Here is a 55,627-nt window from a genome sequence, read left to right on the forward strand (position 1 = left end):
ATTTGACAAGTGCACGCTGTTGAGTTCTCAAGGATCGGATGCTCCCACGACCCAGTCATCACAACCAGGCCCGCAGGGCAACTTCTCTATCTTACCCATCTCATCTTGCTTGTCAAGTCGGCGTGTCGCGAATCTTAGATCCGCTGCACAGCTGAACAAGCTGTAGAAGAGGTGGATCTCCCATCCTAGACGCAAGCGCCTGATCTCTCAAGAGAGAGGATCGGGAGTGGTTCTCCGCTTGAGGGGGGTGAAGCTCTGGGCTTCTCCGCTTCCCTGTGGGGCGAACAAGTAATAAGTTACGTGGATTCCGGGGTTCTGGCAAATCGGGGCGCACCCCCCGGGCGTGTCGGTGCGGGTATTGACGCGCTTTCCGCCGGGTCAGAGGTGATTTCCGGCCGCATGCGGCCCGAGAGTACGATCGGCGGCATGTCGTCGCCGTTGCTCTCCCGCGTCTTCTCCGAGCTGGGCTCCCCCGATCTCGCACTCCGCGCACAGGCTCTTGCGCCTCCCTCGGTCCTCCTCCCCTCCCGACTCTCGACGGGTCATCTGGCCTGGGCGAGCGTCGCCGCAGCGACGCTGCTCTCCTCCCCCGCTCCTGTGGAGTCGATCGATCCCGACCGGATCGCCGTCGCCTACCGCAGCGATCGCGTGCTCACCATCGACGGCACCGCGCCCCCGGTGTGGGCTCCCCTGTCGGGCTTCTGGCAGACCTCGGACGGATGGATCCGCACACACGGCAACTACCCGCATCACGCCGCCCGTCTCCTCGTCGGCCTCGGGCTCGCGAGCTCCGCCACTCCAGAGACCGTCGGTCGCGCCCTCGCCGAGTGTCGATCGAGCGAAGCGGTCGCGTCGGTGTCCGCTGCAGGAGGTCTCGCCGTCGAGGTGCGCGACGAGCATCCGAGCGTGGATACGGAGCTGCGCGGCACGCCCCTCCTCCACGTCGTGCGTCGGGATGTCTCGGTCGCTCCGCGCTCGAGGCGAACAGGCGAGACCGAGAAGCCCCTGCACGGTGTGCGGGTGCTCGATCTCACCCGGGTCATCGCCGGTCCCGTGGCCACGCGCACCCTCGCGCTCTGGGGTGCCGATGTGCTTCGCATCGACCCCCGGAATCTGCTCGAACCCGAGTGGCAGCACCTCGACACGGGTCATGGGAAACGCTCCGCGCTGCTCAACGCGCGCTCCCCCCGGATGGAGGAACTGCTCACCGGCGCCGACGTGGTCGTTCTCGGCTACCGGCCTGCGGCGCTCGAGCGTCTCGGACTCGATGCAGATGCTCTGGCGCTGCGTCATCCGCATCTGCTCGTCGCCCAGCTCAGCGCTTGGGGGCTCGACGACCCCGCACGTGCGGGGTTCGACAGTCTCGTGCAGGCGGAGTCGGGCATCGCGATGATCGAGTCCCCGGACGGTGATCGGCCCGGGGCGCTTCCTGCTCAGGCGCTCGATCACAGCGCCGGCTATCTTCTGGCCGCAGCGATCCTCCGCACTCTGGAGCGCCGCAAGGCCGAAGGCGGGTCGTGGTTCGTGCACACCTCTCTGCGGCGTATCGCTGCCGAACTCCTCGGCATGCCTCGCGGCGACGACATTCCGAGCGAGGCTCCGATCGATGTCGCATCCCACACCGCACGATTCGTCGTCGGGGGACACACGCTCATCACGGCCCGTCCGGCGATTCCCGCGGTCGAGTACGCCGTGCCGCGCCCGTGGGGACGGGATCAGCCGCGCTGGTGAGGCCGGCGCGGAACCGTGACCGCGATGCAGAGCACGAGAGTGCCCACTCCCCACAGCGCGCACGCCGGAGGGAGCACCCGGTAGGCGAGGTGCTGCACGGTGAAGTCCTCCGACAGCGGGCCGAAGATCGCCAGCCCGATGACCCAGGCGGCGATCAACACGAGGGGCAGCGACAACCACCACCCCACGCGCACCCCGCGCGGCACTCGGGGTGCGAACGTGAGACGCGGCTCGCTTCGCCGCAGCCAGAGGAGCACCCACACGCCGAGGATCACCAGACCGAGGATGCTCGATCCGTGCTGCAACCACTTGTAGCCGGTCAACGGACCCCACATGTCGTCGAGCGCCGGAATCAGCTCGACACCCCAGCGCCCCTCATGCGTGAAGAGATCCCAGACGATGTGGGAGAGCACCCCGAAGACCAGGGACACGGCCAGCAGGATCGGATAACGGCGGGGTCGTCCGGCGCCGAGCGCCTCACGCGCCGCGCCGACGCCACGGTGAGCCCACTCCCCCGGCAGCCGCCGGGCGATCCCGAGCGGTGCGAGCTCGGGTACGGCGGGACGCAGTACCGTGCGCCACACGAGGAACAACACCGCGGCGAGCAGTGCCGTCCAGACGACATTCCCGAAGGTGTGGGTGAACACGTAGTTCAGGCCCACCCCGCGGAGGAACAGCGGCAGGTCCGGCGTCATCGCACCGATCGCGATCGCCGCAGGAATCAACGGCGTGCGGATGAACGGCAGAGCGACGACAGCGTGACTGGGTGTGAACGGCATCCGTCCTCCTCGGTCTCAGTGCGCGTCGGTGACTGTGCGCATCGGGTGACGATCCGCGCCAGGCGGATGCTCAGGCGATGAAGACGCCGGCCAGGGTCTTCTTGCCCCGGCGGAGCACGGAGACTCCACCCGGGAGACCACCCTGCACCGTCGAACCCTCGTCTTCGACCCGCACGCCGTCGAGGGAGACGCCGCCCTGCGAGATCGCACGGCGCGCTTCGGACAGGCTCGACACCAGACCCGTCGAGACGAGGGCCTCGACCACCGGCGTGCCGGCAGCGACCGTCGCATTCGGCAACTCTTCGAGCGCCGTGCGCAGCGTCGCGGCATCGAGTGCCGTCAGGTCGCCCTGTCCGAACAGAGCGTCGGATGCGGCGATCACGGCTGCCGTCGCTTCGGCACCGTGGACCGTCACCCCCACCTCGAGCGCGAGACGCTTCTGCGCGGCGCGGCGGAACGGCTCCGCGGCGACCAACGCCTCGTACTCCTCGATCTCGGCCCGCCTGAGGAAGGTGAAGACCTTCAACCGCTCGATGACATCGGCGTCGGTCGTGCTCAGCCAGAACTGGTACATGCGGTACGGGCTGCACATCTCGGCATCGAGCCAGATCGCGTTGCCCTCGCTCTTGCCGAACTTGGTGCCGTCACTGTTGGTGATCAGCGGCGTGCCGATCGCATGGGCCGACGCTCCCTCGGAGCGACGGATGAGATCCGTGCCGCTGGTGAGGTTGCCCCACTGATCGGATCCGCCTGTCTGCAGCACGCAGTCGTACTGGCGGTACAGCTCGAGGAAGTCCATGCCCTGCAGGATCTGGTAGCTGAACTCGGTGTAGCTGATGCCCTCATCGGAGTTCAGGCGTGCCGCGACCGCGTCTTTCTTCAGCATCGTGCCCACGCGGTAGTGCTTGCCGATCTCACGCAGGAAGTCGATCGCCGACAGCGGTGCCGTCCAGTCGAGGTTGTTCACGATCCGTGCAGCGTTGTCGCCCTCGAAGCTCAGGTAGCGCTCCACCTGCGCCCGCAGTCGATCGACCCACTCGGCCACGGTCTCGGGCGTGTTCAGGGTGCGCTCGGCGGTGGGCCGGGGATCGCCGATAAGACCGGTCGACCCTCCAACGAGTCCGAGCGGCTTGTGGCCGGCGAGCTGGATGCGACGCAGCGTGAGCAGCTGCACGAGGTTGCCCAGGTGCAGGCTCGGAGCTGTCGGATCGAACCCGCAGTAATACGTGATGGGGTCTCCCGCGAGCAGGGCGCGCAGCGCCTCCTGGTCGGTGGACACATGGACGAGTCCACGCCACACCAGTTCGTCCCATACGTTCTCGAACGTGGAATCGATGGCCGGCGTCGCGGTCGTCAGAGCGGGTTCAGACACGCTCTCCAGGCTATCAGCGCATGGTCGGTCAGCTGTTCGCCGACCACCAGACCAGGAAGGCCGCTCCGAGAGCGATCACCCAGCTCACGAGACTGCCGACGAGGAAGTACTCGGCGCGCGCGCCGGTCTCCCCGTCTTTCGAGATCTCGGGGAAGCGGACGATGCCCTTCGCTGCGAGCATCGCCGCAAGGATCGGGTAGGCCGCCGCGAGCGTGAGCATCAGCACGAGAATGCGCTCGAGCGGTCCGATCAGTCGTCCGCCCTGGAACGCTCCGCGCCGATCGCGCGGCGCATCGGCCGCCGTCGTCGTGACCCCCGATGTCGACGCGGCGGTCTCGGATTCTCCGGTCGCCCCGGCGCTCTGCGGCGAGGTGTTCTGCGGCGGGGTGGCCAGCGCCTTCTCGGCCGGCCGCCAGGTGTGCTCGCCGTCGAGTGCCGCACGCACCACGAGGTTCGCGGATTCGAGGAGGAAGGCGGCCACACCGATCACGAGGATCGCGAGGTCGAACGAGACGATGCCGAATGGAGAGCGCAGGTGCCAGATCGCGCCGATCAGCCCGGTCTCCGTCCGGTCGCCCACGGCGACGACGGCCCCGACGCTGAGAACGGCGAGAACGACCGCGGGCCAGAACCCGGCGCGCGAGGGGCGATCGTCGGGCATGCACCACACCCAGATCGCTCCGGCCGCGAGGGCCGCGACCATCGGAAGGAGCGCATCGCTGACGCTGCCGAGCAACAGGAGCAGGATAGCGGCGACGAGGTACCCAACCCATCGGCGGGGGACGAACTGGCGCACGAGATCGGCCGCGCCGACCGCGAGAAGGACGAAACCGGCGAGGATCATGCGATGTCTCCGCGAAGAGCGGCGAGGCCGTCGAGGAGCGCCGGCGCACCGGCGCGTTTCAACGACTTCGAGACGCTGGGTTGCGTGATGCCCTCGAGCGCGGCCAGCTCCTGCTGGGAACGGCCGATGAGTCGGCCGTAGGCGAGCCGTCGCTCGCGCTCGTTCATCGCCCCGACCAGCTCGTCTCGGACGAGGAGGTAGGCGTTCGATGCGGCGATCGTCGTCTCCATGACGTCATTCTGCTCGGGGGCTCCGACAATCCACGACCGCGACCGCGGCACGGCACGTCGCTCGCGCTCGTGAGCGATCTCGATCGCGGCACGCGCCGCCCACCACCCGGGGCCGTCCGGCAGGGCGCCGTGCGCGGAGTCGACGTCGCGGACGTCTCCCACACCGAGACCGAAACGGAAGGCCACACCATCGGGAAGCGCCAGCTGGATCATCAGGATCGAGGTCATGGCATCTGCCAGGTCTCGATAGAGCCCCTGTTGCTCGTCGCCGACCGTCGGTGTCAAGGCCTGTACCGCGAGCGGCACATCGCCCTCGACGCGGGCGATGGTGTCGTCGAGCAGACGCTGCGCGGCTGTGCGATCGCGGAGCGCGCGCGATCCCACGATGTCGGCAATCACCGCGATGACCATGGCATAACCGTAACACGAATATTGTTCATTTATGCCCTGAATGGTTATAGTCTCGGAACATGCCCGATTCGCACATCATTCCGTGGACCGCCGGAACCTGGACCCATGCCCCTCTCTCGCAGAACGGCGAGACCGAACTGGACGTCACGGCCGTCGAAGGTAGCGACGCTTGGCGCCACACCGCCTACGGCTTCGTCCACGACACCGAGCACGCCCTCCTCGCTCCGCTCGCCGTGGGTGAGGCGATGGAGGTCACCTTCCGCGCTCCCTGGACCGGAGAGTTCGATCAGGCCGGCATCTACGTGGGCATCGACGACGAGCACTGGATGAAGGCCGGCGTCGAGTTCGCCGACGGGCATCTGGGCCTCGGCGCCGTGGTCACCGACATCCGCTCCGACTGGTCGGTGGGCTTCGTCGACGAATGGCTCGATGCCGAGATCACCGTTCGGGTGAGCAGATGGGCGGATGCCCTCATCGTGCGCGCCCGGGCCGACGACGGCGAATGGCGACTGGTCAGGGTCGCCCCGTTCGACGGCGACGCCGCCGCATCCGCCGGCCCCCACCTCGCCGCACCGACGCGCGCGGGCCTGACCGTGCGCTTCACGCGCTGGGTGCGCGACGCCGCCGACTCCGCTCTGCACTGAGCCCCAGAGCCCCAGAGCCCCAGAGCCCCAGAGCCCCAGAGCGGAGTCGATCAGACGCAGGACGGGCCGTCAGAGCCCGAGCGCGTGCGCGGCGGCCTGTGCGCGGGCCACGAGCTCGGCGCGCTGCTCCGCGACCCGGACGGGCGCGGTCCCGCCGACGCCGGTGCGGGAAGCCACCGAGCCCTCGATCGTGAGAACGGAGCGCACCTCGGGAGTCAGATGCGCCGAGACGCCCGCGAGGAGTTCATCGGAGGCATCCTCGAGACCGATCCCCTGCTCTTCGCAGGCGCGCACGAGCGCGCCCGAGATCTCGTGCGCGTCGCGGAACGGCACCCGCTGCTTGACCAGCCACTCGGCCACATCCGTCGCGAGCGAGAATCCCTGGGGCGCGAGCTCCGCCATCCGGGCGGTGTCGAAGCGCAGCGTCGCGACCATGCCCGCGAAAGCCGGCAGCACCACCTCGAGCGTGCGCACCGAATCGAACACCGGCTCCTTGTCTTCCTGCAGGTCGCGGTTGTACGCCAGCGGAAGACCCTTGAGAGTAGCCATCAGGCCGGACAGATTGCCGATGAGGCGGCCCGACTTGCCGCGAGCCAGCTCCGCGATGTCGGGATTCTTCTTCTGCGGCATGATGCTCGAGCCGGTCGAGTAGCCGTCGTCGAGGGTGACGAATCCAAACTCCCGTGTGTTCCAGAGGATGATCTCCTCGGAGAGCCGCGAGATGTCGACACCGATCATCGCGGTAACGAAGGCGAACTCCGCCACCACATCGCGCGCAGCGGTGCCGTCGAGAGAATTCTCCGACGGGCGGTCGAGACCGAGCTCGGAGGCGACCAAAGCCGGGTCCAGTCCCAGGGTCGACCCCGCGAGCGCTCCCCCGCCGTAGGGCGAGACGCCTGCGCGCCGACGCCAGTCGACGAGACGCTCGAGTTCCCGGACGAGCGGCCAGCCGTGAGCCTGCAGGTGATGTGCGAGCAGCACCGGCTGCGCGTGCTGCAGATGCGTGCGGCCGGGCAGGATGGCCTCGGGGTGGGCTTCGGCCTGGGACACCAGCGCATCGATGACGCGCAGGATGTCGCGGGCGATGACTCCGGCATGGTCGATCAGGTACATCCGCACGAGCGTGGCGATCTGATCGTTGCGGCTGCGGCCGGCGCGGAGGCGCCCGCCGAGTTCGGGACCGAGCTCGACGATCAACGCCTGCTCGAGCGCGCCGTGCACGTCTTCGTCCGTCGGCACCGGCAGCAACGTGCCGTCCGCGACCTTGCGTGCGACGGCATCCAGCCCCGCGTGCATGCGGGCCGCCTCGTCGGGCTCGAGGTAGCCGGCGGCCTCGAGAGCCTTGGCGTGCGCGTGAGAACCCGCGATGTCGTACGGAGCGAGGATCCAGTCGAAGTGGGTCGACCGGCTGAGCTCGACGAGCTCGGGCGACGGACCCGTCGCGAACCGCGCACCCCAGAGGGCGCCCTCGTTCGTGCCGTCGTGCGTGGCGTCGGTCATGCGTTCGCTCCTTCGAGGGCTGCGGCCTGTCCGTTCTGGCGGAGCAGCCAGACCAGCAGCGCCTTCTGCGCGTGCAGCCGGTTCTCGGCTTCGTCCCAGACCACGCTCTTCGGCCCGTCGATGACCTCGGAGTCCACCTCGTAGCCGCGGTCGGCGGGCAGGCAATGGATGAAGATCGCCTCGGGATCGGCGATCTCCATCGTCTCGGGCGTGACCTTGTACCCACCCAGATCGCGGATGCGGGCGAGCTTCTCCTCTTCCTTGCCCATCGACACCCAGGTGTCGGTCACGATGACATCGGCACCGGCCGCCGCCTCGACGGGGTCGGTGAAGAGCGTGATCGAGCCCCCGGTCTCGGCGGCACGACGATCCGCCGCCTCGACGACATCGGCGCGCGGCGAGTAGTCGGCGGGCGAGGCGATGCGCACGTGCATCCCGGCCGTGACACAGGCGAGCGCGTAGGAGTGCGCCATGTTGCTCTGGCCGTCGCCGAAGAAGGTCAGGGTGAGTCCCTCGAGCGCACCCTTGTGCTCACGGATCGTGAGCAGGTCGGCGAGCAGCTGACACGGGTGGAAGTCATCGGAGAGCGCATTGATCACGGGCACGCGGGTACCCGCCGACATCTCTTCGAGGCCGGACTGGGCGTACGTGCGCCAGACGATCGCGGCGACCTGACGCTCGAGGACGCGCGCGGTGTCGGACGGCGTCTCCTTGCCCCCGAGCTGGCTGCTCGCCGTCGAGATGATCAACGGCGATCCGCCGAGATCGGCGATGCCGACCGCGAACGAGACGCGGGTGCGCGTCGACGACTTGTCGAAGATCACCGCGACGGTCTGCGGGCCCGCCAGGCTCTTGTCGGCCCAGCGATCCTTCTTCAGCTCGATGGCGAGGTCGAGGATCTCGGCCTGTTCGGCGGGCGTCAGGTCGTCGTCGCGCAGCAGGTGGCGGGTCATGCGGATACCTTTCCGGGGTGGGATGCCTGGACGGCGGAGAGCGCAGCGGTGAACAGCTCGCGGAACTCGGCGATCTCGGCGTCGCCGATCGTGAGAGCGGGAGCGATGCGGACGGTCTCGGGGTTGGCGGCGTTGATGATGAGGCCCCGCTCCTGCGCGGCGGCCACGACGGCCCCGGCGACGGGCTCGGCGAGGGCGACGCCGATGAGCAAGCCGCGGCCGCGGACGGCCGAGATCAACGGCGAATCGATCCCGAGGATGACGTCGCGCAGCTCTTCTCCCCGGCGCGCCGAATTCTCGACGAGACCGGCGTCCTCGATCTCGGCGAGCACCGCATCGGCCACCGCCGTCGCCAGCGGGTTGCCGCCGAAGGTGGAGCCGTGCGATCCGGGCGTGAACAGGGCGCTGGCGGCTCCATAGGTGACGAGTGCACCGATCGGGAAGCCACCACCGATGCCCTTCGCCAGGGTGATGGCGTCGGGGGTGATGCCCTCGTGGCTGAACCCGAACCAGGCACCGGTGCGCCCGGCGCCCGTCTGGATCTCGTCGACGATCAGGAGCGCGCCATGGGCGAGCGTGAGCGAACGGGCCGCGGCGAGATACCCCTCGGGAAGCTCGACGACACCCGCCTCACCCTGGATCGGCTCGACGATGACGGCGGCGACGCGATCATCGATCGCCGCCTCGAGCGCCTCGATCGTCGCGGAGATGTGCTCGACTCCGCCGGGCATCGGCTCGAACGGCGCGCGCATCGACGGCTTCGCCGTCAGGGCGAGCGATCCCATGGTGCGTCCGTGGAAGCCGTTCTCGAGCGCGATGATGCGCGGGCGCTCGGTACCGCCGTGCAGACGGGCGAGCTTGAACGCCGCCTCATTGGCCTCGGCACCCGAGTTCGAGAAGAACACACGGCCGTCGATGCCCGCACCGGCGAGGCGCTTGAGCCGCGCGGCGAGCGCCAGCTGCGGGGGCGTCGCGAAGTAGTTGGAGACGTGCGCCAGTGTCGCCGCCTGGCGCGACACGGCCTCGACGAAGACGGGGTGCGCGTGGCCGAGGGAGGTGACGGCGATGCCCGCGAGGAAGTCCAGGTGGCGTCGGCCCTCGGAGTCCCACAGGTAGGAGCCTTCGCCGCGGGTGAGCAGCGCGAGGCGCTCCCCCGCGTTGAGTACGAGGTCACGCTCTGCGTCGTCCTGCCAGATGGTCATCCTGCCACCACTTCCGTTCCGATTCCTTTGCTGGTGAAGAGTTCGACGAGCACCGAGTGCGGCACCCGCCCGTCGATGATCGCCGCGGCGTCGACCCCGGCCTCGACGGCGTCGAGGCAGGCGCGCATCTTGGGGATCATCCCCGATTCGAGGCTCGGCAGCATCTCGGTGAGCGCCGACGAGGTGAGGTGCGAGACGAGGGAGTCGCGATTCGGCCAGTCCGCATACAGCCCGGGCACATCGGTGAGGATGACGAGCTTGCGCGCATCGAGCGCGATGGCGAGCGCTGCCGCCGCGGCATCCGCGTTGACGTTGAGCGACTGGCCGGGGTGATCGAGATCGGGGGCGATGCTCGACACCACGGGGATGCGTCCGGCCCGCAGATGGTCGATGACCGGGGTCGGATCGACCTGCACGACGTCGCCGACGCGGCCGAGATCGACCTCTTCCCCGTCGATCATGACGCCCCGACGGCGACCGCCGAAGAGACCGGCGTCTTCGCCGCTGAGTCCGGTGGCGATCGGGCCGTGCGAGTTGATCTTCGAGACGAGTTGCGGATTCACCTGTCCGGTGAGCACCATGCGCACGACACTGATCGCCTCGGTGTTGGTGACCCGGTACCCGCCCTTGAACTCGCTGGGGATCTCGAGCCGCCCGAGCATGTCGGAGATCTGGGGTCCGCCTCCGTGCACGACGACCGGCAGCACGCCGACGTAGCGCAGGTAGGCGATGTCCTGGGCGAACGCCTCCTGCAACTCGTCGGAGACCATGGCGTTGCCGCCGTACTTGACGACGACGATCTGGTCGCGGAACTTCTTCAACCAGGGAAGCGACTCGATGAGGGTCGCGGCCTTCTGCGCGGCGACCTCGGCGGGAGTGTCCTGAATGTCGGTCATGAGGCGTACGCGCTGTTCTCGTGGACGTAGTCGTGCGTGAGATCGTTCGTGAGGATGGTGGCGGATGCTTCGCCGCTGCGCAGATCGATGACGAGGTGCGTGGCACGCGGCGTGAGATCGACCTCCTCACGCGGGCGGTCGGGGCCACCGGCCGTGCACACGCGCACGCCGTTCATCCAGACGTCCACGTCGTAGGGGTCGAACTGCGCCGAGGTCGTGCCGATCGCGGCGAGCACACGACCCCAGTTCGGGTCGTTTCCGAAGATCGCCGCCTTGAAGAGGTTGTTGCGGGCGACGGAACGACCGACCTCGACGGCATCCTGCTCGGATGCCGCGTTCTGCACCTCGATCGTGATGTCGTGGCTCGCCCCCTCGGCGTCGCCCTGCAGCTTCACGGCGAGGACCTGGCAGAGCTCGGCGAGCGCCGCTCGGAACTCTTCGAGGTCGGGCTTGATCCCGCTTGCGCCGTTGGCGAGAAGCGTGACCTGGTCGTTGGTCGACATGCAGCCGTCGGAGTCGAGGCGATCGAAGGTGGTGCCGGTCGCGGCGCGCAGAGCGGCGTCGGCCTCGAGCGGTTCGAGGTCGGCGTCGGTGGTGAGCACCACGAGCATGGTCGCGAGACCGGGAGCGAGCATCCCTGCGCCCTTCGCCATGCCGCCGATGCTCCAGCCGTCGCGAGCGACGACCGCCGTCTTCGCGACGGTGTCGGTGGTCATGATGGCCTGTGCGGCGATATCGCCTCCGTCGGCGGACAGTGCGTCGATGGCCTGTTCGGTCCCCGCGAGCACTTTGGAGCGGAAGACCTCATCACCCGTGCCGATGAGCCCGGTTGAGCACACCAGCACGTCGCCGGCGCTCACTCCGAGGAGCTCCGCCGCCTTCTCGGCCGTCTGGTGGGTGGTCTGGAAGCCGAAGCTCCCGGTGAAGCAGTTCGCGCCCCCGGAGTTGAGGACGACCGCCTCGACCACGCGGTCAGCGATCACCTGCTGCGACCAGATGATCGGGTTGGCCTTGGCACGGTTGCTCGTGAACACCGCGGCGCCGACCTTGCGCGGCCCGCGGTTGACGACGACCGCGACATCGGGCTTGCCGGTGGACTTGAGGCCGACGGCGACGCCGGCCGCTTCGAAACCCTGGGGGGCGGTGACGCTCACGGGGCGACTCCGTTCACTGAGAGGGCGCGGTCCTCGGGGAGGCCGAGCGCGATGTTCATGGATTGGATGGCGGCGCCCGCCGTGCCCTTGACGAGGTTGTCGACCGCGGTGACGACGGTCACGCGGTTCGCCGCGCGGTCGATGGCGAGCCCGATGAGGGCGGTGTTGGCGCCGAGCACGTCGGCCGTGCGGGGGAAGCTCCCGGCGGGGAGCAGTTGGACGAAGGTCTCGTCGCCGTAGGCGTCTTCCCATGCCGCGCAGATCTCGGCATCCGACACCCCGGGCATGATCGGTGCGGTCGACGTGGCGAGGATTCCCCGCGACATCGGCACGAGCACCGGGGTGAAGGAGATGCGGATGCTCGCGGGCTCGGCACCGGCGGCCGCGGCGAGCGCCTGGCGGATCTCGGGGATGTGCCGGTGGGTCCCCCCGACCGCGTAGGGGTTCGCGGAGCCGAGGATCTCGCTCGCCAGCAGGTTCGTCTTCAGGCTCTTGCCGGCGCCGGACGGACCGACCGCGAGCACGGAGACGATGTCACCGGGATCGATCACACCGGCGGCGATTCCCGGGGCCAGGCTCAGGCTGACGGTGGAGGCGTTGCAACCCGGCGCCGCGATCCGTGTCGCCCCGCGCAGATTCGCGCGCTGCTTGCCGTCGCCGACGAGGAGCTCGGGGACTCCGTACGTCCACGGCTCGTGGAAGGCGCCTCCGTAGAACGCATCCCAGGCGTCCTGCGAGGTCAAGCGATGGTCGGCGCCGGCATCGATGATCAGCGGCACGTCACCGAGCGCATCGGTGTACTGGCCGGATTGCCCGTGCGGGAGGGCCAGGAAGACGATGTCGTGCCCGGCGAGGATCTCGGCAGTGGTGTCCTGCAGCGTCAGATGCGCGAGCGAGCGCAGGTGCGGCTGGTGGTCGACGAGCGGTTGTCCGGCGTTCGAATGAGCCGTGACGGTGCGGATCTCGATGTCGGGATGAGCGGCGAGGAGGCGCAGAATCTCGCCGCCCGCATAGCCGGATGCGCCGGAAACGGCGACGGTGTACGTCATGCTTCTACCTTAACGGTCGGGCCCTTCGACAGGGCTCAGGAGGGTGGCCGAGGCGGCGACGCCGGCACTCGACCGCCGGCAGGCAGGAGCGCAGGGTCGCCTAGAGTCGGCGGTCGGCCCGGCGTCGGCGCACCGAGACGACGCTCAGAGCGAGCGTCGGAGAAACGGAGGCGGCCGAAGGCATGCCGCGACGATAGCGCGCCGGTGACGGCATCCGCAAATCCACGCGGTCACCTGGCGGCGACGAACCCCCAGGGCGCATCGAAGAAGTCGCGCTCGTGGGCGCTCGAGACGTCGAAGGCGCGGCGCATGCGCGCCCGCGTCGTATCGTCGACCGCGGCGGCGGTCTGCGTGACGTACGCGATGGCCTGGGCGGTCGCGACGGCGAAGGCCGGGTCGGCGTATGTGGCGAGCCAGGAGGCGTACGGATGCTCCGCCTCTTGCGCGAGGCTGCCGAACTCCCCCGCGTGCAAACGCTCCCCGAGGTCGGTGTACAGCCAGAAGCACGGCAGGAGCGCGGCGATCAGCTCGGGGTATCCGCCGGCGAACGCCGTCGAGCGCAGATGATCGAGGTACGCGGTGGTCGCGGACCCCGGCTCCGCGGCGAACGTCGCCGCGGTCACGCCGTCGCCGGGGGTCAGCCAGGCCGCATGCAGCTCGAGCTCGCCCACGATCGCGCCCTCGGCGGAACCCGCCCAGAACGCCTGCTCCGCCGAGGTCGGCGCGAGCCGTGCCGCCTCGGAGAGCACGCGCGCGTAGTCGCGCAGGTACAGCGCGTCCTGCGCCAGATAGAAGTCGAACGGCGCGCGCGGCAGGCTGCCGTCGGCGAGGCTCCGGATGAACGGCAGGTCGTCGATCTGCGCGCGGATGCCGGCGATCCCCTCCCACCAGTCGTCTGCGACCTCGGATGCCGTCGGGCGCGTCGAGAGACCGCCGCGGCTCCACAGCCCGGCGAAATGGTGCACGGGCCCGTGCCCGCGGCCGACGTGCAGCGCGTCGCTCTCGCGCAGCGACTCCCGCAGCCACGCCCGGGCCGAGGACACGGCCGCGACGGGGTCGTGCCCGCGGGCGAGGAGCGTCGCGAGAGCGGAGGACAGCGAGCACCCCGTGCCGTGGGTGTTCGACGTCTCGATGCGGGAGCCGGGGAACACCTCGCGACGGCCACGCGCGGTGTCGACGAGGGCGTCCGGCGCATCGTCGCCGAGGAGGTGGCCGCCCTTGACGAGCACGGCGGCGTCGATCTGCGACGACAGCTCTTCCGCGGCCGTCAGGGCGTCCGCCCAGTCATCGATCTCCCGCCCGACCAGGACGGCGAGCTCGGTGAGGTTCGGGGTGACGAGGTGCGCGCGGTGCAGCAGCTCGCGCAGCGCATCCTCGGCGGCGGGGTCGAGCAGCCGATCACCGCTGGTGGCCACCATGACCGGATCGAGCACGACGATCGGCGGGCGCACGGCATCGAGCCAGGCGATCACCGCCCGCACGACATCGGCATTCGCCAGCATCCCGATCTTGACGGCGTCGATGACGATGTCGTCGGACAGGGCGGCGAGCTGCGCTGCGAGCACTCCGGCATCCGGCACGTGGACCCCGCGCACGCCGCGCGTGTTCTGGACGGTGAGCGCGGCGATCGCTGCCATGCCGTACCCGCCGTTCGCGGCGATGGACTTGAGATCGGCCTGGATGCCCGCCCCTCCCGAGGGATCGCTGCCGGCGATGCTCAGCACCCGGGGCACCGAGCCGCGGCGCCACCGGCGCAGGAAATCCTCCGCGGCGGATCGGGGTTCCTCGGCCGCGCACAGCGCCGAGACGACGGCGATGCCCGCCGCACCGGCAGCGCGCAGGTCGTCGACATCATCGACGCCGACGCCGCCGATCGCAACGCACGGGAGGGGGCTCGCCGCGGCGAACGCGCGGAAACCGTCGACGCCGAGGGTCTGCGGGTGATCGGGTTTCGTACTGGTCGGGCGGATGACGCCGACGCCCAGATAGTCGACTGTGCCCGCAGGGAGAGCGAGGACGGCGGCGAGATGCTCAGCGGTGTTCGCGGTCAGGCCGATCACGGCGTCGGATCCGAGCTCGGCACGAGCCCGCAGCACCGAGGCATCGCCCTGCCCGAGGTGCACGCCGTCGACCCGGGCTCCACAACCGCGGGCGGCGAGTGCGGCATCGAGACGATCGTTGACGACGAGGAGCGCGCGCCCGTCGATCACGTGCGACAGGGCGACGAGTTGATCGACGATCTCCGCGTCGCTCGCGGTCTTGTCACGGAGCTGCACGATGCGCACCCCGCCGTCGACCGCCTGCCGGACGGTCTCGACCACACCGCGATCGCCGCACAACGCCGTGTCCGTCACCAGATAGAGCGAGAGGTCGGCGATCATCGGGAGACCTCCTCGACGCGCGCCTCGCGGGCCAACTCCTGGGGCTGCACCGCGGCGAGCGCGTCCAGCAGCGCGACGGCGAAGCTTCCGGGCCCGGTGGACGACGCCGCCGCGTGCTCCGCAGCGATCGTGTAGACGAGGGATGCCGCGGCGACGGCGTCGAGGGCGGGGATGGGTGCGAGGCGCGCGGCGCCGAGGAATGCGGCCATGACCGCCCCCAGCGCGCATCCGCCGCCCGTCACCCGGGTGAGCAGCTCATCCCCGTTGGCGATCCGCACGATCCGCTCACCATCGGTCACGAGATCGACGGGACCCGACACCGCGACGATGCTGCCGTGTCGCTGCGCGAGGATCACAGCGGCTTCGGCCGCCGCATCCGTGCTGTCGGTGGCGTCGACGCCGCGTCCGCCGGCGCTGAGCCCCGCGAGCGCCAGGATCTCCGAGGCATTGCCACGGATCGCCGTCGGCCGCAGTGCCGCGAGTTGCGTGGCGAGAGCGGTGCGGACCGGAAGAGCGCCGATCGCCACCGGATCGAGTACCCACGGCGTTCCGGCGGCGGTCGCCCCGTCGACCGCCTCGAGGCCGGCCTGACGCTGCTCGGGCGTGGGCGTGCCGAGGTTCACGAGCAGGCCGGAGGCCACACCCGCGAACATGCCGGCCTCCCCGACGATGTCGACCATCGCCGGCGCCGCACCGAGGGCGAGCAGCACGTTCGCGGTGAAGCCGGTGACGACGGAGTTGGTGATGCACTGCGTCAGCGGAGGCGCTGCGCGCAGTGCAGCCAGCAGAGTCGCCGCATGCTCGACGACGGACGGATCGGACGATGGACGCAGAAGATCGCTCATTGCGACATCCCTTCGCTAGTACGAACTAGATCAGGTTCGACGGGTCTGTTCTCAGCCGCGGATGCGGCACCCCGTGTCACTCGCACGCAGTCTATCGAGGATGTCGGAAGCCGCTGCGAGGATGTCGACATGCTCACCGCCCTCGCGATCTCCGGCTACCGCTCGCTCGTCGACGTGGTACTGCCCCTGCACCCCCTCACGGTCATCACCGGCGCGAACGGCACCGGCAAATCGAACCTCTACCGCGCGCTGCGCCTGCTGGCAGAAGCGGGCCACGGTCGCGCGGTCGCCGCGATCGCCCGCGAGGGCGGACTCGACAGCGTGCTGTGGGCCGGCCCCGAGACGCCGCAAGGGCTGGGCGCGCAGGGCACCAAACGCACGCGGCCCGTCGCGGTGCGCCTCGGTTTCGCGTCGGACGAGCTGGGGTATGTCCTCGACCTCGGGCTCCCCCAGGCCGATCCGAGGAGCCCGTTCACGCGCGATCCCGAGATCAAGCGCGAGCAGGTCTTCACCGGTCCGTTCGCCCGCCCCGGCACGCTGATCCTCGACCGGCAGCGCACCGGTGTGCGGGTGCGCGGCGACCAGGGGTGGGTGTCGCTGAACCAGCCGATGGGTCCGGGGCAGAGCGCGCTGCTGGATCTCACCGATGGCACAGCGCTGCCCGAGAGCGTCGCCCTGCAGCATCGCATCGCCTCGTGGCGCTTCTACGACCACTTCCGGACCGATGCCGGTTCACCGGCGCGCGCCCCGCAGATCGGCACCCGCACGCGGTGGCTCAGCGACGACGGCTCCGATCTCGCCGCGGTCTGGGCGACGACGCAGGATGCCGGGCGCGGCGCTTCACTCGACCAGGCCGTGGAGCAGGCGTTCCCGGGGTCGCGCGTGCAGATCGCGGTGAACGAGGGCGTGTTCCGACTGCAGCTCAGGCAACCGGGGCTGCTGCGGCCACTCGACGCCGCCGAGCTGTCCGACGGCACGCTTCGCTTCCTGCTGCTGTGCGCCGCGCTCCTCCCGGCCGATCCCCCGCCGCTGCTCGTCGTGAACGAGCCGGAGTCCAGCCTGCACGAGAGCCTGATCGCCCCGCTCGGAGCCCTGCTCACGGCGGCATCCGCCCAGACCCAGGTGATCGTGGTGACCCACTCCGCGGTGCTGCGTCGCGTGCTCGCCCAAGCGGGCGCCGAGACCGTGGAGCTCGAATCCGCCGGCTACGGCACCCGCGTCCGGGATCAGCTGCCCCTCGAACGCCCCAGCTGGCACTGGCCGTCGCGATAGCATCACGCTCCGCGACGGCCAGCGCCCACTCGAGGATTTCTAGTCGCGCAGCGCCGCGCCGAAACGCTCAGCGGCGACGGCGACGCCGGCGAGCTTCGCCTCGGTCGCTTCCGCTGCCGTCAGTGTGCGATCCTCCGCACGGAAACGCAGGGCGAACGTCAGGCTCTTCGAGCCCTGCGGCACACCCTCGCCGCGATAGTCGTCGACCAGGCGCACCGACTCGACCAGAGCACCGGCGCCTTCGAGGAGAGCATCGCGCACGTCGGCTGCCGGGACCTCGGCAGGAAGCGTCAGCGACACATCCTGCGTCGCCGCGGGGAACGTCGACAGCGATGCGGCGACGATGCGATCGCCGGCGAGCGAGAGCACGAGATCGAGGTCGATCTCGAGCACGGTCGCTCGGCCCGGCAGGTCGGCGTCGTCCGTGACCGTGGGGTGCAGTTCGCCGACGTAGCCGACCGGCTTCCCCGCGACGCGCAGCTCGCCCGTGCGTCCGGGATGCAGTGCCGCACGCTCGCTCTGCACGACATCGATCTCGACGCCGGCAGCACTCGCGATCACCCGCACGGCGTCGAGCGCCTCGGTGAGACCGGCGGCTTCTGCCGCGCGCCCCGGCTGACGCGGAGTCACGTTGCCGGTGAGCAATGCCGAGACGAAGCGATTCTGCGGCGGGATCGACGCGTTGAGCTCGGCCAGCGTCTCGGCAGAGGGCCGCTCGCCGGGCGGCGGCACCTCGTCGGTGCCGTACTCGACTCCCGGCTCGGGAAGGAAGACGATGCCGGTCTCGAAGATCGCGAGGTCGGTGAGACCGCGCGAGATGTTGCGGTGCGCCGTCTGCAGCAGCCCCGGAATGAGCGACCGGCGCAGGAACGGCGCCTGCCCGTCGAGAGGGTTCGCCAGGCGGATGCTCGGAAGGTGCTCCCCCGACGCCGAACCGTGCAGATCGTTCTGCACGTCGGTCGTGAACGGGAACGCAGGCGTCTCGACGAAGCCGGCAGCGGCGAGTGCATCCGCCACGCGACGGCGCCCCTGCTGCAGAGCGGTGAGTCCTCGACCCGACGGGGGCGTCGGCAACACCGCGGGGATGCGGTCGAGTCCGTGGATGCGGGCGACCTCCTCGGCGAGCGTCCACTTGTCGGTCAGGTCGGGGCGCCAGGTCGGCGGGATGACGACCCAGCCCGCGCTTGCGGACTCGCTCGCCGTGACCTCGGCGCCGATCGTGGTGAGCGCACCGGTGATCTCGGCGTCCGAATAGTCGACGCCGATCAGACCCTGCACGAAGCCGCTCGGCAGCTCGATCTCCGAGACGAAGACCTCGCTGAAGAGCGCACCCCCCTCTTCAGTGAGCGTGCCACCGGCCAGCTCGACCATGAGGTCAGCGGCACGACGTGCGGCGACGAACGGGATGAGCGGATCGACGCCCCGTTCGAAGCGCTTGGACGCCTCACTGGGAAGCTTGTGGCGACGCGCGGACCGCGCGATCGTGATGGGGTCGAAGGTGGCCGCCTCGATGAGGACGTTCTGCGTCGTCTCGCTCATCTCGGTCGTGCCGCCGCCCATGACGCCGGCGATGCCGATCGGGCCCGATTCGTCGGTGATCAGCAGGTCTTCGCCGTGGAGCGTGCGCTCCTGACCGTCGAGGGTCGTGATCTTCTCGCCCGACGCCGCGCGGCGCACCGTGATGGAACCCGTGAGCTTGTCGAGGTCGTACCCGTGCAGCGGCTGCCCGAGTTCGAGCATGACGTAGTTCGTGATGTCGATGAGCACGCCGAGCGAGCGCATGCCGGCCAGCGACAGGCGCGCCACCATCCACGGCGGTGTCGGTGATGCGGGATCGACCCCGCGCACCACGCGCGTGACGAATTCGCTGGCTCCGACGCGTCCGCGTACCGGTGCCCGGTCATCGACGATCGCCGTGTGCCCCATGCCGGGCTGCAGTTCGGCGAAGTCGCGCTCGGCCGGATCGCGGAATGCGGCACCCGTGGCATGCGAGTACTCGCGGGCGACGCCGCGCAGCGAGAACGCGTACCCGCGGTCGGGGGTGACGTTGATCTCGACGGCGATGTCGTCGAGCCCCAGGAGCGCGATCGCGTCGGTGCCGACGGGGGCGTCGATGCCGAGGTCCGACAGTACGACGATGCCGTTGTGCTCGTCGCCCAGCCCCAGCTCGCGCGCCGAGGCGATCATGCCGTCCGACACGTGACCGTAGGTCTTGCGGGCGGCGATCGGGAACGGACCCGGGAGCACTGCTCCCGGAAGAGTCACGACGACCTTGTCGCCTGCGACGAAGTTGTGCGCGCCGCAGACGATGCCGCGGATGCCGCCGTTCGCCTCGCCGACGTCGACCTGGCACCAGTTGATGGTCTTGCCGTTGGACTGCGGTTCCGGGTCGAGGGAGACGACCTGGCCGACGACGACCGGGCCCGAGATCTCGAAGCGGTGCACGTCTTCTTCTTCGAAGCCGACCGTCACCAGTGCTTCGAGCACATCCTCCGGCGAAGCATCCGCTGCCACATCGACGTACTCACGCAACCACGAAAGAGGGACGCGCATCACACCACCATCCCGAACTGCTCGCTGAATCTGACGTCACCCTCGGCCATGTCGCGCATGTCCTGCACATCACTGCGGAACATGAGCCCGCGTTCGATGCCCATGCCGAACGCGAAACCGCTGTACTCCTCGGGGTCGATCCCCGCCGCGCGCAGCACGTTGGGGTTGACCATGCCGCAGCCGCCCCACTCGATCCAGCGAGCACCGCCCTTGAAGGTCGGGTGCCACAGGTCGAGCTCGGCAGAGGGCTCGGTGAAGGGGAAGTAGTTGGTGCGGAAGCGCGTCTTGGCCTCCGGGCCGAAGAGCAGCTTGGCGAAGTGGTCGAGCGTGCCCTTGAGATGCGCCATCGTGATGCCCTTGTCGATCACGAGGCCCTCGAACTGGGTGAACACCGGCAGGTGCGTCGCGTCGAACTCATCGGTGCGGTAGACGCGGCCCGGGCAGAGCACGTAGATCGGCACTTCGCGGTCGAGCATCGAACGCACCTGCACCGGGCTGGTGTGCGTGCGCATGACGAGGTGGCGCGAGGTCGGATCGACGTAGAACGTGTCCTGCTCCTGGCGGGCGGGGTGATCGACGTCGAAGTTCAGCGCGTCGAAGTTGAACCACTCGTGCTCGAGCTCCGGCCCCTCGGCGATCTCCCATCCCATGCCGACGAAGATGTCGCAGACCTGGTCCTGGAGCAGGGTGAGCGGATGCCGTGCACCCACGCGCGTGCGCGAGGGCACCGCCGTGATGTCGACCCGCTCGGACTCGAGACGCGCCGCGACCTCTGCCGCCGCGAGCTCCGTCTCCTTCGCGGCGAGCGCCTGAGTGACCTGCCCGCGGCCCTGGCCGACGAGCTTGCCGAACGCGGCCTTGTTCTCGGGCGCGACCTGACGCATCGAGGCGTTCAGGACGGCGAGGGGCGAACCGTCGGCGACGTGGGCGGCACGGGCCGCTTTCAGCTCGACGGTGTCGGCCGCTGCGTTGATCGCTGCCAGCGCGGCGGCGACGGCTGCTTCGACCGCTTCCGGGGTGATTTCTGGAGACTCAGACACGAGAGACGAGTCTACCGGCGCGCAAGCCGACGCTCAGCCCGCTCCCGGCCCGTTCCCCATGTCGAATTTCCCCGCCCCGCGCTGCATGGCGATGAGTTCGGTGTTCGTGCCTTCCTCATGCGTCCGCGGGTCCGTACCTGCGTCAGGCAGAATCCCGCGCACCTTGGTCGATCGCCGCGTCCGGACCTCGACCCACTTGGCGATGCCGGAGAGGATGAGGCACATGACGATGTAGATGCCGCCGATGACGAACGCGGACTGCAGGATCGGACGACCCTGCTGAGAGGTGAGCTGCTTCGCGTAGTACAGCAGCTCGGGGTAGGTGATGATGAAGCCGAGCGCCGTGTCCTTCATCGTCACGACGAGCTGGGCCACGATCACCGGGAGCATGGCGCGGATCGCCTGCGGGAGCAGGATGAGGCGCATGACGCCGCTCTTGCGCAGACCGATCGCGGAGCCGGCTTCGCGCTGCCCCTTCGGCAGCGACTCGACGCCCGCGCGGATGACCTCGGCGAGGACCGAGCCGTTGTAGGCCATGAGGGCGAGCACGACGGCCCAGTACGGATCCATCTTCACGTCGAGAACAGGAAGCCCGTAATACAGCAGCATCATGAACACGAGCACCGGGACGGCGCGGAAGAGCTCGGTCACGACCGTGACGGGGACTCGCACCCACTTGTGATCGGACAGCCGACCGATCGCGAGCACGAAGCCGAGGATGATGCTCAGCACCGCCGCCAGGGCGAAGGCCGCGAGCGTGTTGCCGAGAGCCTTGAAGATCCCCATCCACACGTTCGAGAACGTGAAGACGTACCACTTCTCGGCGGAGAACTGACCGGTCTCGAACATCCGCAGGCCGACGAATCCGAGGGCGGCGAGAACGAGCACGATGGTGACCACCGCGAGGATGCGGTTGCGGGCGATCGCCCGGGGGCCGGGAACGTCGTACAGCACGGAAGTCATCGCGCGATCCTCCATCGGTTCTCGAGATGGCGCTGCAGCCAGCTCATCAGCATCACGAGGGCGACGAAGACGACCGCCACCCAGAGCAGCACCTCCATCGGGTTGCCGGGACGATCGGCGGAGTCGTTGATCGTCGACCGCAGGGCGGCGAGCTCGGCGACCGAGAAGCCGGCGGCGACGGTGGTGTTCTTGAGCAGGGCGATGAAGACGCTCATCATCGGCGGGACGACCGAGCGGAACGCCTGCGGCAGGATGACGAGCCCCATGACCTGGCCGAACGGCAGGCCGATCGCGCGCGCCGCCTCTGCTTGACCGACGGGCACCGTGTTGATGCCCGCGCGGAGCACCTCGGCAACGTAGGTGGCCGTGTAGATGCCGATGGCGAGGATGCCCAACACGAGGTTCGAGAGCTCGGGGAACCCGAGCTGCGGGTATCCGAAGATGAAGAAGAAGAAGACCAGCGTCAGCGGGGTGTTGCGCACGATGTTGACGTACGCCGTGCCCACGCCGCGCGCGATCGGGACGGGTGAGACGCGCATGGCGCCCACGATGATGCCCAGTATGAGGGCGATGATCCCGCCGATGGCGAAGACGAGCAGCGTATTGCCGATCGCCTCTCCCCACAGGTCGAGGTTGCCGAAGATGACGTCCACGCCACCCTCCCCTTCTTCAGGAGGTGCGGGGCGGCCTTCCGTGGGAAGGCCGCCCCTGTTGTCAGATCAGTACTGGTCGACCTCGGGCTGCTCGACCTCGATGCCACTGGAACCGAGGTTCTTGTCGAAGATCGCCTGCCAGATGTCGGGGTTGTCGGTGAACAGCTCGTTGATGTGCGTGCGCAGCACATCGTCGCCCTTCTCGAGTCCGACGCCGTAACGCTCTTCGGTGAACAGACCGCCGGTGACCTTCACGTCATCCGGGTACTGTGCCGCGTAGCCGATCAGGATGGCCTGGTCGGTGGTGACCGCATCGACCTTGCCGTCGATCAGGTCCTGCACGCAGGCGGAGTACAGGTCGTACTCCTGCGTCGTGATGTCGGGGAAGTTCGCCTTGATGTTCTGGATCGGCGTGGAGCCGGTCGCGGAGCAGACGGTCTTGCCGTTGAAGTCCTCGAGCGCCTCGGCCTCAGGGGCGTCAGCGGCGACCAGGAGACCCTGACCCGTGATGAAGTAGGGCCCGGCGAAGTCGATGAGCTCCTTGCGCTTGTCGTTGATCGAGTAGGTGCCGACGTAGTAGTCGATGTCACCGTTCGTGATCGCCTGCTCGCGGTTCGCGGAGGCGATCGGCTTGAACTCGATCTTGTCCTCGTCGTACCCGAGCGATGCGGCGATCCAGCGGGCGATGTCGACGTCGAAGCCGGTGCGCTCGCCCGTGGTCACGTCGAGGAAGCCGAGACCGGGCTGGTCCTCCTTCACGCCGACGACGACCTTGTCGCGCTCGGTGATCGCGTCGAACGTCGGGCTGCCTTCGAGCTCGACGTCGGTGGCGACCTCGAACCAGGTGCTGTCTTCTGCGGCCTCTTCGTCGCCGGTGCCTCCGCCGGGCGTCGAGGGGCTGCCGCTGTTACAGGCCGTCAGCGCCAGCAGCGCTACCGCTGCGATTCCGATGCCTGCCAGTGTCCGTGTGCGTCGCATATGCGTCTCCTTCATGTGCTGTGGTGCAGGGTCTGGTGAGGGTCAGTGCGTGAGGAGCTTCGAGAGGAAGTCCTTGGCGCGGTCGCTCTTCGGGTGCGTGAAGAACTCCTCGGGGGTGGCCTCCTCGACGATGCGACCGTCGGCCATGAAAACGACGCGATCCGCCGCCTTCCGAGCGAAGCCCATCTCGTGGGTGACGACGATCATCGTCATGCCTTCGTGCGCGAGTTCGACCATGACGTCGAGGACCTCGTTGATCATCTCCGGGTCGAGCGCGCTGGTCGGCTCGTCGAAGAGCATGACCTTGGGCTGCATGGCCAGCGCTCGTGCGATGGCCACACGCTGCTGCTGCCCGCCCGAGAGCTGAGCCGGGAGCTTCGACGCCTGCTGAGCCACGCCCACGCGCTCGAGGAGGATCATCGCTTCCTTCTCGGCATCCGCTTTCTTGAGTCCGCGCACCTTGATCGGACCCAGGGTGATGTTCTCGAGGATCGTCAGGTGGGCGAAGAGGTTGAACGACTGGAACACCATTCCCACGTCGGCGCGCAGATGCGCGAGCCCCTTGCCCTCGGCGGGCAGGGCCTTTCCGTCGATGCTGATCGTTCCGCTCGTGATCGTCTCGAGGCGGTTGATCGTACGGCAGAGCGTGGACTTGCCCGATCCGGAGGGACCGATCACGACGACGACCTCCCCCGCGTTCACCGTGAGGTTGATGTCTGTCAGCGCCTGGAACTCGCCATAGTGCTTCTGCACGTTGTCGACCACGACAAGGGCCTTACCAGAGGTCATCTTTTCTCCAAACTCGCCTGGTCGTCTGTACTGCTCGATCGGGGTGCGCGTCCGGTGGGACGCATCGGTGACCTGCGGCTCGTTCGCCGTTGACACGAGCATGATCGACCTCACGATGGCAGAGCCGCCGGAGCGCTGTCAGACATCTTGAGGATTTCTTGAGGGTCGTAACACGGGTGTTACCCGCGGGCCGGAACGGCGTCCGAAACGCTCAGCTTCGTTCGTCGCGGTAGTACGCCACGGCACCCGGATGCAGTTCGACGGGAACCGTGAAGATGGCCTGACGCCGGTTCAGCAGAGCAGCGGCCGGCACCTCCTGCGCCATCCGCGACCGCGCGTCGAAGAGTACGGAGAGCACATCGCGCACGACGGCGTCGGGAGTGGAAGCGGCGACGATCAGGTAGTTCGGCACGGCCATCGTCGGCACCGACTGGTCGAGGCCGTAGGCGCCCGCCGGGAAGTCCGACGATCGATAGGCGTCCGAGTAGCGCCCGTTGATCGCCATCACCCACTCCTGCTCGACGGGCAGCAGCCGCACCGGCAGCGCCCCCGAGAGGTTCTCGATGCCGGGTGTCGGCAGGCCGCCGACCCAGAAGAATCCGTCGATCTCACCGCGCTCCATCGCGCTGATCGACTCGCGCAGATCCAGTTGCGGGTCGCGGATCGATGCCGCGTCGACGCCGGACGCCGCCAGGATCCGTGTGGCGATCACGTTGACGCCGGACCCCTCGGCCCCGAGCGAGACGGTCTTCCCGGAGAGGTCCGACACGCGTTCCAGATCGGAATCGGCGCGCACCACGACGTGCACGTACTCGTCGTAGAGGCGGGCGACCGCGCGGATTTGGAGGGGCTCGTCGAATGCCCCCCTCCCCGCGACGGCATCGGCTGCCGCATCCCCCTGCGCGAACCCGAGCAGGGCCTCCCCGGAATCGACCCGGCGCACGTTGTCGACCGACCCGTCGGTCTCTTCGACCGTCATCGAGATGCCGAGCGCGGCGGAGAGCTCGTTCGCCAGGTGTCCGCCGTAGTCGTAGTAGACGCCCGTCGGGCCTCCGCCCGCGATCACCGAGGTTCCTCCCGACCACTCCGCAGCGCGGGGACTGCACGCGCTGAGGGCGAAGACGACCGCCACCCCGAGCATCAGAGCGAGAGCGCGACGAAGGCGGCCGGTCATTCGAAGGCTCCGTTCTTGATGACGAGGGCGACTCTCAGGCCGCCGTCATCCGGCGACGAAACGAGCAGCTCGCCACCGATCGAGGCCAGGAGGTCGGTGGCGATCGCGAGACCGAGACCCGACCCCGGAGTGTCTCCGCTGTCGTCGCTGCGCCAGAAGCGATCGGTCGCGTATTCGACCTGTTCGCCCGCCAGTCCCGGACCATGATCGCGCACCGTCAACCGGCACACGTCGTTCCCGCCCTCCACCGCGACCTCGACGAGCGAGTTCATCGGTGAGAACTTCACGGCGTTGTCGATGACGGCATCCAGGGCGCTCTCGACGATCGTGCGGTCGGTCACGCACATCACCAGGTCGTCGCCGAACCTGCGCACATCGATGCCGCGGGGGCCGGCGACCTCGCGCCACGCATCGGCCCGACGCTCGACCAGCGTCGTCAGGTCGACCGCCGAGAACATCGAGTCCGCGCGGCCGCTGCGTGCCAGGTTGAGGAGAGTCTCGAGGATCCGCGCCATCCGACGCCCCTCCTCGCGCGTCTCCTCGATGTCGTCACGCCAGTCGTCGTCGAGCCCCGTCGCGAGGTGCTCCACTCGCAGGAGCAGGGCGTTCAGGGGGTTGCGCAGCTCGTGCGACGCATTGAGCGCGAACTCCTGCTGCCGGGCCAGCACGTGCTCGATCTCCTCGGCCATTCCGTTGAAGACCCGCGTCATGCGACGCAGCTCCGGCGGGCCCGTGTCCTCCGACACCCGCGCATCCATCTCGCCCCGCTCGATCGCGACCATCGCCTCGTCCAGCCGCCTCACCGGCGACAGCACCCAGCGGGCGAGCTGGAACACGAGGAGCACACCCAGGGCGATCGATACGAGGGCGATCGCGATGAGCACGGTCACCTGCTGGAAGATCGCCGTGCGCGGTGCATCCACCTCTGCCGAGATCATGACGGCGCCGATCACATCACCGTCGTCGAAGACCGGTTCCACGAGCGTCGCATCGGAGATCTCCCAGGGGAAGACCGCATCGACGGGTTCTGCGCGACGCCCCGAGAGCGCGAGGCGCACCTGCTCCGCCTCCCCCTCCGAGAGCACGAGGCGGTCGGGGTCGCTCGAGGCCCACACCGCACCGGCCAGGTCGAACACCGCGATCTCGATGCCGTACACCTCTTCGAAGCGCTCGGCTTCCCCTTCGAACACCGCCGCCGACCCGGAGTTCAGCGCCTGGCGCGCCGTCGTCGCGAAGTAGCTGAGGTCGCCGACCTGCTCGCTGTAGACGGCCTGCTGGATGCTGCGGGCGGCGCTCCATCCGGCAGCTCCCCCGAGCGAGAGCAGGATGGCGACGAGCGGAATGAGGAAGACGATGACGAGCCGTTTACGCACCGGTCACGACCCCACGAGTCGGTATCCGACGCCTCGCACGGTATCGATGATGCGGTGCGCACCCGTCTTCTTGCGGATGGCGCCGATGTGCACTTCGAGCGAGTGACTGAATCCGCGCCAGTCCGTGTTCCAGACCTCGCGGATCAACCGATCCTTCGGCACCGCCACTCCCGGGTAGCGGGCGAGCACGGCGATGATGTCGAACTCTTTGGGCGTGAGATCGATGGGATGCTGATCGACGCGCACCTGACGGGCCACGAGGTCGATCTCCACCTCCCCACCGTGGATCGTCACCAGACCGTCGGTCTCCGGACGCATGGGTCGGGACCGACGGGTCACCGCTTCGATACGCGCGAGCAGCTCGTGCACGTCGTAGGGCTTCACGACGAAGTCGTCGGCACCGGCGCGCAGGCCCTTGATGCGTTCGGTGACCTGGCTGCGCGCGGTGACCACGACGATCGGAACCTCCGAGCGGCTGCGAATGCGCCGGCACAGGTCGATGCCGTCGACGTCGGGCAGCCCGAGATCGAGAAGCACGACCTCGGTGTCGGCACCGAGCAGCGCCATCGCCGATGCGCCGTCGGCGGCCCGGACGGTCGCGTAGCCGGAGCGGGCGAGGAAGGCCTCCAGGGCAGAGCCCACACGGTCGTCGTCTTCCACGATCAGGATCCGCATCCGCCCTCCCCTCTTCTCACGTCATCACCGACGGGCAGGGTGCAAAAGTACCAGCCGCCGGCACCTGCCAGCGGCGGCCTCGGTGTCAGCTGCCGATCGCAGCCCGCTGCGCGAAGGCGCTCTCGTACAGGCACACGCTCGCGGCCGTGGCGAGGTTGAGCGACTCCGCCCTGCCGAAGATCGGCAGACGCAGCACCCGGTCGGCGAGACCGAGCGCGTCGTCTTCGAGTCCGCGGGCCTCATTGCCGAACAGCCAGGCTGTCGGTTCGGTGAGCACGCCGTCGGCCCGCGCGGCCAGCAGGTCGTCGCCCTTCACGTCGGCGGCGAGGACGTTCAGTCCGGCCGCGTGCGCACGATCGACGACGTCCGACAGCTCTGCACCGACGGAGATCGGGAGGTGGAACAGCGACCCGGTCGTCGCCCGGACCACCTTGGGATTGTATGGATCGACCGTGCGTCCGGTGAGCACGACCGCGTCGGCTCCGGCTGCGTCGGCCGCGCGGATGATCGTTCCGAGGTTTCCCGGATCGCGAATCTCTTCGCAGATCGCCACGAGACGCGGGGACGAGGCGAAGATGTCGCGCACGGCGCTGGGCGTCTGCTGGACGACCGCGACCAGACCCTGCGGAGTGACGGTGTCGGCCATCGCATTCAGCACGTGCTCGGTGACGTACTCGACCTCGATGTCGGCATCCGTCGCCTTCGCGCGGATGTCGGGATGCTTCTCCCACCCGTTGGGCGTCGCGAACAACTCGACGATCGCCTCCGGACGATACGCGAGAGCCTCCCGGACGGCCTGTGGACCCTCGAGAAGGAAGAGCCCCGTCTCGGTGCGCGCGCTGCGCTTGGTCAGTTTCGCGACAGCACGGACTCGGGGGGACCGCGGGTTTTCGAGCACGGTCACAGTCTAGGGAACTCAAGGCATACCGGAGAGCATTCGGCACCGAGCGTCCTCCGCCGAACGGATAGGGTGCGACCGTGAAGGATCTCTCGCGCGCGAGCGCCCGACGACGACGGATGCTGGCGGGCGCAGCCGCGCTGATCACCGTGGGCGCCGGCCTGTCCGTGCACGCGCTGGTGGAGGGCGCCGTCGGGGACATCATCGGAGATGCCCTGTACGCGACCCTGATCTACCTGCTCGTCGTGTGCGCACTCCCCCGCCTCGCAATCGGATGGGCGGCGCTCCTCGCGGCGGGCCTCTGCACGGCGATCGAGCTGCTGCAGATCACCGGCGCACCGCGCGCGTGGGCGGAGTCGTTCCCGCCGATCGGGCTCGTGCTCGGTTCGGGGTTCGATGCGCGGGATCTGCTGGTCTACGCGGGCGCGATCCTCGTGACGATGCTCATCGACGTCGCCCTCACGCGACCGCCGCGCGCACTCCGCGAATAGCACTCCGCGAACAACAGCCCGGAAATCACGCAGGGCGCCCTCCCGAAGGAGAGCGCCCTGTGCGGAATGCTTCTGCTTACGCAGCCGACTTCGGTGCGTTGACGTCGGAAGGCAGTGCCTTCTTGGCCGTCTCGACCAGCGTCGTGAACGTCGCTGCGTCGTTGACCGCGAGGTCGGCGAGCATACGACGGTCGACCGTCACACCCGCGAGGCCGAGGCCCTGGATGAAGCGGTTGTACGTGATGCCGTTCTGGCGTGCGGCAGCGTTGATGCGCTGGATCCACAGACGACGGAAGTCGCCCTTGCGCTTGCGACGGTCACGGTACGAGTAGACGAGCGAGTGGATGACCTGCTCTTTGGCCTTGCGGTAGAGGCGCGAACGCTGACCGCGGTAACCCTTTGCGCGCTCGAGGATGACCCGGCGCTTCTTGTGGGCGTTTACTGCCCGCTTGACTCTTGCCATTTTCCTGTGTTCCTATTCGTGCGTCGGGCGCGTCAGCGGCCGAGAAGCTTCTTCGCGACCTTGGTGTCTGCCTTCGACAGAACCTGATCCTGGTTGAGGCGACGGGTGCGACGGCTCGACTTGTGCTCGAGGTTGTGGCGCATCCCGGCCTGCTGCTTCTTCAGCTTTCCGCTGCCGGTGATCTTGAAGCGCTTCTTCGCACCCGAGTGGGTCTTCTGCTTCGGCATCTTCTCTTCCTTCGTATGGCGCCTTCTCAGGCGACGGTGTCAACCCGCAGTGCGGGAGTCGGGGGCGGAATTACTCCGCTGCGGCCTCGGCCGGGGCATCCGCCTCGGACTTGGAATCGCGGGCATCCTGCTTCTTCGCTGCGCGCTGTGCGTCGCGAACGGCGTTCTGCTCCTGCTTGGCCTCGGACTTGCTCTTGAGCGGAGCAACGACCATGACCATGTTGCGACCGTCGATCGTCGGGTTCGACTCGACCGTGCCGAGCTCGGCGACGTCTTCGGCGAACTTGCGCAGCAGACGCACACCCTGCTCGGGGCGGGACTGCTCGCGACCGCGGAACAGGATCATGGCCTTGACCTTGTCGCCGGCCTTGAGGAAGCCCTCGGCGCGCTTGAGCTTGGTCGTGTAGTCGTGCGCCTCGATCTTCAGGCGGAAACGGACCTCTTTGAGGATCGTGTTCGCCTGGTTGCGACGCGCTTCCTTTTCCTTCTGGGCGGCCTCGTACTTGAACTTGCCGTAGTCCATGATCTTGACCACGGGCGGCTTCGAGTTGGGGGCAACCTCGACGAGGTCGAGATCGGCTTCCTGCGCAAGGCGCAACGCTGCCTCGATGCGGACGACGCCGATCTGCTCACCCGCGGGGCCGACGAGGCGGACCTCGGGGACGCGGATGCGCTCATTGGTACGGGGATCGCTGATGCGGAACTCCTTAAACGATGGGGATTCGGCCACCGGGATGCTGTCAGCACCTCGGGCGAAATCAGAATCGTCCCCACCCACCGGCATTCAGACGCCGGCTTCGCACCCTCGCAACCGCCCCGTCTTTCGAGCGGAGCCGGTGGAGTGCAAGACCCGGTAGCCTTGAACGGCAAGCGCGGGTGGGAAGTGAATCCTCTTTCGTTCCAGAGCATTACGCTCCGGAGCCCGCCAAAGTCTAACAGAAGGCAAGGCGAAGTGACGAACCAGGCAACGGACGAGGCTGACCGCGAGCGCGAAGAGCGCTGGGCACGGCAGGAGGAGGCGGCATCCTCCGCCACTCGAGACATCGCAGATGTGCCCGCCGTCGAGGTGATCACGACCGCTGCCGTGCATCTCATGAGCGCCGCAGCCGTGAAGCTCGGCCTCGCCGACGAACCCGACGCGCAGGCGCAGCTCGACCTCGACGAGGCGCGCAAGCTCATCAACTCCCTCGCCGGGCTCATCACCGCCGGCGCCCCGGAGATCAGCGACATGCACGCGCGCTCGCTGCGCGACGGCCTGCGCTCCCTTCAGCTCGCCTTCCGCGAGGCATCCGTCATCCCCGACCCGATCGGCAAGGGCCCGGGCGAGAAGTGGACGGGACCGGTCAACTAGTCGTCGCGCCGCGCCCCGGATCGCCGCGCTCGGTCAGTCGACCACGACGACCGCAGCCGTGGCGGGTCCGGGGCACTGGCCCCCGGTGAACGTCCAGGAGATCGGCTCCTCCGACTCATGGATGACGACGCCGTCGGCATCGAACAGCCGGACGACGATCTGCTCCGGCGCCCGCATGTCGAGCATCAGCGACCATTCGCCGTCCTCCAGCCGAGTGACGCCGAGAAGACTGCCGGCGTCCGCGGACTCCCCCGGCGCCGGCGTGCATTCCGTCTCGATGCAGAACTGCACGGCCTCGACATCGGGATACGCACGCGCATCGAGCGTCACAGTGTTCAGGTAGCCGATGGCGGGGCAGGCGACCGCGCACCCCGGGAGGGCGAGGACCCCGCCGAGCAGCAGGGCGACGAGCGCGAGAGCACCGCGGCGACGACCGGACATGACCCGATCGTAGCGAAAGGGCCGGTCAGACGGAGCGTCGGAGCTTGACCGTGAGGGAATCGGCGAGCACCGCGATGCGGTCGTCGGATGCCCAGCGCTGAGCGAGGCGCGCGAGTACGGAGTCCAGGACTTCACGCTCCAGCCCGTCGACGAGTTCGAGGATCACCACGAGTTCGGGCCCCCGCAGACGCGCATCGGGATCGCCGGAGGCGACCGCGATGTCGATCACGGCGAGTTCCTGCGCAACGCTCTCCTGCAGAGCGGAGAACACCTCCGGCGACAGGAAGCTCGGCTCCCACTCGTGCTCCTGGGCGATCGCCCACACGGCCGGGCGACGGATGACGAACTCGGTGTCGGACGTCGGGTCCAGCACGATCAGGTCGGTGTCATCCGCGGATGCCGCCAGGGCGGCGCGGATCGCCTCGACGGGGATCGGCCGGGCCGAGGCATCCCATCGCGACATCGCCTCGACGGACGAGAACACGGGCTGCACGCGACGCCCGTCGGGAGCAGCCACGGTGACGATCGAGAGTTCCTGGGTCTTGTCGACCGCGAGGCCGCTCGGGGCGACGCCCTCTTCGCCCTTCTCGGCGACGAGCGGGATCAGCACACGGGCGTGGCGGAAGGCATCGACGACGTCGACCTGACTGCCCTCCCCCGCACGGAATCGGAGCAGGGCTTCGAGCAGGGCCGGATCAGCCGAGCCGTCATCCGCGGCGTGCGGATTGGACTCGAAGCTGCGGCCCTCCCACGGCACCCCGGCCGAGTCGGCGGGATTCTGATCGTGCGAGCCGTGATCGTGCGAGCCGTGCCCGCAGGAGTCGTCAGTCTCCTGCGACATCCAGCGCCTCAGCCAGGGTGAACGCACCGGCGTAGAGAGCCTTGCCGACGATCGCACCCTCGATGCCCAGCGGCACGAGTTCGCGGAGCGCCGCGATGTCGTCGAGGTTCGAGATGCCACCAGAGGCGACGACGGGCTTCGGGGTGCGCGAGGCGACCTCACGCAGCAGTTCGAGGTTCGGACCGCGCAGCGTGCCGTCCTTCGTCACATCGGTGACCACGTAACGGCTGCACCCGGCATCCTCCAGGCGTTCGAGGACCTCCCAGAGGTCGCCGCCCTCCTTCGTCCACCCGCGTGCAGCCAGCGTGGTGCCGCGCACGTCGAGGCCGACGGCGATCGCCTCGCCGTAGCGACCGATGACGTCCGCCGCCCACTCGGGGTTCTCAAGGGCAGCGGTGCCGAGGTTGATGCGGGTGGCACCGCTCTCGAGAGCGGCCTCGAGCGTCGCGTCATCGCGGATGCCGCCGGAGAGCTCGATGCTCACGCCGCGGAACTGCTTGATGACCTTGCGCAGGATCGGCGCGTTGCTGCCGCGACCGAACGCCGCATCGAGGTCGACGAGGTGAATCCACTGCGCGCCCTGCGCGACCCACTCCCCTGCGGCATCGAGCGGGTCGCCGTAGCTGGTCTCCGTGCCCGCCTCGCCCTGGGTCAGGCGAACGGCCTTGCCCCCGGCGACGTCGACCGCGGGAAGCAGCGTGAGGGAGGGAGACTGTGCGAAGTCGTTCATGACGTCCTTGAGTGAGGAGGGCTCTGCACCCATGGAGGGCACGAGATTCGAGGGTACTCTGCGCTCGGTCAGGCCTCAAATGCATGACCTCGAGCGGCAGCGGTCAGAGGCTGCGGGTCCAGTTGCGGAGCAGGCGGATGCCCGCCTCGCCCGACTTCTCGGGATGGAACTGGGTGGCCGAGAGCGGCCCGTTCTCCACGGCGGCGAGGAAAGGATCGCCGTACGTGGTCCAGGTGAGACGGGGCTGAGGGAACGGCGGGATCACGTCGAGCTCCCACTTCTGCGCGGCGTACGAGTGCACGAAGTAGAACCGTTCGTCTTCGATGCCGTCGAAGAGGATGCTGCCCTCGTCGGGCGACACCGTGTTCCACCCCATGTGGGGCAGAACCGGCGCGTTGAGTTCGGTGACAGCGCCCGGCCATTCGCCGAGCCCCTCGGAGTCCTGCCCACGTTCGACACCGTGCTCGAACAGCACCTGCATCCCGACGCAGATTCCCAGCACGGGTCGTCCGCCCGCCAGACGACGATCGATGATCTCATCGCCCCCGTGGGCATGCAGGGCATCGCGAACCGCGGCGAACGCGCCGACACCGGGGACGACGAGCCCATCGGCCTCGAGCGCCGCCGTGCGGTCACGGGTGAGCACGGCGTTCGCGCCTGCGGCGACCAGTGCTTTGACCGCCGAGTGGACGTTGCCCGACTCGTAGTCGAAGACGGCGATGGTCGGGGTGCGGCTCACAACGCTCCCTTGGTGGAGGGGATGCCGTCGACCAGCGGGTCGAGCGACTTCGCCTGTCGGAACGCACGGGCGAAGGCCTTGTACTCGGCCTCGGCGATGTGGTGAGGATCGCGGCCACCGAGGACGCGCACATGCACGGTCAATGCCGCGTTGAATGCGATCGCCTCGAAGGTGTGGCGCACGAGCGCACCGGTGAAGTGCCCACCGATGAGGTGGTGCTCGAAGCCGGCGGGTTCGCCCTCGTGAACGAGGTACGGACGACCGGAGATGTCGACGACGGCCTGCGCGAGCGCCTCGTCGAGCGGAACGAGCGCATCGCCGTAGCGCGAGATCCCCGCCTTGTCGCCGAGCGCTTCGCCGATCGCCTGGCCGAGCACGATCGACACGTCTTCGACGGTGTGGTGGGCGTCGATGTGGGTGTCTCCGGATGCTCGGACCGTGAGGTCGGTGAGCGAGTGCTTGGCGAAGGCGGTCAGCATGTGGTCGAAGAACGGCACAGACGTGTCGATGCGGCTCGCGCCGGTGCCGTCGAGGTTCAGTTCGAGCTCGACGGTGGACTCCGAGGTGCTGCGCACCCGGGTGGCGGTGCGCGGGGTCAGGGCTGTGCTGCTCATGATGCCGATCCTATCGAGGCCAGCGCATCGAGGAACGCGGTCGTCTCGGCCTCGGTGCCCGCCGTCACGCGGAGGTGTCCGGCGATTCCGACATCGCGGATGAGCACGCCACGGTCGTAGAGGCGCTGCCAGGTCGCCCGCGGATCGGCGACGCCCCCGAAGAGGACGAAGTTCGACCAGGACTCGTGCGGTGTGTAGCCGAGAGCCTCGAGCGTCGCGGTGATGCGATCGCGCTGCCCGACGATCTCGTCGACCATGCTCAGCATGACGTCGGAGTTGCGGAGGGCGGCGACGGCTGCCGCCTGCGTGAGCGCGCTCAGGTGGTACGGGAGCCGCACGAGCCGGAGTGCGTCGATGAATGCGGGATCGGCCGCCAGGTAGCCCACCCGCGCACCGGCGAAGGCGAAGGCCTTGCTCATGGTGCGCGACACCGCCAGGCGGGGTCGCCCCTCGAGCAGCGTCAACGCGGAGGCCGCATCGTGCGGCGCGAACTCCTGGTACGCCTCGTCGACGACGACGACGCCGCGCGTCGCCTCGTAGACGGCCTCGACCACGTCGAGACCGAGCGGTGTGCCGGTCGGATTGTTCGGGGAGCACAGCAGCACCACGTCGGGATCGATCTGCTCGATCTGCGCGACGGCGTCTTCGGGGGTCAGCGTGTAATCGGGCTCGCGACGCCCCGCCACCCAGCGCGCACCCGTGCCCTGCGCGAGCAACGGGTACATCGAGTAGGTCGGGCCGAAGCTGAACACGGTGCGCCCGGGGCCGGCGAAGGCCTGCAGGATGTGCTGGAGAACCTCGTTCGAGCCGTTGCCCGCCCAGATCTGCTCGGCCTGAAGACCGTGGCCGAGATACTGGGCGAAGCCCTCACGGAGTGCGGTGAACTCCCGGTCCGGGTAACGATTCACGTCGCGGAGCGCGACAGCGATGTCATCGAGGATGTCGCTCGCAACGGCATCCGGTACGGGATGAGTGTTCTCGTTCACGTTCAACGCGACAGGCAGAGGAGCCTGAGGCGCACCGTACGGGGTGAGGCCCCGGAGGTCGTCGCGAAGCGGCAAGTCATCGAGAGAAACAGTCACCACTCCATGCTAGGCCGCGGACTGCGAGGCTCCCACCGCGTGACCTCTCATTGCGGAGGGAACCGTCAGTTCGTGAACTGCGTCGGGATGGAGAGTTCCTGACCGATCTGAAGCACGCCGCCCTGCAGCATGTTCAGCCGGGTGATCTCGCCGATGACATCACGAGGGTCGGACTCGGGAGAGACCTCGGCAGCGATCGACCAGAGAGTATCGCCCGGCATCACCGTGACGGTCTCGAACGTCACGGTGCCGGCGTCTTCGCCCGAGGCGAGCGCGCTTCCGCCGCTCAGCACTCCGAAGATGATGCCGACGGCGAGCGGAATCGCCGCGAGAGCGAGGAGGACGCGACGGCCACGCGCCGTCAGCCGGAGACGCGTCGCCGGGCGAACCGGGCTGACCGCTGCGGTGCTGAAGGTGATGCTGCTCATGTCGTTCTCCTCTGCGTCGCCTCCGGTCCTACCGGAGGTCTGTCACCGCCGATGAGGTGGTGACCAGGTTGGCGTAGCGTTCGCATCCAACTCTCGGCCGGGAGAGCTGAGTGCGAAGCTACGTTCCGAAGATATCTTCGAATTCGAATATCTGTCAAGCTTTCTTCGAAATCACCGGGGCGATTTCACCGACACGCTCGAACAGATCTTCCCCATCCGCGTGTTTCTCGGATACGGTTTCGATAACGACACCCCACCACGGGCCTCCGACATTCGAAGAAGGACGTCGGATTCGCGCACCGAAGGAGCATCATGAGCGAGATCACCGCCCCCGATCCCGAGGCGCCGCGAACCCGCCGTCGCAAGAGCCTCAGCCCCAAGCAGATGGCGATCCTCGAGGTCATCCAGGCCTCGATCGCCCAGCAGGGGTACCCGCCGAGCATGCGCGAGATCGGCGATGCCGTGGGCCTCAAGTCGCTCTCGAGCGTCACCCACCAGCTCGGCCAGCTCGAGCTCAGCGGCTACCTCCGCCGCGATCCGGGCAAGACCCGCGCCATGGAGGTGCTCATCGACCTGCCGGGGACCAGCGTCGAGAACCCCGCCGATGTGACCACGCCCGTGGGCGACGCGGCACTCGTCCCCCTCGTCGGGCGCATCGCCGCCGGCGTGCCGATCACCGCCGACCAGCAGGTCGAGGAGATCTTCCCCCTCCCCCGGCAACTCGTGGGCAAGGGCGATCTGTTCATGCTCAAGGTGTCGGGCGAGTCGATGATCGACGCCGCGATCTGCGACGGCGACTGGGTCGTGATCCGATCGCAGCACGATGCCGAGAACGGCGAGATCGTGGCGGCCATGCTCGATGGCGAGGCCACCGTCAAGACCTTCCGCCGCCGTGACGGCCACACCTGGCTGCTGCCCCGCAACTCCGCCTTCGAGCCGATCCTGGGCGACGAGGCCGTCGTGCTCGGCAAGGTCGTCGCCGTGCTCCGCTCGGTCTGATCGAATCGGTCGCACCCTCGGTGCGACGCCGGTCGGCGCCGGGCGCATAGGCTCGAATCATGTCGTCGCCGTACGGTTCCTGGCCCTCGCCCTTCTCCGCCGCATCCGTCGCGGCATCCTCCCCCCGATTGGACGGCGCTCGCTTCGTCGGCGGGGAGATCTGGTGGGCCGAGTCCGTGCCCGCCGAACGCGGCCGCGTCACCGTGCGCTCCTCGCTCGGGCGAGAGGTGCTCCCCTCCCCCTGGAGCGCCCGCTCTCGCGTGCACGAGTACGGCGGCGGGGCATGGACCGCGGATGCCGACGGCATCCTGTATTTCGTCGATGCGTCCGATCAGCGGGTGTACCGACTCGTTCCCGGCGCCCACCCCGTTCCCCTGACGCCGGCCGGTCCGTCGCACGGAGGCCTCCGCCTGCAGAACGGCAGGCTGCTGGCCGTGCGCGAAGACCTCACCGGCGAGCCGCACCTCCGGGCGATCATCGAGATCCCGGTGGATGCCTCGGCAGCCGATGATCCCGGCACCCTGCGCGTGCTCGGGGAAGGTTCCGGCTTCTTCGCCCACCCCACCCTGTCACCCGACGGCACGCGTGTCGCGTGGGTGGAGTGGAGCGGTGAGCGGATGCCGTGGGACGAAGCGCATCTCGTGGTGCACGACATCGCGCAGGGAGCATCCACCGTCGTCCCGACCACCGCCGCCATCCAACCGGAGTGGCTCGACGAGACATCGCTGGTCTTCGCCGATGACCCCACCGGGCGCTGGAATCTGAACCGGGTCGAGCTGGACGGATCGACGCCCGTCGGCGCTCCTCGCCCGATCGCCCCGGCGGACGCCGACACCGGCTACGGACTGTGGGTGCTCGGCAACCGCTGGTTCCAGCCGCTCGCCGACGGCCGCATCATCGCCGTGCGCACGAACGGGCGCGATGAGATCGTCGCCCTCTCCTCCGACGGCGAGGCGCGCTCCTTCGACGTGCCCTGCGACGGGCACGTCAGCGTCGATGACGTCACCGGGTCGCTCGTTCTGCTCTCGGGCAATGGATCGACCGTCGCTCCGGGGGTCTGGTGCCTCGACGTCGATTCCGGTGAGGTCGTGGCCGTCCGCGGCGGAGAGCCCGTCGATCAGGCCTGGATGCCCGCGTCCCAGCCGGTGACGGTGAAGGGGCCGCACGGCCCCGTGCACGCCTTCGACTACGCGCCCGCGAACCCCGAGGTCGTCGAACCGACCGACGATGTGCCGCCGTACCTGGTGCTCGTGCACGGTGGCCCGACGGCGCACGTCACGGGCGCCGCCTCCGCCGCGATCGCGTTCTACACGAGCCGCGGCATCGGCGTGCTCGACGTCAACTACGGCGGCTCGACCGGATACGGACGGGCATACCGCGAGCGGCTCCTCGGCGCCTGGGGCGTCGCCGAGGTCGACGACGTGCTCGCGGCCGCACGGGGCCTCGCCGATGCCGGTCTCGCCGACCCCCACCGCCTCGCGATCCGGGGCGGCTCCGCGGGAGGCTGGACGGTGCTGTCGGCGCTCGTGCGCGGCGGCACCTTCACAGCGGGCATCTCGCGGTACGGCGTGACCGATCTACGGATGCTCGCCGTCGATGCGCACGATTTCGAGAGGCGCTACATCGACGGACTCGTCGGACCGCTCCCCACCTCCGAAGAGCTGTACATCGAAAGGTCGCCGCTCACCCACGCCGCCCGGATCGACGTGCCGGTGCTGCTCCTGCAGGGCGCGGAGGATCGCGTGGTCCCGCCGTCGCAGTCCGAGGCGATCCGCGATGCGCTGGCTGACCGAGGCGTCCCCCACGAGTACGTGCTCTACGAGGGCGAGGGGCACGGTTTCCGCGGCGCCGACACGATCGTCGACGCGCTGCAGCGGGAGCTCGCATTCCTCGCACGAGCGTTCGGCTTCACGCCCGCGAGCTGACTACTCGCCGACGCGGTTGCGCAGGCGCATCGCCCGTGCGGCTTCCCTCGTGTCCTGGCGCTCACGGAGCGTCTGACGCTTGTCGTACTCGCGCTTGCCCTTGGCCAGCGCGATCTCGACCTTGGCGCGGCCGTCGGAGAAGTACAGCTTCAGCGGGATCAACGTGTATCCGCCCGCAGACACCGCATGCGCGAGCTTGGCGATCTCCTCGCGGTGCAGCAGCAACTTGCGGATGCGCTTGGCGGAGTGGTTCGTCCAGTGCCCCTGCGAGTACTCCGGGATGTGCACCGAGTCGAGGAAGACCTCGTTGCCCTTGACGAACGCGTAGCCGTCCGACAGATTCGCGCGCCCCTGGCGCAACGACTTGACCTCGGTGCCGGTGAGCACCATCCCCGCCTCGTACGACTTCTCGATGTTGTAGTCGTGACGTGCGCGACGATTGGTCGCGATGACCTTCTCCCCGCGTTCCCTGGGCATGTTGCTCTCCTGATCCGTGCCGTGCGAATGGTTCCTGGGCCCGACGGCGGGCGCACAGCAGCCTTTCAGTCTACATCCGGCAGCTCGACCGGGCCACTCCGGCCGGGAATCCGACCGACCGGCGGGTCAGGTGCGCAGCCAGCGTCGGATCGCGAACCCGGCGGACAGCGCCGCGAGGATCACACCGATACCGATGAGCACGGGAACCACCCACGCGGCATCCTGCATCGTGATCCATGTGGTGATGAAGGGCACGCGGCCGCGGAGGTAGCCGTTGACGCCGAAGTGCACTCCGGCGACGACGGCGGCGCTCGCGAGCGCCGATCCGAGAAGGGCCGCGAACACGCCCTCCAGGACGAACGGTGTCTGGATGAAGCGGTTCGATGCGCCGACCAGACGCATGATCCCGATCTCCTTGCGCCTCGCGTACGCCGACAATCGAATGGTCGTCGCGATCAGAAGGGTCGCGGCGATCAGCATGAGCACGGCGATGCCGACGGCGATGTAGGTCGCCACGGTGAGCGCCGAGAACAGCGGTTCGAGGTATTGGAGCTGGTCCTTCACCTGCTCGACGCCGGCCTGGCCGCTGAAAGCCTCGGAGAGCACCTGCGACTGCCCGGGGTCCTTGATGGTCACGAAGAAGACATCGAAGGCCTGATCGGCCGTGATGACGCTCGCCTGCTCCTGACCCACCTGCTCGACGAGCTTGGCGTAGGTGTCTTCCTTGGTGTCGAAGTTGATCGAGCTGATGAGGGGCGACAGGGCTTCGCCCTCGAGCTGGGCGCGCACGGTCGCCACCTGCTCTTCGCTGGCGGCGCCGTCGAGGCAGGTCTCCGACTCGGAGACCGATGAGCACATGTACACGGCGACCTGAGCGCGCTCGCTCCAGTAGCCGCGCATGACGCCGATCTGGGACTGCATCAGGATGGCCGCGCCGACGAAGGTGAGCGAGACGAAGGTGACGAGCACCACCGAGATCACCATGGAGATGTTGCGGCGGAGACCGCCGAGCGCTTCGGTGAGGATCAGACCGATTCTCATGATGTCGGCCCCACTTCCTCGTCGTTGTCGTCGGAGAGCCCGAGACGATCGGCGACGCCGAGCTCGGCGACATCGACCTGCGGCAGGACGATCGGGTGGGTGCGGGGTCCGACGGCGGCGCCCGGGATCTCGTCGGCGGGCGCCTGCGCTTCCGGTTCCGGTTCCACAGGGGTCGGCGCGGGATCGGCGGACGCCACGACGGCGACGTCGGGCTGCGCGGACGCGGGGACGGAGGCGGATGCCGGGGCTGCGGCCGCCTTGCGCTTGGCGCTCAGCTCTTCGGCCAGAGCGGCGCGGACGATCGAAAGGTCAGACGTCTGGCGCTGTACCTCCTGCACGGCGGTGAGCGCGGCGACCGCAGCCGCACCGCGCACCTCTTCGGGCACGAGTCGCGGGATGTTCGACGTGTCGCCGTACCCGCCGTGCACCTCGTCGCGCACCATCTCGCCGTCTTTCAGCTCGATGACTCGGCGCTGCATCTGATCGACGAACGCCGCTTCGTGCGTTGCCATCAGGACCGTGGTCCCTCCGGCGTTGATCCGGGCGAGGAGCTGCATGATGTCGACCGATGTGGCGGGGTCGAGGTTTCCGGTCGGCTCATCCGCGAGCAGCACCTGCGGACGGTTGACGAGCGCGCGGGCGATGGCCACGCGCTGCTGCTCACCGCCGGACAGCTCGTGCGGCATCCGCTTCTGCTTGCCGTCGAGACCCACGAGCGCCAGCGCCTCCGGGACCGCCTGTTGGATGAAGCCGCGGGAGGAGCCGGTGACCTGGAGGGTGAAGGCGACGTTCTGGTACACCGTCTTCGACGGCAGCAGACGGAAGTCCTGGAACACCGATCCGATGTGCCGGCGGAAGTAGGGAACCTTGCGGTTCGCGAGCGCCCTCAGATCGCGCCCCATGACCGCGACGCGGCCCGACGTGGGCACGTCCTCGCGAAGGATCAGCCGCAGGCAGGACGACTTCCCCGACCCCGAGGCGCCGACGAGGAAGACGAACTCCCCGCGTTGCACTTCGAAGTCGACTCCGGACAGGGCGGGCTTCGACGTCCCGCGGTAGCGTTTCGTGACGTTCTCGAACCGAATCATGGCGTTACGAGCCTAAGCGCGCGTTCCCCTCCCCCTGTGCGCGACACCCCGCGCGTCGAAGCCCGATCTGCTCGAAGATGGGGAAATGTGCCCATCACCGGGAGACCGCGATGTCGCCTCCCACTGCTATACATGGAGAGGCCGGTTGCGCCGCCGCGCGAACGCGAGAATCCGAGGGGGATGCCATGACGACACCTGCAGGCTGGTACGACGACGGATCCGGACGCCAGCGGTGGTGGGACGGTCAACAGTGGACCGAGCACTTCGCCCCGGAGACCCCCACTCCTCCGACCGAGATCTCGCCGGATGCCGCGACTCCCGAGGTGCCGACGTCCGAGGAGATCGACGCGGTCATCGACGAACCCGAAGAGGCAGTGTCCGACGCCTCACAGCAGGACCCTTCCTCGCTCGACGACACCGTGGTGCGCGCCGATTCCTCGTCGACCTCCGTGACCGACTGGTCGAACCCCGGTCTCTCAACGCACGCCGCCGCCAGCGAGCCCACGGCCACGGAATCCGCTGCCGAGCCCGCTGCCGAGCCCGCTGCTGAGTCCGGTGCTGACGCTGCCGCCGACACGGTCGCACCCGCTCCGCCCACGTACACGGCGCCGGGCGCGCAGGACTACTCGGCCCCCGCGTACCCGAGCACCCCCGAGACTCAGAGCCCCGGATTCGCAGCGCCGACCGCGCAGGGAGCGCCGGCCGGCTACCCGGACTCGTCCCCCGCCTACCCGGGGTCTGCACCCAGCTATCCGGGTTCGGCTCCCACCTACCCCACGGGCGCTGCGAGCACGCCCGGCGCCTACCCCGGCGCGGCGCCCGCTTACGGTGCGGCGCCGGCGTACGGCACCGCACCGGCCTACGGCGGCGCTCCCGGCTCCTACTACCCGAGCGCCACCGTCGACGCCCCGAAGCCGCTGTCGATCCTCGGCCTCGTCGGTCTCGGTCTCGCCGCTCTCGGCACGATCCTCGTCTGCTTCCTCATGACGACGATCTTCGGGTGGATCCTGCTCTTCGCCGGCTTCGTGGTCTCGTTGATCTCGCTCTTCCTCAAGGGCAAGAAGTGGCCGGGTATCACCGGACTCGGCGTCTCCGTACTGGGCGCCATCATCGGCGTCATCATGGGATTCGTCTTCCTCGCCATGGGGATCACCCAGTCGGTGATCGACTACAGCGAGTCCGCTCCCGTCCCCTCGGTCGGCACCGATGACGGCACGACCGACGATCCCGACGATGGCGGCTTCGGTACGCCCGACGTCGAAGAGGGCACACTGGGTTCACCGGTCACGGTGAAGCAGATCTCGGGAACGGGCGAGGTCACGATCTCGTCCGCGACCTGGGGCACCTCGAACGGGTCGACCTTCGAAGCCGAGAACGGCGGATACCTCACGCTCGACCTCACCTGGACGGGTGTCGACGGCACGAGCCACGTCAACCCGCTCTACTTCACCGTCGTCGACGACGCGGGCAACGAAGGCTCGTACGACATCTTCGGTGACGCCACGCTCGACTCGGGTGATGTCGCCGCCGGCGAGTCCATGCAGGGCACGATCTCGTTCGATGTCGCGCAGAGCGGCTCCTACACCGTGTACATCACGGACGAACTGATGCAGGATGTCGCCTCGGTGACCGTCGAGGCCAGCGCCCGCTGACACCCGGTGCGCCGAGAACGATGACGATCCCTGCGGGCTGGTACGACGACGGGTCCGGGGTACAGCGCTGGTGGGACGGATCGGGGTGGACGGAGCACGTCGCCCCCGACGCCGCTCCGGCCCTGGCGCCGGCCCCGGAAAGTACCGAACCCGAGATTCTCCCGTTCGCCCCGCCGTACACTCTCCCGACGGAGAGTGGTGCGGCGGGAGCATCCGCCGGGTCGGCCCCGGTGCAGAACCACCCGGCTGTCGTTTCGGTCACCGGCTACCAGGGCTCTAGCTACCCGGGGGTGATGCCGCAGAATCCGGGCTACCCGGGCTCGGCATTCCCTCCCCCCGGCGCCGGCGCCTTCGCAGCGGGCGCGCCGTTCACGCAAGCCCCACCGCGGCCGTTCCCCTGGGTCGGGCTCTCCGGCCTCGTGGCCGCCTTCCTCGGCACCGTGCTGGCGTGCGTTCCCCCCGTTGCGATCCTCGGATGGGTGCTGCTCGGGGTCGGTTTCATGCTGTCGCTCGTCTCCCTGTTCCTGCGCGCCAAGAAGTGGGCCGGCATCGCCGGGCTGGGCGTCGTGGTCTTCGGAGCCCTTCTCGCGTTCACGATCACTCTGGTGTTCTCCGGGCTCACCGAGTCGCTGGCGAGCAACGACTCACGACCGGACGACAGCTCCGCCAGCACGTCGGACGGAGGCGAGACGATCAATGTCCTCGACCTCGACCTCGGCGACTGCCTTCCGTACCTCGACGGCGAGGGCGACGTCTACGAGCTCCCCCTCGTCCCGTGCGATCAGCCGCACGACAGCGAGGTGTACTTCGTCTTCTCGATGCCCGACGACGCGGACTACCCCGGCGACGACGCCCTCACCGACGAAGCGATCAGCCGGTGCCAGACCGCGTTCGAAGAGTTCGTCGGCATGCCGTACGACGAGTCCGAGCTCGACTACTGGTGGTTCACGCCGACCAAGGCCACCTGGAACTACAGCGGCGACCGCACGACGCAGTGCCTCGTCTACAGCTACGACGGCGACGTGACGGGAACGCTCGAGGGCGCTGCGCGCTGATCGACTCCCCGCCGCTCTGCGACGCGGGAGCGCTCAGTCCTGGTCGGGGCGCTTGCGCCAGCGGATGCCGGCCGAGATGAACCCGTCGAGGTCACCGTCGAAGACCGCCATCGGGTTACCCGACTCGTATCCGGTGCGCAGATCTTTCACCAGCTGCTGACCGTAGAGGAAGTACGAGCGCATCTGGTCGCCCCAGCTGGCGGTGATGTTGCCCGCGAGCTCTTTCTTCTTCGCCGCTTCCTGCTCCTTCTGCAGCAGGAGGAGTCGGGTCTGGAGCACGCGCATCGCCGCGGCGCGGTTCTGGATCTGGGACTTCTCGTTCTGCATCGAGACGACGATGCCGGTCGGAAGGTGAGTGAGTCGCACCGCGGAGTCGGTCGTGTTGACGGACTGACCGCCGGGGCCGGACGAGCGGAAGACGTCGACGCGGATGTCGCCCTCGGGGATCTCGACCTCGGTCGCCTCTTCCATCAGCGGGATGACCTCGACGGCGGCGAACGACGTCTGGCGCTTGTCCGCAGAGCCGAACGGGCTGATGCGTGCGAGGCGGTGGGTGCCGGCCTCGACCGAGAGCGTTCCGAAGGCGTAGGGCGCGACGACCTCGAAGGTCGCCGACTTGATGCCGGCTCCTTCGGCGTAGGAGGTGTCCATCACCTTGACGGGGTACTTGTGCTTCTCTGCCCAGCGCAGGTACATGCGCATGAGCATCTCGGCGAAGTCCGTCGCGTCGTCGCCGCCGGCACCGGAGCGGATGGTGATGATGGCCGAACGATCGTCGTACTCACCGTCGAGCAGCGTCTGCACCTCAAGCTGGTTGATGAGATCGGTGAGCGCGGTGAGCTCGACGCGCGCCTCCTGAGCGGAGTCTTCGTCACCCATCTCGTTCGCGAGGCCGATGAGAACCTCGAGGTCGTCGAGGCGCTGCGCGATGCCGGTGATGCGAGCGAGCTCCGACTGCCGGTGACTCAACGCGCTCGTGACCTTCTGCGCACGCTCGGTGTCGTCCCAGAGATCGGGGGCGCCGGCTTCTTCGCTGAGGCGCGCGATGTCGTCGCGCAGCCGAGCGACATCGACGACCTCGCTGATGTCGCCGAAAGTGTGCCTGAGTGCCTGGATGTCGGCCGAAAGATCGAGTTCGAGCATGATCCCCGAGCCTATCCTGTCGGCACGTCGGGAGTAGCCTCGAACGGTGAGCAGTGCATCGACGGTCCTGAGACGCTTCGGACCGATGGTGTACCTGCCGACGGTGCTCTTCTCGCTCGGCGAGGGCGCGGTCATCCCCCTCATCCCCGTGATCGCCGCCGAGATGGGTGCCGATGTCGCCTTCGCCGCGCTCGTCGCCTCGGCCCTCGTCGTCGGTCAGCTGTGCGGCAATCTGCCGGCCGGATGGGCGGTCGCCCGCATCGGTGAGCGCTACACCATGGTCATCGCCGGCATCATCGCGATGGCGTCGGCGGCGGGACTCATCTTCGCCCCATCGATCGGGGTGCTCGCGGCATCCGTCTTCGTGCTCGGATTCTGCGCGGCATCGTTCGGTCTCGCCCGCCACGCGTTCATGACCACGCGCGTGCCCGTCGAGTTCCGTACGCGTGCGCTCTCTCTGCTCGGCGGGAGCTTCCGTCTCGGCATCTTCATCGGGCCGTTCGTCGCTGCCGGGCTGCTCGAGCTGTTCGCGACCGAGACGGCGGCGATCTGGTTCTTCCTCGGCTGTCTGATCGTGATGGTGCTGCTCGTGCTGCTCGGCCCCGATCCCGAGAAGACCATCCCGGTGATCACCACGCCCATCCGACGGCCGTTCGTCGAGGACTCGGGCGAGGCGGTGAGCGGCTCGATCCCGACGGTCGAGCGCATCGGGATCTTCCGCACGATGTGGCAGCAGCGCGGGGTGCTGAGCCGCCTCGGACTCGCCGCCGCCTCGCTGTCGGCGGTGCGGTCGGCGCGTCAGGTGGTTCTTCCTCTCTGGGGGCTGTCGCTCGGTCTCGATTCGCAGACGATCGCCCTGGTCGTCGGCATCTCGGGCGCGATCGACTTCGCCCTCTTCTATGCGAGCGGGCAGGTGATGGATCGTTTCGGGCGCGTGTGGGCGGCGATGCCCGCGATGGTGCTGATGGGTGCCGGGTTCCTCGCGTTGTCCTTCACGCACGACGGCGATGCAGCGGTGCTGTGGTTCGGGATGCTCGCGGCGGTGCTCGGCGTGGGCAACGGCCTGTCGAGCGGCATCCTGCTGACGCTCGGCGCCGACGTGGCGCCGAAACGGGAACCCGCCGCGTTCCTCGGTTCGTGGCGCACGCTGACGGATGCCGGTGGCGCGGCCGCCCCGTTGATGGTGTCGGCGGTCACAGCGGTGGCCTCGTTGCCGATTGCGGCGGCGGTGGTCGGTGCGATCGGACTCGTCGGAGCGGTCGGGTTCGTCCGGTGGATCCCGCGGTTCGTGCCGCGGGCGAAGGCTGCCGACGACACGGACTGACCGCGGGGCCCACCACCGGGCTCACTGCAGCGCCGTACGGCTGGTGGCGGTCGATCGGAGCGTCACCCCGTCGGGGACGAAGAGCGAGAACAACGGCGGATGCCACGCCGTCTCGACCGTCACACGCGCGGAGACGCCATCCGGAGTGCCGGCCTCGATGAGTCGCGCGTCACCGGGAAGCGCCTCCAGCAGCGCGATCGCCTGCGCGCGGACGCCCTCGTCGGACAGGTCGGCTCGAATGGTGTCGTCGGCCAGCACGAGGGTGAAGCCGTCCGCTCCGGCGAGCGCCGCCGAGTCGGCGAGCGCGTCCAGTCGCTTCTGCGACAGGTAGAGGTCGGTCGCGCACACGCACACGGTGATGACCGCGAGCGCGAGCAGCACGTACCCCAGGGTCAGGAGCAGCACGCTGCCCTCCTCGGAATCGTGCCCGGGGCCGGCAACGCGCACTGTGCCGCGCATCATTCGCTCCCCCACTGCCTCGAGATCTTCTGCGTCGCCGATGCCTCCAGCGGTATCGCGAGCGCCCGATCGATTCCCAGCACCGAGGGTACGAACGGCAGCTGCACCGTCACCTCGACGGTGACGACGATGGTGGCTCCGGCTGCCGGGCACTCGGCGGATGCGGGTACGCAGGTCAACGACACCTCCACCGAATCCGACTCGATGCCGTACTCCTCCACGACCCCGCGGAGCACTTCTTCGCTTCTCATCTCGGCCGTCTCCGCATCGGGAGCCAACGCGATGGCACGCGCCATGTGTCGCGCGGCGGCCTCGGCCCCGAGCGACTGCTCCTGGATCGATCCGAGCACGATCACGAGATAGACCAGCGGAACGAGCAGGATGACGCCGACCGTGACGAACTCCAGCGCGGCGGAGCCCGTCTCATCCCTCGCCCAGGCTCTCCATCGGAGCATGCGCCGTCACCTCCAGCACGGCCGGGATACCGATCAGCCCGATGACGGGGAGCGCGGTGCGGATGCGCACATCGATCCGATCCCGCTCGCCCTGCTCCGTCGTCGTCACGACGATGTCGCCGGCATACGCCTCTCCCACCGCGCGCTCGATCACGAGGCGCGCGCGTTCGGCACCCTCCTCGAGCGTCGTGTCGGCGAGGGCCGCGTGATACGCCCCCTCGACGGCGGCGTCGTGCACGACATTCCGCACATAAACGGCGAGCGCGAGCTGGAGCACTCCGAGGGTCAGCGCCGTCAGCAGCGTCCCCACCAGCACGAACTCCACCGGGCTCGAACCTCGGTCGTCCGAGAGGAAACGTCGCGTGTGCACGTCAGAGTCCGGAGACCCGCTGGATCGCCTGTTCGAAGATCGCCGTGAGCGCCGGCCCCGCGACGGCCCAGATCAGCACCACCAATCCTGCGGTCATCAGGGTCACCAGCACCCAGCCGGGCACGTCGCCCGTCTCGTCTTCGGCGAGCGCGCCGAGCCATCGCAGGAGTCGGGCTCTCGCGCCTCGAATCGTCGTCATGGTGGTCCTTTCTCAGAGGTCAGCCGATCCCGAGCCGCAGGATGAACAGGCCCGGGTAGATCGCGAACAGCACGGACAGCGGAAGAATGAGGAACACGAGCGGCAGGAGCATGAGGATCTCCTTGCGCCCGGCCTGCTCGATCAGGATGCGCTTGGCATCTTCTCGCGCGTCACCCGCCTGAGCCTGGAGCACACCGGCGAGCGGGGCGCCGTGCTCGAGCGCGGCGATCACCTGGTCGACGGCGCGGGAGAGGCCCGGCAGCTGGAGGCGCGTCGCCATCTCGCTCAGCGCCTCGGCGAGTGGAGAGCCGGTCCCGACAGCGATCACGACGCGACGGAGCTCACCGGTCAGCTCCCCCGAGCCCACCGACGCCACGCGGCGCAGGGCATCGAGGAATCCTTCCCCCGCCGACAGGCAGAGAGCGAGGAACTCGAGCGTCGTGGGCAGCTCATCCGTGAGTCGCGTGCGACGGGACTTCACCCGTGCCGAGAGCAGCGTGTCGTAGATGATCCCGCCGGCACCGCCGCACAGCAGCGGGAGCAGGGCGACGGGCGCCGTCATGCGCCCCGTCAGCACGAGGACGATGAGCAGCAGCGCACCGCCGCCGATCCCCGCGACGGACCATCCGAGCTGGCGCGCACGAAACGTCGACGGATCCGTGGAGACGCCCGCCTGGGCGAGGCGGTGACGCAGAGCCTCGCCACCCCCGAGAACGTGCTCGAAGAGGCGGCGCGCATGCTGCCAGAGGGGGCGCGAACCGGTCGGGAGAACGCCCGCGGTCGGCAGGACCCCACCGGGAAGGCTGCCATCCGCCACGACGTCGCGCACATACGGGGCGATGCGCACCATGAGCGATGCCGCTCGCCACCGTGGGATCGTGGCGAGGATCGACAGGATGCCGAGGGCGAAGGCACCTCCCAGGAGAATCGAGATCGACAGCGCCGAGAGCGCACTCACCCGAACCACCTCCGCGGCTCCGGCAGGCGTCCGATGCGCACCATCACCCGGAAGGCGATCGTCGACACGGCCGCTCCCAGGCAGATGACGAGCATCCCCTCGGTCGTGCCGTACGCCTGCGCGCCCTCCGGGCGCATGACGAGCAGCCCGAGGATCACCCAGGGGGCGACCGCACCGAGCACGGCCGCACCGCGGATCCACGACTGCCGCGCCTCGACCTCTCCGCGCAGGGCGGCGTCGGCGCGCACAGACGCGGACAGTGCGCGCAGCACCCCGGTCAGTTCTGTCCCGCCCACCTGCCGCGCCATCCGCAGCGTCTCGATGATGCGATCGCCGATCGGATCGGCGAGCGACGACTTGAGCCGATCGAGGCTGCTCTCGAATCGTCCGGTCACCCGAAGATCGTGCGCGAAGACGGTGAAGGCCGGACGGAGCATCGCCGGAGCCGAGTCCTCCAGGGCGCCGACGGCATCCGGCAGGGACAGCCCGACGCGGATCGAAGCGATCAGCAGGTCGCACACGTCGGGCCAGAGCTGACGACGCAGACGACGCAGACGGGCCCGACGGCCACGCAGGAACGCGAGGGGTGCCGACGCGGCGGCCGCACCGCCGAGGATGCCGAGCACCGGGAGCCCGGTGAGCAGCCAGCCGACCGCGGCGCCCACGAGAGCCGCTCCGACCACCGCCGAGAGCACGGCGCGCTGCGAGAGGAAGCCGATCCCCGACTCCTCGACGAGACGAACGAACGGGCCGCGGCGAGCGACGACGGGGGCGTGCTCGCGCGGCGGCCACAGCCACGGCGACAGGGTGAGCAGAAGGCCGGCCGCCAGCAGCGCTCCGAGCAGCAGCGTCACGACGGTCGCTCGCTCCGGCGCAGGTCGGCGCGCCCGCCTCCGACGCTCTCGCGTCCATCGCCGCGAGCGGCGTAGATCACCCGGCTGATGATGCGTCCGTCGGTCACCTCTCCGGTGGGGGCGATCACCTCCTGCACCCGACGCTCTCCGGCCGCGTCGCGCACGCAGTGGATCACCAGGTCGACCGCCGAGGCGAGCGCGGGCACGATGAAGGATCGATCGATGTTGCGCCCGGCGAGGAGCGGCAGCATGGTGAGCTTGTCGAGCGCCTCGGCGGCGGAGTTCGCGTGCACCGTCGCGGCACCGGGCACGCCCGTGTTGAGGGCGAGCACCAGGTCGAGCGCCTCGGCGTCGCGCACCTCGCCGACGACGAGCCGGTCCGGCCGCATGCGCAGAGCCTCTTTCACCAGTCGTCGCAGCGTGATCTCGCCCGCACCCTCGAGGCTGGCCTGACGCCCCTGCAACGAGACGAGGTCGGGCCCGTCGACGGAGAGCTCGAACGTCTCCTCCACGGTGATGATGCGCTGAGACGCCGCGCACGAGGCGAGGAGCGCCCCCAGCAGCGTGGTCTTCCCCGCGTGCGTCGCTCCCGAGACGATCACGCTCCGCCCGGCGCGCATCGCCTCACCGAGCGTCGTCGCGAGCTCGACAGGCAGCGCGCCGAGCGCCGCGAGGGCCTCGAGCGAGCGATGACCGGGGAGGAACTTCCGGATGTTGACGGCCCACCCGCCGCGCACCACATCGGCGATCGCGACGTGCAGCCTCGATCCGTCGGGCAACGAGGCGTCGACGAACGGCTGGCTGATGTCGACGCGGCGTCCCGTCGATTGCAGCATCCGCTCGACGAGGTCGCGCACGACGGCATCGCCGAGCCGGAGGTCGATGCGCTCGGCGACGCCCCCGCGCGCGACGTGCACCTGCTCGCCGCCGTTCAGCCAGATCTCCTCGATCTCCGGGTCGTCCAGCAGTGGCTGCAGGGCCCCGTACCCGCTCACGGCCGCGACCACCTCGCGCACCGAGCGCGCCTCATCGTCGATGAGCATCTCGCCGCGGGCGAGCGCACGATCGTTGTGGCGGCGCACCTCGGCCTCGGCGATGCGGCGCGTGGCCCCGGGATCGATCGACGGGTCTGTGCCTTCACTGCGCAGATGCAGGCGCACGCGTTCGGCCACGGCCAGGGAGGGAGGGTTCACGCGAGCATCCTCGCAAGAATCCGGGAAGGCCCTCCGAAGTTATCCACAGTGAGGACACCCGATGCCCGTAAAGATGCGGGTTAACCCCCAGATTCTCGGTTCACCGGCTCGGTAGACTGTGACGGCGCGGGAGTGGTGGAATTGGTAGACACGCAGGATTTAGGTTCCTGTGCCCCAGGGCGTGTGGGTTCAAGTCCCACCTTCCGCACGATGGATGCACCGGCATCCGGACAGTCGACCGCCGACCAGTAAAGACCGACGGGAATCATCAGTGTTCGAAACCATGCTCTACGCCCCCACCGCGTTCCTGCCGGACTGGCTCAGCCCGGCGAACATCATCGAGTGGGCAGGCCCCTGGGCGCTCCTGGTCGTGTGCTTCATCATCTTCGCCGAGACGGGCCTGCTCGTCGGCTTCCTGCTCCCCGGCGACACCCTGCTGATCATCGCCGGGCTGCTCACCCACACGAGCAACGTGTTCGGGTTGAACATCTGGATCGTCTCTCTCCTCATCGCCCTCTCCGCCTTCATCGGCGGCGAAGTCGGGTACTTCATCGGCCACAAGGGCGGGCCGGCGATCTTCGAACGCAAGGAATCGGGGCTCTTCAGCAAGAAGAACGTCGAACGCACGAACGCGTTCTTCGAACGCTTCGGCGGTGTCACCGTGATCCTCGCCCGCTTCGTGCCGATCGTGCGCACCTTCGCACCCGTCGCTGCCGGCGTCGGCCACATGCCGTGGCGCCGCTACACGCTCTACAACTTCATCGGCGCGATGATCTGGGGCTTCGGTCTCACGATGATCGGCTTCCTCATCGCGTACATCCCGTGGATCCGCGACATCGTCGTCGAGTACATCGACCTGATCCTGCTCGCCGCCGTCGCCGGCACCGCTCTGGTCACGCTGTACCACTACCTGTCCGAGCGCTACAAGGCCAAGAAGGCCGCCGCCGCAGGCAAGGACGTCGTGACCGACGCCGCCGAGGCGGAAGAGCTGGTCCTCGACCCCGAGGTCTTCGACCGCGCACCCGACCTCGACGGCGACGGCAAGCACTGAGACAGTGCCGGGGCGGCGCGCCCCGGCATCCGCTCAGCCGGTCTTCTTCTTCTTCGCAGGCGAAGGCTCTTTCTCGCTCTTCGCGGCCTTCTTCTCCTTCGACTTCGCGACGCTCGCGCGCAACGCCTCCATCAGGTCGATGACCTCGCCGCCCGCGGCCGAGCCGTCGGAATCACCGAAGGTGTCGGCGACATCGAAGCCCTCGCCGGCGTCGATCTTGGCGTCGATGAGGGTGCGCAAGTCCTTCTGGTATTCGTCGACGAACGCCTCGGGGTCGAAGTCGCTCGAATAGCTCTCGACGAGCGATGCGGACAGCTCCAGCTCCTTCTTCGAGATCGTCACCTTCTCGTGCAGCAGCGGAAAGTCCGCCTCGCGCACCTCATCGGCCCAGAGCAGCGTCTGCAGCACCAGCACGTCGCCGCGCACCCGCAGGGCGGCGAGCCGCGTCTTCTGGCGCAGGGTGAAGCGCACGATCGCGGTGCGGTCGGTCTGCTCGAGGGTCTTGCGCAGCAGCACGTACGCCTTCGGCGACTTCGAGTCGGGTTCGAGGTAGTACGGCTTGTCGAGCGTCATCAGGTCGACCTGATCCGAGGGGACGAACTCGACCACGTCGATCTCCCGGCTCTTCTCGGCCGGCAGCGCGGCGAGGTCGTCCTTGGTGAGCACCACGGTGTGCCCGTCGTCGACGTAGGCGCGGTCGATGTCGGCGTACGCCACCGTCTCGCCGCAGACCTCGCACGTGCGCTGGTAGCGGATGCGTCCGCCGTCCTTGTCGTGCACCTGATGCAGGGGCACGTCGTGGTCTTCGGTGGCGGAGTACACCTTGACCGGCACGTTGACGAGGCCGAAGGTCAGCGCGCCCTTCCAGATCGTTCTCATGACACCAGTAGACACCAGGCGCACGGGCCGCGGCCAGTCCCTTGACTACGCTGGCCTCATGGTCGCAGACGGTCAGATCGTGCAGGTGGGAGCCCGCCGACTGCGCGTCACCAACCTCGACAAGGTCGTGTACCCCGGGGCCGGCACCACCAAGGGCGAGATCATCGCCTACTACTCGGCGATCGCTCCGCTGCTACTCCCCCTTCTCGCCGGACGCCCGGTGACCCGCAAACGCTGGGTCGAAGGCGTGGGAACGGCGGATGCCCCGGCCGATGCCTTCTTCACGAAGCAGCTGGAGCGGGGGGCGCCGGAGTGGATCCCCCGCCAGGCCATCCGGCACTCCGATGGCCCGAAGGAGTATCCGCTGGTCGACGACGTGCCCACGCTCGTCTGGCTCGCGCAGGTCGCGGCCATCGAACTGCACGTTCCCCAGTGGCGCTTCACGCCCGAGGGGCTGCCCGGCCGTCCCGATCGTCTGGTGCTCGACCTCGACCCGGGGCCGGGCGTGGGGCTCGCTCAGTGCGCCCAGGTCGCCCGCATGGCGCGCGGCATCCTCACCGGCATGGGTCTCGACCCGATACCGGTCACCAGCGGCAGCAAGGGCATCCATCTGTACGCCGCACTCCCGGGAGCGCAGACGAGCGACGAGATCTCCGCCGTCGTGAAGGAACTCGCCCGCCTGATCGAGACCGAGCATCCCGACCTCGCGACCAGCACGATGTCGAAGGCCGTGCGCGGCGGCCGGGTGTTCCTCGACTGGAGCCAGAACAACGGAAAGAAGACGACGATCTCGCCGTACTCGCTCCGGGGGCGCGCTCGCCCCTGGGTCGCCGCGCCGCGCACCTGGGAGGAGCTCGACGACCCGGACCTCGCGCAGCTCGACCTCGACCAGGTTCTCGAGCGTGCCGCCGCGGGCATCGATCCCCTCGCGGCGCTCCACGACGTCGAGATTCCGGAACCGACGACAACGACACCGGCACCGGTAGCGGCGCCCACCCCCGCCCGCGCGCGCTCACGATCGGCCCGTGCGCGCGCGACCGCTCCCGCGACGCCGACAGGGGCCGCCACCTCGCCCACCGTCGAGCCGATGCTCGCAGAGAACGGCACCCCTGCCCTCGCGCGACGCCTGAGCGATCCGTCGTGGGTCGAGATCAAATGGGACGGCATCCGGGCGCTGGGCACCTGGGGAGACGGGCGCATGCGTCTGCACGCGCGTCGGGGCACCGACATCACGGCGCGCTACCCCGAGCTCACCGCCGACGGGGCGCCCTTCCTTCCGGTCGCGGATGCCGTCGTCGACGGCGAGATCGTCGCCTTCGACGCCGACGGCCGCCCCAGCTTCTCGCTGCTGCAGAATCGGATGCACCTCACACGCCCCCGTGAGATCGAACGCGAAGTCGTGCGCACGCCGATCATCTACCTGATCTTCGACCTGCTGCGCCTCGACGGACACGACCTCACCGCTGTGCCCCTGAGCCAGCGCCGCACCCTGCTCGAAGAGCTGATCGCCGGCATCGATGCGCCCATGCAGGTGCCGCCGATCTTCGACGACGTCGATGCCGCTCTGGACGCGAGCCGCGAGTTCGGTCTGGAAGGCGTCGTCGTCAAGGACCCGGCATCGCGATATCGCGCCGGCGTGCGCTCGCCCTCGTGGCTCAAGCTCAAGCACACCCGCACCCAGGAGGCGGTGATCGTCGGCATCCGTCCGGGCAAGGGCGACCGCGAGCGGACACTCGGTTCACTGCTGCTCGCGGTGGCCGAGGCTCCCGGCGGACCGTTGCGCTACGTCGGCCGGGTCGGCACCGGATTCACCGACCGCATCCTGCGCGACCTGCTCACCCGGCTCGAACCACTGCGCACGGATGCTGCTCCCCTCGACGGCGTTCCCGCGCTCGACGCCTCGGATGCGCTCTGGGTGCACCCCGAGGTGGTCGGCGAGGTCGAGTTCGCGAACTGGACACCCGACGGCGTACTGCGCCATGCCCGGTGGCGTGGCCTGCGGCCCGACAAGTCACCGAGCGAGGTCGTTCGCGAGAGCTGATCGCTCAGGCGTGATGGGGCTCGCAGTCGGACTGCTCGGCGGGTTCGATCTGGAACGTCGAATGCTCGACGTCGAAGTGCTCTGCCAAGCACCCCTGCAGCTCGGAGAGCAGATGGGCGGATCGGCCGTCGGCGAGGAGCACCGGGTCGACCGTCACATGCGCGCTGAAGACCGGAGCACCCCGGGTGAGCTGCCACACGTGCACGTCGTGCACCCCGACGACCCCTTCGTAGGCGAGCAGGTGCGTACGGATCTCGCTGACCGCCGTGCCCTTGGGCGCGGATTCGGCGAGCACGGAGAACACCTCGCGAAGCAGCGAGATCGCGCGCGGGATGATCATCACCGCGATGAAGAGGGAGGCGATGGCATCCGCCGGCATCCATCCGGTCGACACGATCACGATCGCGGCGACGATCACCGCCGCCGATCCGATCAGATCGCCCATGACCTCGAGGTAGGCACCGCGCACGTTGATGCTGGTTCGCTGCGCGCGGCTCAACAGCCACATCGAGACCGCGTTCGCGAGCAGGCCCACCACGGCGACGACCAGCATGAGAGGACCCGCCACCTCGACGTCGGACGGGTTGATCAGGCGCCCGACGGCCTCGAATCCCACCCAGCTCGCGAGCAGGATGAGGATGACGGCGTTGATCAGGGCTCCGAAGACCTCGGCCCGCTGATACCCGAACGTGCGCCGA

At 68.8% G+C, this 55,627-nt stretch carries 57 protein-coding genes, 1 tRNA gene and 1 riboswitch (1 of these 59 cut by a window edge); of the genes, 13 read left to right on the forward strand and 45 right to left on the reverse strand.

Translation table 11 applies throughout. From position 1 onward, the window contains the following. The first annotated feature begins 426 nt into the window (after positions 1–426). Positions 427–1,731, forward strand: a complete 1,305-nt coding sequence (locus ACIOSY_RS14050) for a CoA transferase (protein ID WP_400854309.1) — start codon at positions 427–429, stop codon at positions 1,729–1,731. Here ACIOSY_RS14050 and ACIOSY_RS14055 read toward each other — a convergent pair. The 4 genes from ACIOSY_RS14055 to ACIOSY_RS14070 all read right to left on the reverse strand — a co-directional run bounded on the left by ACIOSY_RS14055 (position 1,716) and on the right by ACIOSY_RS14070 (position 5,367). After that, entirely contained in the window at positions 1,716–2,510 is a 795-nt protein-coding gene (locus ACIOSY_RS14055; RefSeq protein ID WP_400854311.1) for a DUF4184 family protein, read from the reverse strand. The genes ACIOSY_RS14050 and ACIOSY_RS14055 overlap by 16 nt on opposite strands. A gap of 70 nt (positions 2,511–2,580) precedes the next feature. Next, positions 2,581–3,882: a tyrosine--tRNA ligase gene (gene tyrS / locus ACIOSY_RS14060; RefSeq protein ID WP_400854313.1), complete on the reverse strand. Its 1,302-nt coding sequence runs from the start codon at positions 3,880–3,882 to the stop codon at positions 2,581–2,583. A gap of 28 nt (positions 3,883–3,910) precedes the next feature. Next, positions 3,911–4,726, reverse strand: a complete 816-nt coding sequence (locus tag ACIOSY_RS14065; protein WP_400854315.1) for a hypothetical protein — start codon at positions 4,724–4,726, stop codon at positions 3,911–3,913. Further along, positions 4,723–5,367 carry a SatD family protein gene (locus tag ACIOSY_RS14070; RefSeq protein ID WP_400854317.1) on the reverse strand — a complete coding sequence of 215 codons (645 nt, stop codon included), beginning with the start codon at positions 5,365–5,367 and terminating at the stop codon, positions 4,723–4,725. The genes ACIOSY_RS14065 and ACIOSY_RS14070 overlap by 4 nt, the downstream gene beginning before the upstream one ends. A 59-nt stretch (positions 5,368–5,426) precedes the next feature. Between ACIOSY_RS14070 and ACIOSY_RS14075 the strand changes: the two genes are divergently transcribed. Beyond that, complete coding sequence (locus tag ACIOSY_RS14075) at positions 5,427–6,011, forward strand: DUF1349 domain-containing protein (protein ID WP_400854319.1); 585 nt, start codon at positions 5,427–5,429, stop codon at positions 6,009–6,011. Between the two features lie 69 nt (positions 6,012–6,080). Here the strand turns inward: ACIOSY_RS14075 and argH are convergent, their stop codons facing one another. The 8 genes from argH to thiM all read right to left on the reverse strand — a co-directional run bounded on the left by argH (position 6,081) and on the right by thiM (position 15,991). Continuing rightward, the gene (gene argH / locus ACIOSY_RS14080) at positions 6,081–7,511 is read right to left on the reverse strand and encodes an argininosuccinate lyase (RefSeq protein WP_400854321.1); all 1,431 of its coding nucleotides are present in this window, start codon (positions 7,509–7,511) and stop codon (positions 6,081–6,083) included. Further along, positions 7,508–8,464: an ornithine carbamoyltransferase gene (gene argF / locus ACIOSY_RS14085; RefSeq protein WP_400854323.1), complete on the reverse strand. Its 957-nt coding sequence runs from the start codon at positions 8,462–8,464 to the stop codon at positions 7,508–7,510. Before argF ends, argH begins: the two co-directional genes overlap by 4 nt. Then, complete coding sequence (locus ACIOSY_RS14090) at positions 8,461–9,666, reverse strand: acetylornithine transaminase (RefSeq protein WP_400854325.1); 1,206 nt, start codon at positions 9,664–9,666, stop codon at positions 8,461–8,463. The genes argF and ACIOSY_RS14090 overlap by 4 nt, the downstream gene beginning before the upstream one ends. After that, positions 9,663–10,562: an acetylglutamate kinase gene (gene argB, locus ACIOSY_RS14095; RefSeq protein WP_400854327.1), complete on the reverse strand. Its 900-nt coding sequence runs from the start codon at positions 10,560–10,562 to the stop codon at positions 9,663–9,665. The genes ACIOSY_RS14090 and argB overlap by 4 nt, the downstream gene beginning before the upstream one ends. Then, positions 10,559–11,716 carry a bifunctional glutamate N-acetyltransferase/amino-acid acetyltransferase ArgJ gene (gene argJ / locus ACIOSY_RS14100; protein WP_400854329.1) on the reverse strand — a complete coding sequence of 386 codons (1,158 nt, stop codon included), beginning with the start codon at positions 11,714–11,716 and terminating at the stop codon, positions 10,559–10,561. The genes argB and argJ overlap by 4 nt, the downstream gene beginning before the upstream one ends. Beyond that, positions 11,713–12,765, reverse strand: coding sequence for an N-acetyl-gamma-glutamyl-phosphate reductase (gene argC / locus ACIOSY_RS14105; RefSeq protein WP_400854331.1), 1,053 nt, complete (start codon positions 12,763–12,765; stop codon positions 11,713–11,715). The genes argJ and argC overlap by 4 nt, the downstream gene beginning before the upstream one ends. A gap of 230 nt (positions 12,766–12,995) precedes the next feature. Continuing rightward, complete coding sequence (locus ACIOSY_RS14110) at positions 12,996–15,146, reverse strand: bifunctional hydroxymethylpyrimidine kinase/phosphomethylpyrimidine kinase (RefSeq protein ID WP_400854333.1); 2,151 nt, start codon at positions 15,144–15,146, stop codon at positions 12,996–12,998. After that, complete coding sequence (thiM, locus tag ACIOSY_RS14115) at positions 15,143–15,991, reverse strand: hydroxyethylthiazole kinase (protein ID WP_400854335.1); 849 nt, start codon at positions 15,989–15,991, stop codon at positions 15,143–15,145. Before thiM ends, ACIOSY_RS14110 begins: the two co-directional genes overlap by 4 nt. After that, positions 15,982–16,075, reverse strand: a riboswitch (TPP riboswitch). Its footprint overlaps the gene before it by 10 nt. Before the next feature lie 45 nt (positions 16,076–16,120). Here thiM and ACIOSY_RS14120 point away from each other — a divergent pair. After that, the gene (locus tag ACIOSY_RS14120; protein ID WP_400854337.1) at positions 16,121–17,263 is read left to right on the forward strand and encodes an AAA family ATPase; all 1,143 of its coding nucleotides are present in this window, start codon (positions 16,121–16,123) and stop codon (positions 17,261–17,263) included. A gap of 39 nt (positions 17,264–17,302) precedes the next feature. On the opposite strand, the gene pheT is transcribed toward ACIOSY_RS14120, so the two are convergent. The 10 genes from pheT to ACIOSY_RS14170 form a co-directional block, all read right to left on the reverse strand. After that, positions 17,303–19,816, reverse strand: a complete 2,514-nt coding sequence (gene pheT / locus ACIOSY_RS14125; RefSeq protein ID WP_400854339.1) for a phenylalanine--tRNA ligase subunit beta — start codon at positions 19,814–19,816, stop codon at positions 17,303–17,305. After that, positions 19,816–20,856, reverse strand: a complete 1,041-nt coding sequence (gene pheS / locus ACIOSY_RS14130) for a phenylalanine--tRNA ligase subunit alpha (protein ID WP_400854341.1) — start codon at positions 20,854–20,856, stop codon at positions 19,816–19,818. The genes pheT and pheS overlap by 1 nt, the downstream gene beginning before the upstream one ends. A gap of 33 nt (positions 20,857–20,889) precedes the next feature. Beyond that, positions 20,890–21,819 (reverse strand): amino acid ABC transporter permease, encoded by a 930-nt coding sequence (locus ACIOSY_RS14135; protein ID WP_400854343.1) that lies wholly within the window; start codon positions 21,817–21,819, stop codon positions 20,890–20,892. Next, positions 21,816–22,472 (reverse strand): amino acid ABC transporter permease, encoded by a 657-nt coding sequence (locus ACIOSY_RS14140; protein ID WP_400854345.1) that lies wholly within the window; start codon positions 22,470–22,472, stop codon positions 21,816–21,818. The genes ACIOSY_RS14135 and ACIOSY_RS14140 overlap by 4 nt, the downstream gene beginning before the upstream one ends. Before the next feature lie 66 nt (positions 22,473–22,538). Further along, complete coding sequence (locus ACIOSY_RS14145) at positions 22,539–23,450, reverse strand: glutamate ABC transporter substrate-binding protein (RefSeq protein WP_400854347.1); 912 nt, start codon at positions 23,448–23,450, stop codon at positions 22,539–22,541. 42 nt (positions 23,451–23,492) lie between these two features. Further along, positions 23,493–24,239, reverse strand: a complete 747-nt coding sequence (locus ACIOSY_RS14150; protein WP_400854349.1) for an amino acid ABC transporter ATP-binding protein — start codon at positions 24,237–24,239, stop codon at positions 23,493–23,495. 211 nt (positions 24,240–24,450) lie between these two features. After that, on the reverse strand, positions 24,451–25,413 hold the full coding sequence (locus tag ACIOSY_RS14155; RefSeq protein WP_400854351.1) for a TAXI family TRAP transporter solute-binding subunit: 963 nt from the start codon (positions 25,411–25,413) through the stop codon (positions 24,451–24,453). Beyond that, complete coding sequence (locus ACIOSY_RS14160; RefSeq protein ID WP_400854353.1) at positions 25,410–26,786, reverse strand: ATP-binding protein; 1,377 nt, start codon at positions 26,784–26,786, stop codon at positions 25,410–25,412. The genes ACIOSY_RS14155 and ACIOSY_RS14160 overlap by 4 nt, the downstream gene beginning before the upstream one ends. A gap of 3 nt (positions 26,787–26,789) precedes the next feature. Then, on the reverse strand, positions 26,790–27,461 hold the full coding sequence (locus ACIOSY_RS14165; protein ID WP_400854355.1) for a response regulator transcription factor: 672 nt from the start codon (positions 27,459–27,461) through the stop codon (positions 26,790–26,792). An 85-nt stretch (positions 27,462–27,546) separates the two neighbouring features. Beyond that, positions 27,547–28,359, reverse strand: coding sequence for a TrmH family RNA methyltransferase (locus ACIOSY_RS14170; RefSeq protein ID WP_400854357.1), 813 nt, complete (start codon positions 28,357–28,359; stop codon positions 27,547–27,549). 80 nt (positions 28,360–28,439) lie between these two features. Here ACIOSY_RS14170 and ACIOSY_RS14175 point away from each other — a divergent pair, with 80 nt between their 5' ends. Further along, complete coding sequence (locus ACIOSY_RS14175) at positions 28,440–28,850, forward strand: DUF2809 domain-containing protein (RefSeq protein ID WP_400854359.1); 411 nt, start codon at positions 28,440–28,442, stop codon at positions 28,848–28,850. Positions 28,851–28,926: 76 nt separating this feature from the next. On the opposite strand, the gene rplT is transcribed toward ACIOSY_RS14175, so the two are convergent. From rplT to infC, 3 genes are all read right to left on the reverse strand, one after another. Then, the gene (gene rplT / locus ACIOSY_RS14180; RefSeq protein WP_029262486.1) at positions 28,927–29,313 is read right to left on the reverse strand and encodes a 50S ribosomal protein L20; all 387 of its coding nucleotides are present in this window, start codon (positions 29,311–29,313) and stop codon (positions 28,927–28,929) included. 32 nt (positions 29,314–29,345) lie between these two features. Continuing rightward, positions 29,346–29,540: a 50S ribosomal protein L35 gene (gene rpmI, locus ACIOSY_RS14185; RefSeq protein WP_017828564.1), complete on the reverse strand. Its 195-nt coding sequence runs from the start codon at positions 29,538–29,540 to the stop codon at positions 29,346–29,348. Positions 29,541–29,610: 70 nt separating this feature from the next. Further along, entirely contained in the window at positions 29,611–30,270 is a 660-nt protein-coding gene (gene infC / locus ACIOSY_RS14190) for a translation initiation factor IF-3 (protein WP_400854361.1), read from the reverse strand. Positions 30,271–30,492: 222 nt separating this feature from the next. On the opposite strand from infC, the gene ACIOSY_RS14195 reads away from it, so the two are divergent. Next, positions 30,493–30,891: a DUF1844 domain-containing protein gene (locus ACIOSY_RS14195; RefSeq protein WP_400854363.1), complete on the forward strand. Its 399-nt coding sequence runs from the start codon at positions 30,493–30,495 to the stop codon at positions 30,889–30,891. Between the two features lie 33 nt (positions 30,892–30,924). On the opposite strand, the gene ACIOSY_RS14200 is transcribed toward ACIOSY_RS14195, so the two are convergent. The 7 genes from ACIOSY_RS14200 to ACIOSY_RS14230 form a co-directional block, all read right to left on the reverse strand. Then, positions 30,925–31,332 (reverse strand): hypothetical protein, encoded by a 408-nt coding sequence (locus tag ACIOSY_RS14200; RefSeq protein WP_400854365.1) that lies wholly within the window; start codon positions 31,330–31,332, stop codon positions 30,925–30,927. Between the two features lie 25 nt (positions 31,333–31,357). Beyond that, complete coding sequence (locus tag ACIOSY_RS14205) at positions 31,358–32,173, reverse strand: SseB family protein (protein ID WP_400854367.1); 816 nt, start codon at positions 32,171–32,173, stop codon at positions 31,358–31,360. Beyond that, on the reverse strand, positions 32,157–32,903 hold the full coding sequence (priA, locus tag ACIOSY_RS14210; protein ID WP_400854369.1) for a bifunctional 1-(5-phosphoribosyl)-5-((5-phosphoribosylamino)methylideneamino)imidazole-4-carboxamide isomerase/phosphoribosylanthranilate isomerase PriA: 747 nt from the start codon (positions 32,901–32,903) through the stop codon (positions 32,157–32,159). The genes ACIOSY_RS14205 and priA overlap by 17 nt, the downstream gene beginning before the upstream one ends. Before the next feature lie 103 nt (positions 32,904–33,006). Continuing rightward, positions 33,007–33,642, reverse strand: coding sequence for an imidazole glycerol phosphate synthase subunit HisH (gene hisH, locus ACIOSY_RS14215; protein ID WP_400854371.1), 636 nt, complete (start codon positions 33,640–33,642; stop codon positions 33,007–33,009). Then, complete coding sequence (gene hisB, locus ACIOSY_RS14220; protein WP_400854373.1) at positions 33,639–34,256, reverse strand: imidazoleglycerol-phosphate dehydratase HisB; 618 nt, start codon at positions 34,254–34,256, stop codon at positions 33,639–33,641. Before hisB ends, hisH begins: the two co-directional genes overlap by 4 nt. After that, the gene (locus ACIOSY_RS14225) at positions 34,253–35,338 is read right to left on the reverse strand and encodes a histidinol-phosphate transaminase (RefSeq protein WP_400854375.1); all 1,086 of its coding nucleotides are present in this window, start codon (positions 35,336–35,338) and stop codon (positions 34,253–34,255) included. The genes hisB and ACIOSY_RS14225 overlap by 4 nt, the downstream gene beginning before the upstream one ends. Before the next feature lie 65 nt (positions 35,339–35,403). Continuing rightward, the gene (locus tag ACIOSY_RS14230) at positions 35,404–35,766 is read right to left on the reverse strand and encodes a LysM peptidoglycan-binding domain-containing protein (RefSeq protein WP_400854377.1); all 363 of its coding nucleotides are present in this window, start codon (positions 35,764–35,766) and stop codon (positions 35,404–35,406) included. A gap of 312 nt (positions 35,767–36,078) precedes the next feature. On the opposite strand from ACIOSY_RS14230, the gene lexA reads away from it, so the two are divergent. Both lexA and ACIOSY_RS14240 read left to right on the forward strand, forming a co-directional pair. After that, positions 36,079–36,765 (forward strand): transcriptional repressor LexA, encoded by a 687-nt coding sequence (gene lexA, locus ACIOSY_RS14235; RefSeq protein ID WP_400854379.1) that lies wholly within the window; start codon positions 36,079–36,081, stop codon positions 36,763–36,765. Between the two features lie 59 nt (positions 36,766–36,824). Beyond that, complete coding sequence (locus tag ACIOSY_RS14240) at positions 36,825–38,690, forward strand: S9 family peptidase (protein ID WP_400854381.1); 1,866 nt, start codon at positions 36,825–36,827, stop codon at positions 38,688–38,690. Here the strand turns inward: ACIOSY_RS14240 and smpB are convergent, their stop codons facing one another. From smpB to ftsE, 3 genes are all read right to left on the reverse strand, one after another. Beyond that, positions 38,691–39,167 carry an SsrA-binding protein SmpB gene (gene smpB / locus ACIOSY_RS14245; protein ID WP_400854383.1) on the reverse strand — a complete coding sequence of 159 codons (477 nt, stop codon included), beginning with the start codon at positions 39,165–39,167 and terminating at the stop codon, positions 38,691–38,693. A 126-nt stretch (positions 39,168–39,293) separates the two neighbouring features. Beyond that, the gene (ftsX, locus tag ACIOSY_RS14250; RefSeq protein WP_400854385.1) at positions 39,294–40,208 is read right to left on the reverse strand and encodes a permease-like cell division protein FtsX; all 915 of its coding nucleotides are present in this window, start codon (positions 40,206–40,208) and stop codon (positions 39,294–39,296) included. Then, positions 40,205–41,296, reverse strand: coding sequence for a cell division ATP-binding protein FtsE (gene ftsE / locus ACIOSY_RS14255; RefSeq protein WP_400854387.1), 1,092 nt, complete (start codon positions 41,294–41,296; stop codon positions 40,205–40,207). The genes ftsX and ftsE overlap by 4 nt, the downstream gene beginning before the upstream one ends. A 185-nt stretch (positions 41,297–41,481) precedes the next feature. On the opposite strand from ftsE, the gene ACIOSY_RS14260 reads away from it, so the two are divergent. Continuing rightward, on the forward strand, positions 41,482–42,948 hold the full coding sequence (locus tag ACIOSY_RS14260; protein WP_400854389.1) for a DUF2510 domain-containing protein: 1,467 nt from the start codon (positions 41,482–41,484) through the stop codon (positions 42,946–42,948). A 20-nt stretch (positions 42,949–42,968) separates the two neighbouring features. Then, positions 42,969–44,003, forward strand: coding sequence for a DUF2510 domain-containing protein (locus tag ACIOSY_RS14265; protein WP_400854391.1), 1,035 nt, complete (start codon positions 42,969–42,971; stop codon positions 44,001–44,003). A 33-nt stretch (positions 44,004–44,036) separates the two neighbouring features. On the opposite strand, the gene prfB is transcribed toward ACIOSY_RS14265, so the two are convergent. Next, the gene (gene prfB / locus ACIOSY_RS14270; protein ID WP_400854393.1) at positions 44,037–45,146 is read right to left on the reverse strand and encodes a peptide chain release factor 2; all 1,110 of its coding nucleotides are present in this window, start codon (positions 45,144–45,146) and stop codon (positions 44,037–44,039) included. An 85-nt stretch (positions 45,147–45,231) separates the two neighbouring features. Between prfB and ACIOSY_RS14275 the strand changes: the two genes are divergently transcribed. After that, a complete protein-coding gene (locus ACIOSY_RS14275) occupies positions 45,232–46,470 on the forward strand; it encodes an MFS transporter (protein WP_400854646.1) in 1,239 nt (412 codons plus the stop codon). Between the two features lie 21 nt (positions 46,471–46,491). Here the strand turns inward: ACIOSY_RS14275 and ACIOSY_RS14280 are convergent, their stop codons facing one another. From ACIOSY_RS14280 to ACIOSY_RS14310, 7 genes are read right to left on the reverse strand one after another with little or no spacing between them, the layout of a single operon-like run. Next, the gene (locus ACIOSY_RS14280; RefSeq protein WP_400854394.1) at positions 46,492–46,929 is read right to left on the reverse strand and encodes a pilus assembly protein TadG-related protein; all 438 of its coding nucleotides are present in this window, start codon (positions 46,927–46,929) and stop codon (positions 46,492–46,494) included. Next, on the reverse strand, positions 46,929–47,384 hold the full coding sequence (locus ACIOSY_RS14285; RefSeq protein WP_400854395.1) for a TadE/TadG family type IV pilus assembly protein: 456 nt from the start codon (positions 47,382–47,384) through the stop codon (positions 46,929–46,931). Before ACIOSY_RS14285 ends, ACIOSY_RS14280 begins: the two co-directional genes overlap by 1 nt. Further along, positions 47,353–47,709 carry a TadE family protein gene (locus tag ACIOSY_RS14290; protein ID WP_400854396.1) on the reverse strand — a complete coding sequence of 119 codons (357 nt, stop codon included), beginning with the start codon at positions 47,707–47,709 and terminating at the stop codon, positions 47,353–47,355. The genes ACIOSY_RS14285 and ACIOSY_RS14290 overlap by 32 nt, the downstream gene beginning before the upstream one ends. A gap of 46 nt (positions 47,710–47,755) precedes the next feature. Then, on the reverse strand, positions 47,756–47,953 hold the full coding sequence (locus tag ACIOSY_RS14295; RefSeq protein ID WP_400854397.1) for a hypothetical protein: 198 nt from the start codon (positions 47,951–47,953) through the stop codon (positions 47,756–47,758). 19 nt (positions 47,954–47,972) lie between these two features. Further along, on the reverse strand, positions 47,973–48,911 hold the full coding sequence (locus tag ACIOSY_RS14300; protein WP_400854398.1) for a type II secretion system F family protein: 939 nt from the start codon (positions 48,909–48,911) through the stop codon (positions 47,973–47,975). Then, positions 48,908–49,765: a type II secretion system F family protein gene (locus tag ACIOSY_RS14305; protein ID WP_400854400.1), complete on the reverse strand. Its 858-nt coding sequence runs from the start codon at positions 49,763–49,765 to the stop codon at positions 48,908–48,910. The genes ACIOSY_RS14300 and ACIOSY_RS14305 overlap by 4 nt, the downstream gene beginning before the upstream one ends. After that, positions 49,762–50,958, reverse strand: coding sequence for a CpaF family protein (locus ACIOSY_RS14310; protein ID WP_400854402.1), 1,197 nt, complete (start codon positions 50,956–50,958; stop codon positions 49,762–49,764). The genes ACIOSY_RS14305 and ACIOSY_RS14310 overlap by 4 nt, the downstream gene beginning before the upstream one ends. 126 nt (positions 50,959–51,084) lie before the next feature. Between ACIOSY_RS14310 and ACIOSY_RS14315 the strand changes: the two genes are divergently transcribed. Both ACIOSY_RS14315 and ACIOSY_RS14320 read left to right on the forward strand, forming a co-directional pair. Next, positions 51,085–51,166 (forward strand) — tRNA-Leu (locus tag ACIOSY_RS14315). Positions 51,167–51,241: 75 nt separating this feature from the next. Further along, entirely contained in the window at positions 51,242–52,009 is a 768-nt protein-coding gene (locus tag ACIOSY_RS14320) for a DedA family protein (protein WP_400854648.1), read from the forward strand. A gap of 33 nt (positions 52,010–52,042) precedes the next feature. Here ACIOSY_RS14320 and ACIOSY_RS14325 read toward each other — a convergent pair whose 3' ends face one another. Next, positions 52,043–52,888: a Ku protein gene (locus tag ACIOSY_RS14325; protein WP_400854404.1), complete on the reverse strand. Its 846-nt coding sequence runs from the start codon at positions 52,886–52,888 to the stop codon at positions 52,043–52,045. A 58-nt stretch (positions 52,889–52,946) separates the two neighbouring features. Here ACIOSY_RS14325 and ligD point away from each other — a divergent pair, with 58 nt between their 5' ends. After that, a complete protein-coding gene (ligD, locus tag ACIOSY_RS14330; RefSeq protein ID WP_400854406.1) occupies positions 52,947–54,929 on the forward strand; it encodes a non-homologous end-joining DNA ligase in 1,983 nt (660 codons plus the stop codon). Positions 54,930–54,933: 4 nt separating this feature from the next. Here ligD and ACIOSY_RS14335 read toward each other — a convergent pair whose 3' ends face one another. Beyond that, positions 54,934–55,627, reverse strand: partial view of a cation diffusion facilitator family transporter gene (locus ACIOSY_RS14335; RefSeq protein WP_400854408.1) — the 3' portion only. It continues 227 nt past the right edge of the window; the window shows 694 of its 921 coding nt (coding positions 228–921); the start codon falls outside the window, past its right edge; it ends in the stop codon at positions 54,934–54,936.

It is taken from the genome of Microbacterium sp. NPDC087665 (assembly GCF_044743285.1).
GTDB lineage: Bacteria > Actinomycetota > Actinomycetes > Actinomycetales > Microbacteriaceae > Microbacterium.

Excerpts from the sequence above, each read along its gene's own strand:
- ftsE (WP_400854387.1), bottom strand. The coding sequence starts at position 41,296 with ATGATTCGGTTCGAGAACGTCACGAAACGCTACCGCGGGACGTCGAAG.
- ACIOSY_RS14285 (WP_400854395.1), bottom strand. The coding sequence starts at position 47,384 with ATGCTCCGATGGAGAGCCTGGGCGAGGGATGAGACGGGCTCCGCCGCG.
- lexA (WP_400854379.1), top strand. The coding sequence starts at position 36,079 with ATGAGCGAGATCACCGCCCCCGATCCCGAGGCGCCGCGAACCCGCCGT.
- ACIOSY_RS14200 (WP_400854365.1), bottom strand. The coding sequence starts at position 31,332 with ATGTCCGGTCGTCGCCGCGGTGCTCTCGCGCTCGTCGCCCTGCTGCTC.
- ACIOSY_RS14050 (WP_400854309.1), top strand. The coding sequence starts at position 427 with ATGTCGTCGCCGTTGCTCTCCCGCGTCTTCTCCGAGCTGGGCTCCCCC.
- ACIOSY_RS14075 (WP_400854319.1), top strand. The coding sequence starts at position 5,427 with ATGCCCGATTCGCACATCATTCCGTGGACCGCCGGAACCTGGACCCAT.
- ACIOSY_RS14155 (WP_400854351.1), bottom strand. The coding sequence starts at position 25,413 with ATGACCGGCCGCCTTCGTCGCGCTCTCGCTCTGATGCTCGGGGTGGCG.
- ligD (WP_400854406.1), top strand. The coding sequence starts at position 52,947 with ATGGTCGCAGACGGTCAGATCGTGCAGGTGGGAGCCCGCCGACTGCGC.
- argF (WP_400854323.1), bottom strand. The coding sequence starts at position 8,464 with ATGACCCGCCACCTGCTGCGCGACGACGACCTGACGCCCGCCGAACAG.
- ACIOSY_RS14295 (WP_400854397.1), bottom strand. The coding sequence starts at position 47,953 with ATGACGACGATTCGAGGCGCGAGAGCCCGACTCCTGCGATGGCTCGGC.
- hisB (WP_400854373.1), bottom strand. The coding sequence starts at position 34,256 with ATGAGCAGCACAGCCCTGACCCCGCGCACCGCCACCCGGGTGCGCAGC.
- ftsX (WP_400854385.1), bottom strand. The coding sequence starts at position 40,208 with ATGAGAATCGGTCTGATCCTCACCGAAGCGCTCGGCGGTCTCCGCCGC.
- ACIOSY_RS14325 (WP_400854404.1), bottom strand. The coding sequence starts at position 52,888 with ATGAGAACGATCTGGAAGGGCGCGCTGACCTTCGGCCTCGTCAACGTG.
- ACIOSY_RS14240 (WP_400854381.1), top strand. The coding sequence starts at position 36,825 with ATGTCGTCGCCGTACGGTTCCTGGCCCTCGCCCTTCTCCGCCGCATCC.
- ACIOSY_RS14165 (WP_400854355.1), bottom strand. The coding sequence starts at position 27,461 with ATGCGGATCCTGATCGTGGAAGACGACGACCGTGTGGGCTCTGCCCTG.
- ACIOSY_RS14275 (WP_400854646.1), top strand. The coding sequence starts at position 45,232 with ATGGTGTACCTGCCGACGGTGCTCTTCTCGCTCGGCGAGGGCGCGGTC.
- ACIOSY_RS14110 (WP_400854333.1), bottom strand. The coding sequence starts at position 15,146 with ATGATCGCCGACCTCTCGCTCTATCTGGTGACGGACACGGCGTTGTGC.
- priA (WP_400854369.1), bottom strand. The coding sequence starts at position 32,903 with ATGAACGACTTCGCACAGTCTCCCTCCCTCACGCTGCTTCCCGCGGTC.
- smpB (WP_400854383.1), bottom strand. The coding sequence starts at position 39,167 with ATGCCCAGGGAACGCGGGGAGAAGGTCATCGCGACCAATCGTCGCGCA.
- ACIOSY_RS14280 (WP_400854394.1), bottom strand. The coding sequence starts at position 46,929 with ATGCGCGGCACAGTGCGCGTTGCCGGCCCCGGGCACGATTCCGAGGAG.
- rplT (WP_029262486.1), bottom strand. The coding sequence starts at position 29,313 with ATGGCAAGAGTCAAGCGGGCAGTAAACGCCCACAAGAAGCGCCGGGTC.
- prfB (WP_400854393.1), bottom strand. The coding sequence starts at position 45,146 with ATGCTCGAACTCGATCTTTCGGCCGACATCCAGGCACTCAGGCACACT.
- ACIOSY_RS14135 (WP_400854343.1), bottom strand. The coding sequence starts at position 21,819 with ATGACTTCCGTGCTGTACGACGTTCCCGGCCCCCGGGCGATCGCCCGC.
- ACIOSY_RS14070 (WP_400854317.1), bottom strand. The coding sequence starts at position 5,367 with ATGGTCATCGCGGTGATTGCCGACATCGTGGGATCGCGCGCGCTCCGC.
- ACIOSY_RS14230 (WP_400854377.1), bottom strand. The coding sequence starts at position 35,766 with ATGAGCAGCATCACCTTCAGCACCGCAGCGGTCAGCCCGGTTCGCCCG.
- ACIOSY_RS14150 (WP_400854349.1), bottom strand. The coding sequence starts at position 24,239 with ATGACCTCTGGTAAGGCCCTTGTCGTGGTCGACAACGTGCAGAAGCAC.
- ACIOSY_RS14145 (WP_400854347.1), bottom strand. The coding sequence starts at position 23,450 with ATGCGACGCACACGGACACTGGCAGGCATCGGAATCGCAGCGGTAGCG.
- ACIOSY_RS14055 (WP_400854311.1), bottom strand. The coding sequence starts at position 2,510 with ATGCCGTTCACACCCAGTCACGCTGTCGTCGCTCTGCCGTTCATCCGC.
- argH (WP_400854321.1), bottom strand. The coding sequence starts at position 7,511 with ATGACCGACGCCACGCACGACGGCACGAACGAGGGCGCCCTCTGGGGT.
- ACIOSY_RS14320 (WP_400854648.1), top strand. The coding sequence starts at position 51,242 with ATGCTCTACGCCCCCACCGCGTTCCTGCCGGACTGGCTCAGCCCGGCG.
- argC (WP_400854331.1), bottom strand. The coding sequence starts at position 12,765 with ATGACGTACACCGTCGCCGTTTCCGGCGCATCCGGCTATGCGGGCGGC.
- thiM (WP_400854335.1), bottom strand. The coding sequence starts at position 15,991 with ATGAGCGATCTTCTGCGTCCATCGTCCGATCCGTCCGTCGTCGAGCAT.
- ACIOSY_RS14260 (WP_400854389.1), top strand. The coding sequence starts at position 41,482 with ATGACGACACCTGCAGGCTGGTACGACGACGGATCCGGACGCCAGCGG.
- ACIOSY_RS14090 (WP_400854325.1), bottom strand. The coding sequence starts at position 9,666 with ATGACCATCTGGCAGGACGACGCAGAGCGTGACCTCGTACTCAACGCG.
- rpmI (WP_017828564.1), bottom strand. The coding sequence starts at position 29,540 with ATGCCGAAGCAGAAGACCCACTCGGGTGCGAAGAAGCGCTTCAAGATC.
- pheT (WP_400854339.1), bottom strand. The coding sequence starts at position 19,816 with ATGCGCGTCCCTCTTTCGTGGTTGCGTGAGTACGTCGATGTGGCAGCG.
- argB (WP_400854327.1), bottom strand. The coding sequence starts at position 10,562 with ATGACCGACATTCAGGACACTCCCGCCGAGGTCGCCGCGCAGAAGGCC.
- ACIOSY_RS14065 (WP_400854315.1), bottom strand. The coding sequence starts at position 4,726 with ATGATCCTCGCCGGTTTCGTCCTTCTCGCGGTCGGCGCGGCCGATCTC.
- ACIOSY_RS14205 (WP_400854367.1), bottom strand. The coding sequence starts at position 32,173 with ATGTCGCAGGAGACTGACGACTCCTGCGGGCACGGCTCGCACGATCAC.
- ACIOSY_RS14265 (WP_400854391.1), top strand. The coding sequence starts at position 42,969 with ATGACGATCCCTGCGGGCTGGTACGACGACGGGTCCGGGGTACAGCGC.
- ACIOSY_RS14120 (WP_400854337.1), top strand. The coding sequence starts at position 16,121 with ATGCTCACCGCCCTCGCGATCTCCGGCTACCGCTCGCTCGTCGACGTG.